This window comes from Marinobacter aromaticivorans, from assembly GCF_002806975.1.
GTDB classification, from domain to species: Bacteria; Pseudomonadota; Gammaproteobacteria; order Pseudomonadales; family Oleiphilaceae; genus Marinobacter; species Marinobacter aromaticivorans.
In genome coordinates, this window is the sequence record NZ_NIHD01000002.1 from 401,958 (window position 1) to 459,628 (window position 57,671).

At 56.6% G+C, this 57,671-nt stretch carries 40 protein-coding genes and 1 tRNA gene (2 of these 41 cut by a window edge); 25 read left to right on the forward strand and 16 right to left on the reverse strand.

The genetic code is table 11. The annotated features are described in order from the left end of the window. On the reverse strand, window positions 1-656 hold the 5' portion of the coding sequence (gene dprA, locus CDH48_RS04690) for a DNA-processing protein DprA (RefSeq protein ID WP_188437659.1). 391 nt of this gene lie to the left of the window's left edge; 656 of the gene's 1,047 nt are visible here — the first part of the coding sequence; it begins with the start codon at window positions 654-656; its stop codon lies off the left edge, out of view. Between the two features lie 142 nt (window positions 657-798). Then, window positions 799-1,818, reverse strand: a complete 1,020-nt coding sequence (locus tag CDH48_RS04695) for a LysM peptidoglycan-binding domain-containing protein (protein WP_100687560.1) — start codon at window positions 1,816-1,818, stop codon at window positions 799-801. Between the two features lie 384 nt (window positions 1,819-2,202). Here CDH48_RS04695 and def point away from each other — a divergent pair, with 384 nt between their 5' ends. The 7 genes from def (at window position 2,203) to CDH48_RS04730 (ending at window position 10,065) form a co-directional block, all read left to right on the forward strand. Further along, on the forward strand, window positions 2,203-2,706 hold the full coding sequence (gene def, locus CDH48_RS04700; RefSeq protein ID WP_100687561.1) for a peptide deformylase: 504 nt from the start codon (window positions 2,203-2,205) through the stop codon (window positions 2,704-2,706). A 110-nt stretch (window positions 2,707-2,816) separates the two neighbouring features. Next, window positions 2,817-3,752 carry a methionyl-tRNA formyltransferase gene (fmt, locus tag CDH48_RS04705; RefSeq protein WP_100687562.1) on the forward strand — a complete coding sequence of 312 codons (936 nt, stop codon included), beginning with the start codon at window positions 2,817-2,819 and terminating at the stop codon, window positions 3,750-3,752. Window position 3,753: 1 nt separating this feature from the next. Then, on the forward strand, window positions 3,754-5,055 hold the full coding sequence (gene rsmB / locus CDH48_RS04710; protein ID WP_100687563.1) for a 16S rRNA (cytosine(967)-C(5))-methyltransferase RsmB: 1,302 nt from the start codon (window positions 3,754-3,756) through the stop codon (window positions 5,053-5,055). Next, window positions 5,052-6,428, forward strand: coding sequence for a Trk system potassium transporter TrkA (gene trkA, locus CDH48_RS04715; RefSeq protein ID WP_100687564.1), 1,377 nt, complete (start codon window positions 5,052-5,054; stop codon window positions 6,426-6,428). Before rsmB ends, trkA begins: the two co-directional genes overlap by 4 nt. 181 nt (window positions 6,429-6,609) lie before the next feature. Then, window positions 6,610-7,590, forward strand: a complete 981-nt coding sequence (glyQ, locus tag CDH48_RS04720; RefSeq protein ID WP_198515471.1) for a glycine--tRNA ligase subunit alpha — start codon at window positions 6,610-6,612, stop codon at window positions 7,588-7,590. A 2-nt stretch (window positions 7,591-7,592) separates the two neighbouring features. Beyond that, window positions 7,593-9,674: a glycine--tRNA ligase subunit beta gene (gene glyS, locus CDH48_RS04725; protein WP_100687566.1), complete on the forward strand. Its 2,082-nt coding sequence runs from the start codon at window positions 7,593-7,595 to the stop codon at window positions 9,672-9,674. Window positions 9,675-9,988: 314 nt separating this feature from the next. Continuing rightward, a tRNA-Pro gene (locus CDH48_RS04730) sits at window positions 9,989-10,065 on the forward strand. 58 nt (window positions 10,066-10,123) lie between these two features. Here CDH48_RS04730 and CDH48_RS04735 read toward each other — a convergent pair. The 4 genes from CDH48_RS04735 to CDH48_RS04750 all read right to left on the reverse strand — a co-directional run bounded on the left by CDH48_RS04735 (window position 10,124) and on the right by CDH48_RS04750 (window position 16,724). After that, window positions 10,124-11,242 carry an ABC transporter permease gene (locus tag CDH48_RS04735; protein WP_100687567.1) on the reverse strand — a complete coding sequence of 373 codons (1,119 nt, stop codon included), beginning with the start codon at window positions 11,240-11,242 and terminating at the stop codon, window positions 10,124-10,126. 2 nt (window positions 11,243-11,244) lie between these two features. After that, window positions 11,245-14,028, reverse strand: coding sequence for a ribosome-associated ATPase/putative transporter RbbA (gene rbbA / locus CDH48_RS04740; protein WP_100687568.1), 2,784 nt, complete (start codon window positions 14,026-14,028; stop codon window positions 11,245-11,247). After that, window positions 14,018-15,019: an HlyD family secretion protein gene (locus CDH48_RS04745; protein WP_100687569.1), complete on the reverse strand. Its 1,002-nt coding sequence runs from the start codon at window positions 15,017-15,019 to the stop codon at window positions 14,018-14,020. The genes rbbA and CDH48_RS04745 overlap by 11 nt, the downstream gene beginning before the upstream one ends. Window positions 15,020-15,161: 142 nt before the next feature. Continuing rightward, window positions 15,162-16,724 carry a phospholipase D family protein gene (locus CDH48_RS04750; protein ID WP_100687672.1) on the reverse strand — a complete coding sequence of 521 codons (1,563 nt, stop codon included), beginning with the start codon at window positions 16,722-16,724 and terminating at the stop codon, window positions 15,162-15,164. Window positions 16,725-16,896: 172 nt separating this feature from the next. Here CDH48_RS04750 and CDH48_RS04755 point away from each other — a divergent pair, with 172 nt between their 5' ends. The 3 genes from CDH48_RS04755 to CDH48_RS04765 are packed head-to-tail and all read left to right on the forward strand — an operon-like array spanning window position 16,897 to window position 19,720. Continuing rightward, the gene (locus tag CDH48_RS04755) at window positions 16,897-17,442 is read left to right on the forward strand and encodes a rhodanese-like domain-containing protein (RefSeq protein WP_100687570.1); all 546 of its coding nucleotides are present in this window, start codon (window positions 16,897-16,899) and stop codon (window positions 17,440-17,442) included. 59 nt (window positions 17,443-17,501) lie between these two features. After that, window positions 17,502-19,112, forward strand: a complete 1,611-nt coding sequence (locus CDH48_RS04760; RefSeq protein WP_198515464.1) for a tetrathionate reductase family octaheme c-type cytochrome — start codon at window positions 17,502-17,504, stop codon at window positions 19,110-19,112. Beyond that, the gene (locus CDH48_RS04765) at window positions 19,109-19,720 is read left to right on the forward strand and encodes a cytochrome b/b6 domain-containing protein (RefSeq protein ID WP_100687571.1); all 612 of its coding nucleotides are present in this window, start codon (window positions 19,109-19,111) and stop codon (window positions 19,718-19,720) included. Before CDH48_RS04760 ends, CDH48_RS04765 begins: the two co-directional genes overlap by 4 nt. Before the next feature lie 95 nt (window positions 19,721-19,815). Here the strand turns inward: CDH48_RS04765 and CDH48_RS04770 are convergent, their stop codons facing one another. Further along, window positions 19,816-20,256: a hypothetical protein gene (locus tag CDH48_RS04770; protein ID WP_100687572.1), complete on the reverse strand. Its 441-nt coding sequence runs from the start codon at window positions 20,254-20,256 to the stop codon at window positions 19,816-19,818. A gap of 164 nt (window positions 20,257-20,420) precedes the next feature. Here CDH48_RS04770 and CDH48_RS04775 point away from each other — a divergent pair, with 164 nt between their 5' ends. Further along, window positions 20,421-22,781, forward strand: a complete 2,361-nt coding sequence (locus CDH48_RS04775) for a sensor domain-containing phosphodiesterase (protein ID WP_100687573.1) — start codon at window positions 20,421-20,423, stop codon at window positions 22,779-22,781. Window positions 22,782-22,823: 42 nt separating this feature from the next. Beyond that, window positions 22,824-23,195: a VOC family protein gene (locus tag CDH48_RS04780; protein WP_100687574.1), complete on the forward strand. Its 372-nt coding sequence runs from the start codon at window positions 22,824-22,826 to the stop codon at window positions 23,193-23,195. 49 nt (window positions 23,196-23,244) lie between these two features. Here the strand turns inward: CDH48_RS04780 and CDH48_RS04785 are convergent, their stop codons facing one another. Genes CDH48_RS04785 through CDH48_RS04795 form a run of 3 tightly spaced genes read right to left on the reverse strand, consistent with a single transcriptional unit; the run spans window position 23,245 to window position 27,473 of the window. Further along, window positions 23,245-25,509, reverse strand: a complete 2,265-nt coding sequence (locus CDH48_RS04785; protein WP_100687575.1) for an ATP-dependent DNA helicase — start codon at window positions 25,507-25,509, stop codon at window positions 23,245-23,247. Continuing rightward, window positions 25,506-27,218, reverse strand: a complete 1,713-nt coding sequence (locus CDH48_RS04790) for a VRR-NUC domain-containing protein (RefSeq protein ID WP_227520942.1) — start codon at window positions 27,216-27,218, stop codon at window positions 25,506-25,508. The genes CDH48_RS04785 and CDH48_RS04790 overlap by 4 nt, the downstream gene beginning before the upstream one ends. Before the next feature lie 6 nt (window positions 27,219-27,224). Then, the gene (locus CDH48_RS04795) at window positions 27,225-27,473 is read right to left on the reverse strand and encodes a helix-turn-helix domain-containing protein (protein ID WP_100687576.1); all 249 of its coding nucleotides are present in this window, start codon (window positions 27,471-27,473) and stop codon (window positions 27,225-27,227) included. Window positions 27,474-27,676: 203 nt separating this feature from the next. On the opposite strand from CDH48_RS04795, the gene recC reads away from it, so the two are divergent. From recC to recD, 3 genes are read left to right on the forward strand one after another with little or no spacing between them, the layout of a single operon-like run. After that, on the forward strand, window positions 27,677-31,276 hold the full coding sequence (gene recC, locus CDH48_RS04800; protein ID WP_100687577.1) for an exodeoxyribonuclease V subunit gamma: 3,600 nt from the start codon (window positions 27,677-27,679) through the stop codon (window positions 31,274-31,276). Then, window positions 31,273-35,034, forward strand: coding sequence for an exodeoxyribonuclease V subunit beta (gene recB / locus CDH48_RS04805; RefSeq protein WP_100687578.1), 3,762 nt, complete (start codon window positions 31,273-31,275; stop codon window positions 35,032-35,034). The genes recC and recB overlap by 4 nt, the downstream gene beginning before the upstream one ends. After that, window positions 35,031-37,397: an exodeoxyribonuclease V subunit alpha gene (recD, locus tag CDH48_RS04810; protein ID WP_100687579.1), complete on the forward strand. Its 2,367-nt coding sequence runs from the start codon at window positions 35,031-35,033 to the stop codon at window positions 37,395-37,397. Before recB ends, recD begins: the two co-directional genes overlap by 4 nt. A gap of 18 nt (window positions 37,398-37,415) precedes the next feature. On the opposite strand, the gene CDH48_RS04815 is transcribed toward recD, so the two are convergent. Then, window positions 37,416-39,221 carry an ABCB family ABC transporter ATP-binding protein/permease gene (locus tag CDH48_RS04815; protein WP_100687580.1) on the reverse strand — a complete coding sequence of 602 codons (1,806 nt, stop codon included), beginning with the start codon at window positions 39,219-39,221 and terminating at the stop codon, window positions 37,416-37,418. 166 nt (window positions 39,222-39,387) lie between these two features. Here CDH48_RS04815 and CDH48_RS04820 point away from each other — a divergent pair, with 166 nt between their 5' ends. The 3 genes from CDH48_RS04820 to CDH48_RS04830 all read left to right on the forward strand — a co-directional run bounded on the left by CDH48_RS04820 (window position 39,388) and on the right by CDH48_RS04830 (window position 43,350). Further along, on the forward strand, window positions 39,388-41,121 hold the full coding sequence (locus tag CDH48_RS04820; protein WP_100687581.1) for an ABC transporter transmembrane domain-containing protein: 1,734 nt from the start codon (window positions 39,388-39,390) through the stop codon (window positions 41,119-41,121). Between the two features lie 90 nt (window positions 41,122-41,211). After that, the gene (gabT, locus tag CDH48_RS04825) at window positions 41,212-42,489 is read left to right on the forward strand and encodes a 4-aminobutyrate--2-oxoglutarate transaminase (protein ID WP_100687582.1); all 1,278 of its coding nucleotides are present in this window, start codon (window positions 41,212-41,214) and stop codon (window positions 42,487-42,489) included. A gap of 102 nt (window positions 42,490-42,591) precedes the next feature. Further along, entirely contained in the window at window positions 42,592-43,350 is a 759-nt protein-coding gene (locus CDH48_RS04830) for a VC0807 family protein (protein ID WP_100687583.1), read from the forward strand. 85 nt (window positions 43,351-43,435) lie between these two features. Here the strand turns inward: CDH48_RS04830 and gyrB are convergent, their stop codons facing one another. From gyrB to dnaA, 5 genes are all read right to left on the reverse strand, one after another. Continuing rightward, window positions 43,436-45,850, reverse strand: a complete 2,415-nt coding sequence (gene gyrB, locus CDH48_RS04835; protein ID WP_100687584.1) for a DNA topoisomerase (ATP-hydrolyzing) subunit B — start codon at window positions 45,848-45,850, stop codon at window positions 43,436-43,438. A gap of 70 nt (window positions 45,851-45,920) precedes the next feature. After that, complete coding sequence (gene recF, locus CDH48_RS04840) at window positions 45,921-47,054, reverse strand: DNA replication/repair protein RecF (protein ID WP_100687585.1); 1,134 nt, start codon at window positions 47,052-47,054, stop codon at window positions 45,921-45,923. Window positions 47,055-47,181: 127 nt separating this feature from the next. Further along, window positions 47,182-48,453, reverse strand: coding sequence for an ABC1 kinase family protein (locus tag CDH48_RS04845; RefSeq protein ID WP_100687586.1), 1,272 nt, complete (start codon window positions 48,451-48,453; stop codon window positions 47,182-47,184). Window positions 48,454-48,465: 12 nt separating this feature from the next. Next, window positions 48,466-49,569, reverse strand: coding sequence for a DNA polymerase III subunit beta (dnaN, locus tag CDH48_RS04850; protein WP_100687587.1), 1,104 nt, complete (start codon window positions 49,567-49,569; stop codon window positions 48,466-48,468). 93 nt (window positions 49,570-49,662) lie between these two features. Beyond that, window positions 49,663-51,129 (reverse strand): chromosomal replication initiator protein DnaA, encoded by a 1,467-nt coding sequence (gene dnaA / locus CDH48_RS04855; RefSeq protein WP_100687588.1) that lies wholly within the window; start codon window positions 51,127-51,129, stop codon window positions 49,663-49,665. A 677-nt stretch (window positions 51,130-51,806) separates the two neighbouring features. Here dnaA and rpmH point away from each other — a divergent pair. The 7 genes from rpmH to CDH48_RS04890 all read left to right on the forward strand — a co-directional run. Beyond that, window positions 51,807-51,941: a 50S ribosomal protein L34 gene (rpmH, locus tag CDH48_RS04860; protein WP_008172542.1), complete on the forward strand. Its 135-nt coding sequence runs from the start codon at window positions 51,807-51,809 to the stop codon at window positions 51,939-51,941. Window positions 51,942-51,956: 15 nt separating this feature from the next. Further along, complete coding sequence (gene rnpA / locus CDH48_RS04865; RefSeq protein ID WP_100687589.1) at window positions 51,957-52,364, forward strand: ribonuclease P protein component; 408 nt, start codon at window positions 51,957-51,959, stop codon at window positions 52,362-52,364. Then, window positions 52,364-52,657 carry a membrane protein insertion efficiency factor YidD gene (gene yidD / locus CDH48_RS04870; protein ID WP_100687590.1) on the forward strand — a complete coding sequence of 98 codons (294 nt, stop codon included), beginning with the start codon at window positions 52,364-52,366 and terminating at the stop codon, window positions 52,655-52,657. The genes rnpA and yidD overlap by 1 nt, the downstream gene beginning before the upstream one ends. A gap of 4 nt (window positions 52,658-52,661) precedes the next feature. After that, window positions 52,662-54,392, forward strand: coding sequence for a membrane protein insertase YidC (gene yidC / locus CDH48_RS04875; RefSeq protein ID WP_100687591.1), 1,731 nt, complete (start codon window positions 52,662-52,664; stop codon window positions 54,390-54,392). A gap of 93 nt (window positions 54,393-54,485) precedes the next feature. Continuing rightward, window positions 54,486-55,874 carry a tRNA uridine-5-carboxymethylaminomethyl(34) synthesis GTPase MnmE gene (gene mnmE, locus CDH48_RS04880; RefSeq protein ID WP_100687592.1) on the forward strand — a complete coding sequence of 463 codons (1,389 nt, stop codon included), beginning with the start codon at window positions 54,486-54,488 and terminating at the stop codon, window positions 55,872-55,874. Window positions 55,875-55,973: 99 nt separating this feature from the next. Then, window positions 55,974-57,440, forward strand: coding sequence for an aldehyde dehydrogenase family protein (locus CDH48_RS04885; protein WP_100687593.1), 1,467 nt, complete (start codon window positions 55,974-55,976; stop codon window positions 57,438-57,440). 74 nt (window positions 57,441-57,514) lie between these two features. After that, window positions 57,515-57,671, forward strand: partial view of an NAD(P)-dependent alcohol dehydrogenase gene (locus CDH48_RS04890; RefSeq protein ID WP_100687594.1) — the 5' end (the start) only. It continues 932 nt past the right edge of the window; only the first 157 of its 1,089 coding nucleotides appear in the window; its start codon is at window positions 57,515-57,517; the stop codon falls past the right edge of the window.

Genomic DNA, 57,671 nt, shown 5'->3' on the forward strand with positions numbered 1-57,671 from the left:
CCGCTTTTCAGGCCGGCTTCAACCACCAGTATGCCCCGGCCAAGGCCGCTGATAATGCGATTACGCTGCGGAAAGTGGGCCGCCCGCGCTGGCGTTCCCGGCGGGTATTCAGAAACCATTACCCCGTTTTCGATAACCCGCTCGCCAAGGCGACGGTGCTGGTTGGGGTAAATCCGGTCAAGCCCGCAGCCTATAACCGCGACAGTGGCATGCCCGGCATCCAGCGCTCCCGCGTGTGCTGCACCGTCTACACCCAGGGCCAGGCCACTGGTAACCAGCAACCCCCGTTCACTCAGTTCGGCAGCAAAGCGCCGCGCATGGTCGAGCCCTGCAACCGTGGCATTGCGGCTGCCGATAATACCAATCTGTTCGCGGCTCAGCAGCCTGCGATCACCCCTCGTATACAGCACCAGGGGCGCATCATGGATGTGCCTGAGCGCCTCCGGATAATCAGGATGTTGCCAGCTCACCATATCAATGCCGTGGCGTTCGCAGGCCCCGAGAATCTGCCTGACCTGGCTCACCGAGGCGTGGGTCTCATCCTGTTGCTGCCAGGCAATAAGTGCCGCAACGGTTTCAACGTGCAGACCGCACGCCTTGAGCGTTGCAGGGTTACTGGCAAGCAGGTCTGTAAGATCAGGTATTGTCGCGAGCATGGCACGCCGCCGGGTGCGTGCAAATTTAGGCAAGCAGGTGAGAAACAGCCATTGCGCAGAAGGGGAAGAAAACACAGCGTCATCCTTGAAGACAGCAAAACCGGGCCGTCCTGGCCCGGTGTTTATTTAACCGGTTATCGGATCAGGGGTTGGTCACCTTGTCACCCACAGACAGCGGGCGGGTGGCCTGCAGAATCAGACCGTAACTCATTTTTTCATAAACCTGGAACACCATCAGCAAACCCGCCCGCTCAGAGGGCAATTCGATGGTTTCTTTGGTCACCGGGTCACGTACCAGGTTACCGCTTTTAAGAATGGCCATCACATTGCCGGCTTCCAGACCCTCACGGGTGCCCCGGTTGATCGCCACAACGTTGTACTGGCCAATCTGGGTAACACCGCCATCCACAGCGATCATTTTGCCTTCAATCTGATCATCGGGAGAACTGGGCACAAAAGTTGTCGTCAGGCGGCGGTCTTCATTAACCAGCAGGCGATCGCCGATGCGCACTTCCTCGCTGGAGCGAGTCAGGTTTACGGTCAGAACATCACCGTTTTCTGCAACCACATCACCACGGCCAATGCTGCGCGCCTCCAGGCCGAGAAACTCTCCGGTATCCGGGTCCACAAATTCCGTGCTGCGACGGAACACACCGACCTTGTCCGCCGGCTTTTCACCACGGGCATACAGCCGGTCACCGGCACCGATAACAATGCGGCCATCCGCGCCTTCGAGCACATAGGGTGCGGCGCTGATCAATTCGGGGGTGACAATGCGGGTGTCGGTGAGAAAGCTGCTGATTGCATCCAGAGGTATGGCAGGGATGGGGGTATCAATCGGCTCGGAGCGTACCTTTGGCGACAGTTTCACAACGCCGTTGCCGGACGTCACCTTGGTAACCCGGGGTTTGCCGTCGATATAAACCAGGGCAAGCCGGTCGCCCGGATAAATCAGGTGCGGGTTGGCAACCTGAGGATTGACATGCCAGATTTCCGGCCAGTACCACGGGTTTTTCAGAAAACGCCCCGAAATATCCCAGAGGGTATCACCCTTTACAACAGTGTAACGCTCAGGGTGATCATTCCGCAGTTCTGGTGCAGCATGAGCCCAGGAGGTTAACAGCAGCATAGTTGCTGCCAGAGCGTACAGCAGTTTCCTCATTGTCCAAGTCCTTGATCGCGTGCCTTGATTCTATGCATTCTGATATGGATGCAGCCGGTTTTCTGCAGCTTATTACGTTGTTATGCAACTTACTATAGAAGAAGTCTCGCAAATTGTGATGTTATCTTTTGTTCTTCCAGTAAATTCTATGCCATCTGTGAAAGTTTTTAACTATCGCCTGATCAGTTTGTACTCAATCGACGAATTGTTGGATAATGTACCCGACAGGCACAACACTGCGTTCAGTAACGCATTAGTAGTGTGAAGGGAACAATTTGCGCTCTACGCTGTCGCATTTCAGAGACCACCTTCACACAGTTACAAAAGAGAACGTTAAAAGTCAGGCGGTAACCATTCGCCACCCGGACCAAAAGCACGAACACTATGATACTAGACATTCTCGAATACCCGGACCCCCGTTTGCGCACCATTGCCAAACGGGTAGATGAACTGACGGACGCCGACCGCACTCTGATCGACGACATGTTCGAGACCATGTACGATGCGCCCGGCATTGGCTTGGCGGCGACCCAGGTCAATGTGCACAAGCAGATCATCGTTATGGATCTGTCTGAAGACAAAAGTGAGCCAATGGTGTTTATCAACCCGGAGGTTGAAGTACTGGATGGCGAACTTGAAGCCATGCAGGAAGGCTGCCTTTCGGTTCCCGGCTTTTATGAAGACGTAGAGCGTGTGGAACACTGTATGGTCCGCGCTCTGGACCGTGACGGAAAGCCTTTTGAAATGGAAGCCCGCGGTCTGCTGGCGGTTTGCATCCAGCATGAGATGGACCACCTGAATGGCAAGCTGTTCGTAGACTATCTGAGCAACCTCAAGCGCACCCGCATTCGCAAGAAGCTGGAAAAGCTGCACAAACAAAGCGCATGACCTTGCCTGAAGGGCGCATCACGATTTGTAGTTTCAGATAATATCGGACCGGGCCAAGGCCCGGTCTTTTCGTATTCAACTCGTATTCAACGAAACAGAGACCCAACACTGTGCGACTTGTTTTTGCCGGCACCCCGGATTTCGCAGCTACCGCTCTCAAGGCATTACTGGGCACCCATCACACCATAGTGGGCGTTTACTCCCAGCCGGACCGGCCGGCAGGCCGCGGGCGCAAGCTTCAGCCCAGCCCGGTCAAACAGGTAGCTGAGGATAGCGGGATCCCGGTATTCCAGCCGGCAAGCCTGAAAACCCCGGAAGCGCAGCAGGAACTGGCCGCACTGCGGCCTGATGTGATGATTGTTGCGGCCTACGGACTGATTCTGCCGGAAGCCGTGTTGCAAATTCCTGCCCACGGCTGTCTCAACATTCACGCATCGCTCTTGCCCCGCTGGCGTGGCGCCGCGCCTATCCAGCGCGCCATTGCCGCCGGTGATACAGAAACCGGCATTACCATCATGCAGATGGACAAAGGCCTGGATACGGGCGACATGCTGCTGAAATCCGTAACCCCAATCGCAGCGGATGATACCGGCGGCAGTCTTCACGACCGCCTTGCGGAGTTGGGCGGCAAGGCCATTGTTGAAGCTCTGGATCTGCTGGAAAAGGGCGAGCTTCAGGGCGAAGCGCAGGATGACGAACAGGCTTGCTATGCTCACAAACTGTCGAAGGAAGAAGGTCATATCGACTGGTCCCGGAGCGCTTCGGACATAGAACGCCTGGTTCGCGCCTTCAACCCCTGGCCCGGTACCTACACAGATCTTGAACAGCAACGCCTGCGAATTCACGAGGCCACGGCCATCGACGAACAAAGCCGGAAACCGGCTGGTACGGTAATCCGGCGCGAGAGGGAAGGTATTGATATTGCCTGTGGCAGAGGTGTCCTGCGTGTTACCAGGCTGCAGTTGCCGGGTTCCCGCGCCCAGAGCGTGAATGACCTGATTAATGGTGGCAAGCAGCTGCTGTTACCCGGGCAGGAGCTGCACTGAGATGGGTGACGTCCACCGCCCCTTACGCGCTGTTGCCGCCGATGTGCTGCTGTCGGTGGAAAACGGCGTATCACTGTCCCAGTGTCTGCCACCGGCCCTGCAAACCCTGGCGCCCGGCGAGCGCCCGGCGCTTCAGGCACTTTGCTACGGCACCTGCCGCTGGTTTCACCGCCTCGACGATGAACTGAGCAGCCGGCTGAAAAAACCGCTGAAAAAACCGGACCGCATTGTGCACCACCTTATGCTGGTGGCTCTCTTTCAGCTGCGCTTCAGCCAGCAGGCCCCTTACGCCATACTGAACGAATCTGTAGAGGCCTGCCGCGCGCTGGACAAACCCCATCTCACGGGCCTGGTCAACGGTGTGTTGCGCTCTGCCGAACGCGAAGGTGCACCGGAACCGAAAAACGATGCCAGCCGATTCAGCCACCCTGGCTGGATGGTGGCAAAGCTCCGCCATAACTGGCCCGACAACTGGCAGCAGATTCTGCATGCGAACAACACCCAGGCCCCCATGACATTGCGAGTGAACGCCTTGCGCTTCAGCCGCAACGAGTATCTTGCGCTGCTGCTCGAAGCCGGTGTTGCAGCATCTGCCACTCGCTTTGCGCCGCACGGCATCCAGCTCAGCCGACCGGTGCAGGTAGACCAGTTACCCTGGTTTGCCGACGGCGCCGTCAGCGTACAGGACGAAGCCGCGCAGCTTTGCACCACGCTGCTGGACCTTGCGCCCGGGCAAAGGGTTCTGGACGCCTGCGCTGCCCCCGGCGGGAAAACCTGCGCCATCCTGGAAAGCCAGGCGGAACTCGCGGAGGTCATTGCCATCGACGAATCCTCCTCCCGCCTGCCCCGGGTTCAGGAAAATCTGGACCGGCTGGGTTTACACGCCAGCCTGCTGCAGGCAGATGCAGCAGACACCGGGCAGTGGTGGGACGGAAACCTCTTTGACCGCATACTGCTTGATGTGCCCTGCAGCGCCAGTGGCGTTATCCGCCGCCACCCGGATATCAAACTGCTGCGCCGGGAAACCGATATTGCACCTCTTGCTGCCATACAGACCGGGCTTCTGGAGTCCATGTGGTCTGTGCTGAAACCGGGCGGACGCCTGGTTTATGCAACCTGTTCCGTGTTCCCCCAGGAAAATCACCGTATAATCCAGAGGTTCCTCAAACAGCAGAACGGTGCCGTTCTTGTTGAGCCAGACGTTCAGTGGGGGCACGATATGGGTGCAGGGCGACAGCTTCTCCCCGATCCATCCAGCCATGACGGCTTTTTCTACGCCGTACTGGAGAAACCTGAGTCATGAAGATCCTGATCCTCGGTGCCGGCCAGGTAGGCGGCACGCTGGCTGAAAACCTCGCCAGCGAAGCCAATGATATAACGGTTGTCGACACAGACCCGGTGCGCCTTCGCGAACTGCAGGACCGCCTTGATATCCGCACGGTACAGGGCAAGGCTTCCTATCCCACGGTGCTGGATCAGGCCGATGCCGACAATGCCGACATGCTGATTGCGGTTACCAACAGCGACGAAACCAATATGGTGGCGTGCCAGATAGCCAGCATCCTGTACAGCACACCCACCAAAATCAGCCGCATACGAGCCAGCGCCTATCTATCCAACAACAAGCTTTTCGAAAAAAACGGTGGCTTCCCGGTTGATGTGATGATCAGCCCGGAGCATCTGGTTACCCGGCACATCACCCGTTTGATTGAGTACCCCGGCGCTCTGCAGGTACTGGAGTTCTCCAAAGGCCTGGTTCGGCTGGTGGCCATTCGGGCTACCGAAGGTGGGCCGCTGGTAGGCCGCGAGCTGTCGTACCTGCGCACGCACATGCCGAAAATCGAGACCCGGGTTGCTGCAATTTTTCGCAAAGATCGCGCCATCATGCCCCGGGGGGATACGGTACTTGAAGATGGCGATGAGGTATTTTTCATTGCCGGCGCCGATCACATCCGCTCGGTCATGAGTGAACTGCAACCGCTGGTAAAAAACTACAAACGCATTTTTATCTGCGGCGGCGGCAATATCGGTCAGCGCCTGGCCTATACCCTGGAAAACCGGTATCAGGTAAAGCTGCTGGAACGTAACCATGAACGCTGTGTTCTGCTCTCGGAAAATCTGCGCAAAACCGTGGTGCTGGAAGGCAATGCTGCAGACAAAGACATACTGCTGGAAGAGAACATCGAGAACACCGACGTGTTCTGCGCCGTAACCAACGACGACGAAGCCAACATCATGGCTTCATTGCTGGCCAAGCGGCTGGGAGCGCGCAAGGTATTCACCCTGATCAACAACCCGGATTACGTGGATCTGATCCAGGGTGGCGAGATTGATGTTGCGATTTCACCCCAGCAGACCACCATCGGCAGCCTGCTCACCCACGTGCGCCGGGGCGACGTTGTAAACGTTCACTCACTGCGCAGAGGCGCTGCCGAGGCCATCGAAGCCATCGCCCACGGAGACCACAAATCCTCCAAAGTGGTGGGCAGGCGGCTGGATGAAATCAATCTGCCCCAGGGGGCGACCATAGGTGCGATCGTTCGCCACAACGAGGTACTGATCGCCCACGACCATCTGCGGGTGCAGCCGGATGACCATGTAATTCTGTTCCTGGTGGACAAGTCCCGGGTGCGGGAGGTTGAAAAACTCTTCTCCGTAGGGCTTACATTCTTCTAGTGCAAAATCAACAGCATAAAGACTCCTTAGAAATACCGCTTTGGCGCGCGTATAATGCGCCATTTTTGGCATGACCCTCTTCCGGGCGAAATGAAGAGCGGCTACACACAGACCGAATCAGCAGGCAAACGTTGTGAAAGAGAAGGCGACAGACAAGGCAACGAACAGCAACGCTCCGGACATCAAGACCTTTCAGGGCCTGATTCTGGCGCTGCAGAATTTCTGGGCGCAGCACGGCTGCGTGGTACTTCAGCCACTGGATATGGAAGTGGGTGCCGGTACGTTTCACCCGGCCACCTTCCTGCGCGCGATAGGGCCGGAAACCTGGAACGCCGCATACGTGCAACCCAGCCGCCGTCCGACAGACGGTCGCTATGGTGAAAACCCCAACCGCCTGCAGCACTATTATCAGTTCCAGGTAGTGCTCAAGCCCTCACCGGACAACATCCAGGAGCTGTACCTGGATTCGCTGCGGGCGTTGGGCCTTGATCCGCTGGTACACGATGTCCGCTTTGTGGAAGACAACTGGGAATCGCCCACTCTGGGCGCCTGGGGTCTGGGCTGGGAAATCTGGCTGAACGGCATGGAAGTGACCCAGTTCACCTACTTCCAGCAGGTGGGAGGCCTGGAATGCTATCCGGTCACCGGCGAGCTCACATACGGTCTGGAGCGTATCGCCATGTACCTGCAGGGCGTCGACAGTGTGTACGACCTGGTCTGGACAGAAGGCCCGGATGGCACAGTCACCTACGGTGATGTGTTCCATCAGCAGGAAGTGGAAATGTCCACCTACAACTTCGAGTACGCAGACACCGAGTTCCTGTTTCACAGCTTCGATGTGTACGAACGTGAGAGTACCCGGTTGATCGAGGCCGGCCTGGCGCTGCCCGCCTACGAGCAGGTCCTGAAAGCGTCCCATACCTTTAATCTGCTGGATGCCCGCCACGCCATTTCTGTTACCGAGCGCCAACGCTTTATCCTGCGTGTGCGCACTCTGGCAAGATCCGTGGCCCAGGCGTATTTTGACAGCCGCCGCAAGCTTGGCTTCCCGCTGGCGCAGGAGGGCATTCGGCAGGAAGTCCTGGCAGCTGCCGAAGCTGCGGATAACAAAGCCAATGGCAAGAAAGGCAAAAAGGCGAAGCAGGCAGAGGGAAACGTATAATCATGGCAAAGCAGGATTTTCTGGTCGAACTGGGCGTCGAAGAACTGCCCTCGAAAGCACTCAAGCCACTGTCTGATGCGTTCACTCAGGGTATCATCAAGGGTCTGGAAGACGCCGGTATCACGTTCGGTAAAGTCGAGTCTTTCGCCACGCCGCGGCGCCTTGCGCTGCGTATACGTGATCTCGCCGATGCGCAGCCGGACAAACCCGTTGAAAAACGCGGCCCCGCTGTGAAAGCAGCCTTTGATGACTCGGGCAACCCGACGCGAGCCCTCACGGGGTTCGCCACCTCCCTGGGTGTAACCCCGGACCAGCTCGACACACTGGAAACCGACAAAGGTGCCTGGCTGGTCTATCGCACCGTGGAACAGGGCAAACCGACCGTCGATCTCATGTCGGGACTGGTTGAGCAGTCACTGGCATCCCTGCCAATTTCCAAGCGTATGCGCTGGGGAGCCCACCGCACCGAATTTGTCCGGCCTGTGCACTGGCTGGTTATGCTGTTTGGCAACAAGGTTATTGATACCCCCGTTATGGGCCTGACGCCGGGCAACAAAACCCGGGGCCACCGCTTCCACTGCCCGAAGGCACTGATTATTCCAACGCCGGCTGATTACGAAGTTGTACTTGAGCAGGAAGGCTATGTCATTGCCGACTTCGCCAAGCGCCGCGAACAGATTCGCTCCGGTGTCAGCGCTCTTGCTGAAGCAGAAGCCGGTGGTAAGGCCGTTATCAACGACGATCTGCTGGACGAGGTTGCCGGCCTCAACGAATGGCCGGTACCGCTGATGGGCCGCTTCGACAGACGGTTCCTGGAAGTCCCTGCAGAGGCGCTGATTTCCTCTATGGAGGAACATCAGAAATACTTCCACGTAGTCGATGAAAACGGCGACATGCTGCCCTTGTTCATTACGGTCGCCAACATTGAGAGCAAGGATCCCTCCCTGGTTATCTCGGGTAACGAAAAAGTGATCCGTCCCCGCCTTGCAGATGCGGCTTTCTTCTATGAAAACGACCGCAGAATCCGGCTGGAAGACCGAATCGAACGCCTCAAGCCCATTGTTTTCCAGGAAAAACTTGGCAGCATGTACGACAAGGCGGTGCGGGTAGCGGCGCTGGCCGGCAAGATCGCCACTGCGATTGGCAGTGATCCGGCTCTCGCAGAGCGCGCCGCCATGCTGGCGAAAACCGATCTGGTCACCGAAATGGTGCTGGAATTCAGTGATCTGCAGGGCATCATGGGCCAGTACTACGCCGCCCACGACGGCGAGCCGGCCGATGTCGCCAAGGCCATGAACGAGCAATACATGCCCCGTTTCGCCAAAGACAGCCTGCCCACAACCATGACCAGCTGCGCACTCGCCATCGCGGACCGGCTGGATTCCCTGGTAGGGCTGTTCGGCATCGGCCAGCCACCTTCCGGTACCCGGGATCCCTTTGCCCTGCGCCGCGCCTCCCTGGGCGTGCTGCGCATCATCGTCGAACGGGAACTGCCGCTGGATCTGCAAACCTGCTGCCAGTGGGCGGAAGAAAACTTCACCGGGCTGACCGTGGAAAATACCGCCTCCAATGTTGTTGATTACATGCTGGAACGCTTCCGTGCCCACTACGACGAGCAGGGTATTGGTGCCGAAGTGTACCTTGCAGTGCACGCCCGCCGCCCGACCCGTCCGCTGGACTTTGACCGCCGGGTAAAGGCCGTGGAAGCCTTCCGCCAGCTGCCGGAAGCTCTGGCACTGGCCGGCGCCAACAAGCGAGTTTCCAACATCCTGTCCAAGCAGGGCGGCGACTCTGTGGGAGAAAGCATCGACAGCAGCCTGTTGCAGGATGAGGCTGAAAAAGCGCTCGCAGCACAGGTTGAGCAGCAGGCAGAAAAAGTACTGCCGTTGTTCGAGCAGGGCAACTACACCCCTGCGCTGCAGTCACTGGCAAGCCTGCAAGAACCGGTGGACAGCTTCTTCAACAACGTAATGGTGATGGCAGACGACAAAGCCGTGCGGGACAACCGACTTGCTCTGCTTAACCGCCTGCACAACCTGTTTTTGCGAGTCGCAGATATCTCACTGCTGCCTGCCGCTGGCTGATCCGAGCCGGACCCCTTGCACAACAAGCTGAAGCGGTTGCTGGAACAGACCCACGACCACTTTCAGCTTAGCAACCTGAGCGGCACGATCCTGGGGGGCAGCCGCACGGATCTTGAAGCCGCCAGCGCCGGCTGATGTCAGCCGGTGCTGGTGCGCACCGGTAATGGTAAAGACACCGGGCTCGGCCTGAAAACCCGCCCGATACCCGGCCCGGGCGTGGCGACATACGACAATCTCAGTGCATTTGCGGATGCCTTTTTATCCCGCCCGGGCTGGTAAAAAAAAGTTGAATCCGTATAATACCGGCGGTTGATCGGCGTGTGGCGCAGCTTGGTAGCGCACTTCGTTCGGGACGAAGGGGTCGCAGGTTCGAATCCTGCCACGCCGACCATTTTCCCGCTTCCTGCAGCTTCCGCCACGGCCACGACACTCAACCGTGCTCACTGCCTCTAAATCGACAGGTGCCGCCTGAACAACGCCAGTGCCGCACTGAAAAACACCACGCCTATGCCCGCCAGCGCCAACATTTCCGGCCAGACCACATCTATACCTGCACCGCGGTAGAGAATAGCCTGGGCCATGCTTACAAAGTGGGTGGTAGGTGCCGCCAGCATAATGTTCTGCACCAGATCCGGCATGCTTTCACGCGGTGTGATACCGCCGGAGAGCAACTGCAAGGGCACTATAGTGAGAATCAGCAACAGGCCGAACTGGGGCATGGTGCGGGCCACAGTGCCAATCAGAATGCCAATAGCGGTGGTGGAGAAAAGATGGATCAAGGCGCCAAAGAAAAACAGCGGCAATGACCCCCGTACCGGGACGGCAAGCACTTGCTGGATAACCACGGTTACTGAAAATATCGCAGCCACCATCACAATCAGACCGTTTGCCCAAACCTTGGAAGCCATGATTTCGAATGGCCTGATCGGCATCACCATCAGATGCTCCACAGTGCCGTGTTCACGTTCACGAATCAGCGCCGCGCCAGACAGAATAATGCTGATCATGGTGATCATGGTGATCAACTCCATCACACCGCCGAACCAGGTTCCTTCAAGGTTCGGATTAAAGCTCGCACGGACCACCATGTTAATGGGGAGGGTTCCGATGGAGCTGTCACTGCGCAAGAACTCAGCCACTTCCGTGGTTATCATTCTTTCAATGTAACCAGCGCCAATGAAGGCCTGGGTCATGCGCGTAGCATCAATATTCAGCTGCAGGCTTGTCGGCTGCCCGGTACGCATATCGCGCTCGAAGCCTTGGGGAATCACCAGGCCGAAGGTGTGGCTGCCCGTATCCAGAACCGAGTCAATCTGGTTCAGTTGAATAAGGTCTGGCTCGAGAAACCAGGGTGCCTGCAGTGAATCAATAACATGCCCCGACAATGCACTCTGATCTTCATCTACCACTGCCACGGGGGTATTGTTCAACTCCATGGAGCCGGCAGACCCGGCGGTGTAAATCACCAGGGTGAAGGCGAGCAACACAAACACCAGCAGCACCTTGTCACGCCAGATACTGCGCAACTCCTTCATTCCGAGATTCCAGATGTTGACGACCGAGTCCATTCTCAACGCCCCTGTTTTCGAAGTAGCAACACCGACATCAGAGTCAGCACCGGAACAAACGCCACCAGCACCAGAAACGCCCCTTGCATGTCACCCAGGGACAGACCTTTGGTGAAAACCCCACGGCTGATCTGCAGGAACCAGGTGGCTGGCCAGAACTGGCCAATCAATGCGCCGACACCTTCGAGTGATGACACCGGTTCGGTAACCCCCGAAAACTGTATGGTCGGCAACATGGTAACAATCGCTGTGGCCGCCAGCGCCGCCGTCTGGGTCGAGGCGAATGCCGAAATAACCTGGCCCAGCGCGGTCGTGACGGTTACAAAGATCAACGCGCCCAGAGTAAGGGTCAAGACGCCACCCTTGACCGGCACATCAAACAGGAAAATGGCCAGCAGAACCAGGCTGGCATAACTCACCATGCTGAACCCGATATACGGCAGTTGTTTGCCCAGGAGGAACTCCAGCCGGTTCACTGGCGTTACATACAGGTTGGTTATGGAGCCCAACTCTTTTTCCCGCACAATTCCCAGCGCCATCAAGACCGCCGGAATAAACATTAACAAGATGGGGATAACCGCTGGCACCATAGCATCCAGACTGCGGAAGCCCTGGTTATAGCGATACCGGGATTCAACGGTTACCAGGCTCAGGGTTGGCACAGTACCGTAGGTGCGCCTGGCCAGATCCTTGAGATAGCTGAGATGCAAGCCCTGTATATAACCCCGAATGGTCTCGCCTCGGAAAGGCATGGCGCCATCGACCCACACCGCGAGATCTGTTGGCCGGCCACGTTTGAGATCTTTGCCAAAACCAGGCGGGATAACCAGCGCCAGACTGAGTTCGCCGGACCGCATCCGGTGCTCCAGCTCGGTCATGTTGCTGATAGCGGGTTGCTCTATGAAATAACGAGAACCGGAAACAGAGGTTACGTAATCGCGACTTTGAGCGGTCTGATCCTGATCCAGTACCGCAAACGGCAAATCCTCCACATCCAGCGTAATACCATAGCCCAGAATCATCATCAGCAACGCCGAACCGATAAAAGCGAACGACATACGGATAGGGTCCCGCAGTAACTCGCGGGTTTCGCGGCGGGCATACGCCAGCAGCCGTTGCGGACTGAACAGGCTATGGTGAAGCAGGGTGCTGGTGTCTGTATCGAATACCTTGCCATCGCCCTGGCTTTCAGGTTCTTTGTCGACGGCTTCAAGCGTTTGCATGAAGGCGCCTTCCAGACTGTCTTCGCCGGCCTGCTGAATCAGTGCAGCAGGGGTATCGCAGGCCAGCACTTCCCCGGCGTGCATCAACGAGATGCGATCACAGCGCTCACCTTCGTTCATGAAGTGGGTGGAAATAAAGATTGTTACGCCATCTTCCCGGGACAGTCGTAATAACAAATCCCAGAACCGGTTTCGGGCGCCTGGGTCTACGCCCGAGGTAGGCTCATCAAGAATCAGCAACTCCGGTGAATGCACCACCGCCACTGCCAACGACAATCGCTGGCGAACCCCCAATGGCAAGTCACCGGCCAGTTGGTCCATTACGTCGGACAAACCGAATTCCTCTACCAGCTCATTAATTCTTGGCTGGATGCGCTCTGGTGGCAGGTGAAACAGCTTGGCATGGAGCAACAGGTTCTGGTGTACGGTTAGTTCGCTGTACAGTGAGAACGACTGGGTCATGTAGCCCACCCGGCGCCGTGTATCCAGATCCCGTGCATCCAGGGGTGAACCAAACAACGACACCTCGCCCTCAGTAGGCGTCAGCAGGCCAGTGAGCATTTTCATCGTGGTGGTTTTGCCACAGCCGTTGGAGCCCAGAAAACCAAAAATTTCTCCTTTGGGGATGGTGAAACTGACATCGTTCACGGCCGTGAAATCGCCAAAGCGAAGTGTCAGGTTATGGGCTTCTATGGCAGGAATGTCATTCTCGCCTGTTGTCGTTACAGCTAGTGCGGAAGTTTGGCGGTCTCCCGTGATGGTTACCCCAACACTCTCATCTTGCTGGCTCTCGTGCGGTGACAGGACTGTAAAAGCATCGTCCAGGGTTTTTGTGCCGGTCACCTGTTTCAGTTCCTGCGGCGAGCCGGTGGCCAGAATGGTGCCGTTATTCATGGCAACCAGCCAATCGTAGCGCTCGGCTTCTTCCATATACGCAGTGGCAACAAGTACGCTCATGGATGGCTGCTGCTGCCGGATAGAATCAATCAGATCCCAAAAGCGCGCTCGCGCGAGGGGGTCCACGCCGGTGGTGGGCTCGTCCAGAATCAACAGTTCGGGGTTGTGGATCAGTGCACAGCAAAGCCCCAGTTTCTGCTTCATGCCACCCGACAGCTTGCCGGCGGGACGGCCTCGAAAATCCAGCAAGCCGGTGGCATCGAGTAAACGATCAATCTGCCGGGCACGTTCCTTACCTGTCAGCCCGAACAAATCGGCAAAAAACTCGATGTTCTCGTCGATTGTCAGCGTGTGATAAAGGTTACCGCCCAGCCCCTGGGGCATGTAGGCAATACGTGGCGCCGCTTCGCTGCGAAAGCGCGAGTCGGCCATGTTACCGCCCAACACCTGCAGCTTTCCCTGCTGCAACTGGCGAGCACCAGCCACCAGGCCCAGCAAGGTGGACTTACCCACACCGTCCGGCCCGATCAGGCCCACCATACAACCCGCGGGCAGGTCGAGGCTGACGTTTTCCAGGGCGGTACGGCTGCCGTAGCAGTGGCTTATTGACTCCAGCCGTGCAACCGGTTTTGTACCCACAGCATCGGCGTTAGGCTTATCCACCATTGGGCAGGTTCACTTGCAGATGCTCCGGCCAGGGCTGGCTTTCATCTAGGCGCACATAGGCCTCTCCCGGCACACCGGTTTTTACCCGGTCGCGGTAGGCGTTCAGCAACTCCGGATTGATGCGGATGCGCACCCGGAACATCAGCTTCTCGCGTTCGCTGCGGGTTTCTACCGCCTTGGGTGTGAACTGGGCCTCGGCCGCCACAAAACTCACCTCCGCAGGCACCACGTAATCGGGCAAAGCATCCAGAATAATCCGGGCTTCGGAGCCAACCCGCACCTTGCCCGCCTGCGCAGTGGGCAGGAAAATGGTGAGGTACACGTCAGTGACATCGATGACCGTTGCGACCTTGCCTCCGGCCGCCAGCACTTCACCCGGTTCGGCCAGACGGTAGAGCACACGACCGCCTACCGGGCTGTTCAGGTGGCTGTCATCAATGGTGGTTTGAATCTTGCGAATGTTGGCTTTTGCGGCTTCAATACCAGCGCGGGCAGAGGCCACCTGAACTCTTGATGCCTGCAAAGCTGCTTCAGCAGTTTCTGCGGTGGTGCGGGCACGGTCAAGCTGCTCCTGAGACACATGGCCTTTGTCCACCAGGGATTCCATCCGGCCCAATTCTGCTCGAGCCAGCCGGCGCTCACTTTCACGCTGAGCCACCATTGCCTGGGCCAGGTTCAGGGCTTCTTTCGCCTGGTTCAGGTTGGCTTCGGCCGCCGCCAATGTTGCCTGCAGTTCGTCGATGTCCATCTCAGCCACCGGGCTTCCGGGGTCAATCAGATCACCTTCGGCTACAAAAAACCTCTGCAAGCGCCCGGGGATACGGGTGGCGATGTCTACCTGAGTAGCTTCAATGCGGCCATTACCAGAGGCTATATGCTCCGGGAGCCTGTCATGGTCCGGCACAAACTGCCAGGCGACAATAACAATCGCGGCGATAAGGGCAAGACTAATCAGAAGTTTCTGGGGAACTTTGGAGTTTGAAGCGGACATTGATCTTCCCTGGTGCAGCCGTGAGTTAATACAGAAAATTAGGTTACTACCAGTGTAGTGACATCTTTACTATGTCGGACTGATGCGCATCAAGAACGTACGCGATGACAACAACCCAACAGGCACAACGACAAAGCTTCTTCTACAGCAAATGCTCAATAGGCAAAAACGAGAACAGGGAAACCAGCATACGCTTAACTGGCCCGGTTCCAGGATCGTGGCTGTGCCGGATTTCTTCCTCGCCATTGCGCTCAATCCACTGCAAATGGCCTGCCTCGTCCAGCACCACTTCATAGGCGGTTACCCGGGCCTTTTCTTCAAAGTGGTCCTCCACCGCCTGGGCGAGTTCCGGGCTCTCGATCACGAAGCCCAGTTCGGTGTTGATATGGACTGAACGGGGGTCAAAATTGAACGAACCCACGAACAGTCTTTTGCCATCTACGGCAAAGGTCTTGGCATGGAGGCTGGAGGATGAACTGCCTATCAGGTTGCCCTGTAGCTGGCGTTCCACAGGTTCCTCTCCGGGTAACTTGCGCAGCTCAAACAGCTGCACACCCGCTTCCAGCAGCGGCTTGCGATATTTCGCGTAGCCGGCGTGCACCATGGCCACATCGTTGGCTTCCAGGGAGTTGGTGAGCACTCGCACGTGAACACCCTGGCGCTCCAGATTGCGGAACAGCTCCACCCCGGCCTTGGTGGGTATGAAGTAGGGCGACACCAGTATTATCGAGTGCTCGGGGCTACCCATGGCTTCTGCCAGCTGGCGGCTCATCAAGCCGTTCTTCGGTTTTTTCCCCAGCACCTTGCGGGGGTCATCGCTGACCATGGAGACCGGTGCCCAGGTAAACCCGAGGTTACCTTCCAGCAGGTTTTTCAGGAACTCTGAATCGGCCACCGCACACACATAGCGGCTGGCCTCTGAGCGATCGTTGCATGCCCTCGCCGTTTCCACAACCTGTGCCAGGTCCTGCTCGCCGGCTTGCGGCAGGATGACCGCTGCGGGGTAGGCTGAGGCACTGGACCAATACCGGTCAAAATCATCCGAAAGCTCGCTCACCACCGGGCCTATGGCCAGTACATCGAGGTCTGCGAACAGCGCGCCCTGACCGGCTCCGAAATATTCATCCGCAATGTTGCGTCCGCCAATGATGGTGGCCTGGTTATCGGCCGTGAACGATTTGTTGTGCATGCGGTGATTCAGACGCGAAAAGCTGGTTACGTAGCCAATCCACTTGGGGCTGCGCACAACAAAGGGATTGAACAGGCGTACTTCTATATTCGGGTGGGTATCCAGCGCGGCCAGGGCACCATCCAGGCCCGAAATGCCATTATCGTCCAACAACAGGCGCACCCGTACACCGCGCTCGGCTGCGCGGTAGAGCACATCCAGCAGCATGGTGCCGGTGATGTCGTATTGCCAGATGTAGTACTGCACATCTAGAGTAACCTCCGCAGCTTCAGCCAATAGTGCCCGGGCTGCGAACGCATCGTGTGCGTTTTTTAGCAACACAATCCCGCTTTCCCCCGGGTGAGCGAGGGCCAGAGGGGCTATCGCACGCCCCAGCCGGGTATCGGCGGTTTTTTTGCTGGGTACCGAGAGGCTTTCCGTGCGGTCGCCCAGTGGGGGCAGAGCGCATCCGCTTATGCTGAGCAGCAGGGCCAGGAAGGATAAAACAGCCGGGTAATGCCGCGTGGGCCGGTTCAACAATGCACGCACTCCTTCTGATAGGAGGGCTAAGTGTAGCAGTTCCCCGGCAACTATTTGACCCCGGTCAAGCCAACGAATATAAGCTTATGCCCGGCATTGTGACTTTCAGGCCCTCAGGAGTATGGTGGAAGTAGCACCCCACTGTATGACGATTTCAGGAGAAAATGCGATGAGGCTTATACTGGCTGCACTTCTCGTTACCCTCGGGCTGAGCTTTCACGCGTCAGCGGAAGAAGCCATGTCCCTGACCCCACAGGAAACCTACGATCTGGTTCAGAAGCAGGGCGACCAGATGCTGTTTGTAGATGTACGCGACCCGATCGAAATCATGTTTATCGGCTTTACCGACGCCGTGGACAAAAACATACCGTTCAAGCTGGCCGACCGCAGCACTTTTCTCGCGGACAAGGGCCGGTTTGCCATGAAAACCAACCCGGACTTTGCCGCGGAGGTGGAGGAGGCCCTCAAGGATAAGGGGCTGAGCAAGGATGCCCTGATTGTCACCATGTGCCGGTCCGGTTCCAGCCGTGGCAAGCCCAGCGCCGACTATTTGCTGGAACGAGGGTTCACCAACGTGAAGTATATCGACCACGGCTTTCAGGGCAGTGGTGCAAAGGAAGGCAAAAAAGCCGGTATGAGGATTGTAAATGGCTGGCAGAACGATGGTCTGCCCTGGTCCATGAAGCTCAATCCGGAAAAAATCTACCAGCCCTGATAACAGCTACACTGGCAGGGCGGGTGGTTCCTTAATCTGACAATAACATGGAGGGTGTCATGGCCACCCTGAGCACGGTCCACCGGGGCAGATACCTTGCGGCGAGATTTCTGGCGGCCTTGCTGATGTTTGCAGGTACCCCAGGCATGGCGGCGATTGAGCGCAGCCCCGCCACTGCCGATCACAGCAAGTTCAAATCCCTCCAAGGCCCTTTTGAAACCGCCAGCCAGGTGACTGACGCCTGCCTGCGATGCCACACCGAGGCGGCCGATCAAATCAAGGCAACCACCCACTGGACCTGGCTCTATAAGCACGAGGAAACCGGGCAAACCCTTGGTAAAAACCAGGTAATCAACAGCTTTTGCGGTATGGCCGTCACCAATGAGCCCCGGTGCACTTCCTGTCACGTGGGTTATGGCTGGAAGGACATGAGGGAGCCGCCACCGGAAGCCGATTCCGCCGTGGATTGCCTGGTGTGCCACGATACCACCGGCGATTACTGGAAGTTCCCGACCCTGGCCGGCGACCCGACCTACGTACCCCGGGAATGGCCCAAGGGCAGCGGCAAGATTGTGCAACCGCCCGATCTTCCCGACATCGCCCAGAACGTGGGTGCCACCGGCCGCGCCAACTGCGGTAGCTGCCACTTCTACGGCGGTGGGGGCGACGGTGTAAAACATGGCGATCTCGACTCTTCCCTGGTTTCGCCGGAACGCGCTCTGGACGTACACATGTCCCCCGAGGGAGCCAATTTCAGCTGTTCCGACTGCCACTCAACCTGGGGTCACAGTGTTTCCGGCAGCCGTTATCAGGTAAACGCCAAAGATACCCTCGGCATTGATATCCCCGGCCACACCGACCTCAGCCGCGCGAGTTGCGAATCCTGCCATGGCGCTGAGCCCCATGAGAAAGAAAAGCTGAACCATCACGTGGACAAGCTGGCCTGCCAGACCTGCCATGTACCCGCTTTCGCCCGGGGTGGTGTGCCAACCAAGATGTGGTGGGACTGGTCCACGGCCGGCAAACTCGACGAGAACAGCGAACCCATCGCCACCTACGACGAGGCGGGCCATGTGAGTTATCTGAGCGAAAAAGGCGACTTCCGCCACGGTGAAAATGTGGTGCCTTACTACGCCTGGTTCGATGGCACCGTTGAATACACGATGGTTGACGAAAAGTTCGACATTGATAATCCACCACTGGAGATCAACCGGCTTGATGGCGCGCCAAACGACCCGGGCTCACGCATCTGGCCATTCAAGGTAATGCGCGGTAAGCAGCCTTTCGATACCGAATACAAAACGCTGTTGGCGACTCACGTCTTCGGGGCCGATGATTCCTCACTCTGGAGCAACTACGATTGGCCCAAGGCCCTGGAATATGCCAGCGAAATGTCGGGCATGCCGTTCAGTGGCAACTTCGACTTTGTGGAAACCAGGATGTACTGGCCGATTACCCATATGGTACCGCCAGCGGACCAGGCCCTGCGCTGCGGCTCCTGCCATGCCGGAGAAAGTCGCCTGGCCGGAATCGGTGGCATCTACATGCCCGGACACAACGCCAATCCATGGCTGAATCGCATTGGCTGGTTAATGGTGGCACTGACCCTGGCCGGCGTAGTGATCCACGGCCTTGCGCGGGTGGTATTCAGAAAGAGGAAGCAATCATGAGCCGGGTACTGATTTTCAAACGCTTTGAACGCTTCTGGCACTGGTTTCAGGCCTTGCTGATTTTCAGCCTGCTGATTACCGGCTTTGAAATCCACGGCAGTTACTCGCTGCTGGGCTTTGGTGACGCCACGCGGCTGCACACCATTGCCGCCTGGTCACTGATCGTGCTCTGGCTGTTTGCCATTTTCTGGCATATCACAACCGGCGAGTGGCGCCAGTACGTGCCCACCCGCGACGGCCTGTTCGCAGTGATGCATTACTACCTGATTGGCACCTTTACCGGTGCCGAACACCCTTATCGCAAAACCACCAGGGCCAAACACAACCCGTTGCAGCGGCTGGCCTACCTGTTTTTCAAGCTTGCAATCTCACCCATCATCTGGGTAAGCGGCCTGCTGTACCTGTTCTACAACGACTGGCCCGCCACGCTGGCAGGGGCACTCAGCCTCGAAACCGTAGCACTGGTCCACACGGCTGCGGCTTTTGCCATGCTGGTTTTCATTATTGCCCATGTGTACATGACGACAATGGGCCACACACTGACCAGCCATATCAAACCCATGGTGACCGGCTATGAGGATCTGGATGAGCCCGCCAGCAAACCCTGATGGCGTGGTGAATCAAACAGTTCAGGCAGGTATGAAAAAGCCGGCTCCTTGAACAGGGCCGGCTTTTTTTCATCCTCACGAACCGTGGAAGCGACTCAGAAGGTAAAAGTACGCATCGCCGGGTTCAGCATCTGGCCAGCCATCTCCGGTGGTGTAGCAACACCTACACCCTCAATCAGATCGCTCTTGCTGTAGTCACTGTTAGGCAGGTAAAGCGCGCACACATTAGCCACCCCGCCCTGCTTCATCAGCCCGCGCAGCATCTGGCCAGGAGTTACGTCCTTCGGTTTCAGCGCCGGTGCCTCGTAGTTTTTCAGTGCCAGGTCGCCGGCTTTGTCGCACAGCAGTACGTTTACCTTGGCACCCTGCTGGGCCATGGTGGTGGAAAGAACCATGGCCATACCCTGAGTTTGCAAGGAATCGCTTGAAAGAATCACCAGTACTTCCTCAACCATTTTCTGATCTCCTGCCTGAGCGCTGATGGGCGCAACAGCAACCACGGCTGCTGCAATAAGTGCCTTGAGTGATCTGATCATTATGCGGTGCTCCTTATCGGTTTATCGTTGGTATACACCCAGAATAGTTCCAGGGCCCTCATTGTTCAGTGACAAAGTCACCTTCACCCAGGTTAAAACCCGGCGGGGCCAACTTTTGTGCGATCTGCTAGAATTCCGTTCACTGGTTTTATCAAGGGCGGCAAATGACTGATACGGAGACTGAAAAAAGACGACTCGCAGCACTGACCCGGCTGGGGCTTCTCGACACCCCTCCGGAAGAGCGTTTCGAGCGTCTGACGCGGATCGCCAGACAGCATTACCAGGTAAAAACGGCCCTTTTCACCCTGCTGGACCACGACCGTCAGTGGTTTAAATCCCGGCAAGGGCTTGATATCTCCGAAACCCCACGCTCTGTCGCATTCTGCGATCATGCCATACGTCAGGATCAGATTTTTGTTGTGGAAGATGCAGCAGTGGATCCGCGCTTTCGCAACAACCCTTTTGTTCGGGATGCACCGTACATCCGCTTCTACGCCGGCATGCCCGTGCGCGAGCCCAGTGGATTCAGAGTGGGCACCCTGTGCATCATTGACGATAACCCTCGACAATTCAGCGAGAAAGACCTGGATGTACTACGCACCCTGGCCACCATGGTGGAGGAGGAGCTGGAACGTTCCTACAGTGACTCCGATAAAAGCGAGTATGTGCCGGTTTCCCATCTTAACCGGGCCATTCATCATGCCCAGAGCATTTTCCTGACCAGCGACAACGAGCGCTCTGCGTTTGAGCAGTTACTGAGCGATCTTCTGGCTCTTACCGACAGCAAGTTCGGGCTAATTGGTGAAATCCTGCATAAGGACAACGGCGCGCCCTTCCTGAAAGTTGGCGCCATCACCAACATCGCCTGGAGCCCGGAAACCCAGGCCCTGTACCAGGATGTGGAGCGCCGGGGCATGGAGTTCGACCGCCTGGACAATGTTCTCGGGCTACCCCTGGTGACCGGCGAAACCGTTATCTCCAACAACCTGGATGTGGATTCCAGGCGCGGAGGCCTGCCGCCCGGGCATCCGCCCATCAATACATACATCGGCATCCCGGTATACTCCGGGGGTGTGCAGCTGGGGCTGATTGGCCTTGCCAACCGGGCTGAAGGCTATAATCAGAAGCTCGCCGATGAACTGGCTCCCCTATCGCAGGCGCTCGGCAACCTGATTGAACGCAAGCGGCTCTACGAAGAAAAGAGAACCCACGAAAAGAATATTGAACTGGCTGCCAATTACGACGCACTGACCGGCCTGCCCAACCGCCAGCGGCTGACCGAACTGTTCGAGCAGGAGCTATACGAAGCCAACAAAAGAGACGGCGTGGTGTCTGTTTGTTTTATCGATCTGGACGGTTTCAAAGCCATCAACGATGAGCACGGCCATGCGGTAGGGGATGCGGTTCTGCGATCTGTGGCCACCAAACTTCAGGCCACCGTGCGTAGCCACGATATCGTAGCCCGCCTGGGCGGCGACGAATTTGTGGCAATCCTCCGCGATGTGGACGATGAACGGGTGTATGCCCGCCTGCTGGAAGCCATTCGTCAGCCCATTAACTTCCGGCACTATGTGCTCCAGGTTTCCGGCAGTATGGGCGTTACGGTTTATCCGGAGGATGATGCCGATTCCGACCTGCTGCTCCGGCATGCGGACCAGGCCATGTACGCGGCCAAGGAAACCGGCAGTAACTGCTTCAAGCTATTCGATCTTCAATCCCATTCTTCCCGCAAAGAACGTCTCAGGGTGCTGGAGCAAATTGACAGCGCACTGAGTAACCGGCAAATGGAACTGTACTATCAGCCCAAGATCTGTTTCCGAACCCGGTCGGTAAACGGGTTTGAGGCGCTGATTCGCTGGAACCACCCGAAGGATGGCGTGCTTGGCCCCGGGCATTTTCTGGCCCACATCGAGTACACCGAGTATGCCCGAACCCTGGGGAATTTTGTTATACGGGAGGCCGTCAGACGGCTGGTGGAGTTCGCCCGGCAGGATCTGCCCTATACTCTGAGCATTAATCTGAGCCCGTGCCATTTTCTGAGCCCGCAGTTCCGGGACGATTTATCCAGTGCCCTGGAGGAGTGCCCGGAAGAATTACGTGCTCACCTTATTCTGGAAATCCTTGAAACCACGGCCATGGATGATTCGGAAACCGTTCTGCAGAACCTCAAGGCCTGCCGCGAACTCGGGGTCGACGTGGCCCTGGATGATTTCGGAACCGGCTATTCGTCTCTGGATTATTTCCGCAGGCTACCGGCCCAGGAGATCAAAATTGATCGGTCGTTCGTAATGGATATGCTGGAGGATGCTGACGACAGCATGATTGTCAGTGCTATCGTCAGCCTGTCGAAAAGTTTCAAGCGACGGCTGGTAGCGGAAGGCATAGAAAATGCCAGCGTTGAGCAGAAATTGATAGAACTTGGCTGTGATCTTGGCCAGGGATTCTTTTACAGCAAACCCCTGCCACTGAGAGAAGCGCTGAACTGGGCAAAAGACTTTCAGTGGCAAAGCAGGTTTAATGACTAACCTCAACCGCGCAGGTTCAAGCGCAAGACCGGAGAATAAAGCATGATCGGATACGTCACCATCGGTGTCAGTGATATGGAAAAAGCCAAGACCTTCTACACGGAGCTCCTGGGTGGCATGGGCGCAAAGCTTCTGCTGGATATGGGGCGCATTGCGTTCATTGGTGAAAGCATGAAGGGGCCGATGCTGGCAGTTTGCACGCCATTTGACGGTGCCCCAAACCATCCGGGTAACGGCAATATGCTGGCATTCTGGCCCGGCTCGAAAGAGGCGGTTGATACCTATTACCAGAAAGCCATCGACCTGGGGGCGCGCTGCGACGGCGAACCGGGACAGCGTATCCCGGACAAGTTCTACGGTGCTTACGTAAAAGATATGGATGGCAACAAACTGGCGTTTTACCATTTCGGCTGATTCAGCCACCACTTCTGCCCACCTTCAGTCCCCCGGATACCGGGCCGCCCTATCCGGCGGCTTCGGTACCGAACCACCATCCCGGCAATAACCCCCGAACCGTCGGCTGCAAAAAGCGATCATCAATCAGCCAGATCACCCCCCGGTCATCCGGTGTGCGAATCACCCGTCCCGCAGCCTGGGCTACTTTCTGCAAGCCCGGAATCAGGTAGGTGTAATCGTAACCGGCGCCGAAGCGCCGGTGCAGGCGCTGTTTCAGAATCTCGTGCCAGGCATCGAAGGGCGGCAAGCCGAGCGTCGCCACGAAGGCTCCGATCAACTGATCACCCGGCAAATCGATGCCTTCGCTGAACACACCCCCGAGAACGGCAAAAGCCACGCTGCCGGATTCTTCCCGGAACCCTGCCAGAAACTCCTTGCGCTGCTGCGGGCTCATCCCCGGATGCTGTGAACGCTGGCGCACGTCCGGAGCATGTTTGCGTAATACCTCGCTCACGTCATGGAGGTATCTGAAACTGCTGAAGAACGCCAGATAGTGCCCGGGACGCTCCCGGTACTGCCTGGCAATCAGTGCAGCAATGGGCTCGGCGGATGCCTGCCGGTGGGCTTGGCGAGTGCTGATCCCGGGCGTGAAATGCACCTGTAGCTGGTCAGCGCTGAAGGGACTGGGCAGGGAGGTAAAACAGCTGCTTTCCGGCAACCCCAGCAAGTCCCGGTAATACACGCCGGGGCTGAGGGTAGCGGAAAACAGCAATACCGAAGCAGCTGCCTGAAAGCGGTCGCGCAGGAAATCCGCCGGCACCAGATTCTGGATAGTCAGGCTGGCACGGCCGCGGCCTTCGCGGCGGAACTCACACAGGGAATGATCGCCAAACGAGCCTGCCAGCTTCATGAAGGCAACGGATTCAAACAGAACCTCCTGCAATGCCAGGTCCGGCGGGTTGTCTGCCAGATAATCCGTAAGCCCGGAAACCAGCCCTTGCAGGCTGCCCGTGAGCGCGGCAGGCAGGTCATCAAGAAACACCGGGGTGCTGCCGTTCTCTGAGTGATCCCGGATAACGCCCTGCCAGGCGCGGGCGGTGCGATCCAGATACGGTTTCAGGGCTTTGGGGGCGGTTTTACGTACCTTCAGCAGCCGCTGCTGATCCAGTTGTACCGAATACATACCCCGGCCCCGATCCACCAGATTGTGGGCTTCGTCCACCAGAACGGCGGCTTTCCAGTTGTTCTGCCGGGTGAGGCCGTGGAGCAGGGCAGATTGATCGAACATCCGGTTCACATCGCCAATGATGACATCACACCAGCGCGCCATTTCCTGTGCCAGAAAGTAAGGACAGATATTGTGACCGGCGGCGATCCTGGCCAGCGCCTCCTGCGTTAACGTTGTGCCCGCCTGAGCGGCTTCGGCGCGGGCATCCGGCAAGCGATCAAAGAAACCCTTGGCCAGTGGGCAGGAGTCGCCATGGCAGGCTTTGTCCGGGTGCTCACAGGCATCGGACTTGGCCACCAGTTCCAGCGTACGCAAGGGCCAGATCTGCGGCGCTTCCTGTGCCGCCCGCAAACGCTCCATGGCATCCACCGCAAGCTGCCGGGCGGTGTTGCGACAGGTCAGGTAGTAAAGCCGGTCATGGTCCGCTGCGGGCATAGCCATAAGCGCAGGAAAAAGCGTACCCAGGGTTTTGCCCAAACCGGTCGGTGCTTCCAGCAGCAAGGTGCCGCCTTTTACCGCGTTTTTGTAGACGGTTTCGGCGAGTTGGCGCTGGCGAGGGCGAAACTGCTTGAACGGAAAGTGCAGACCCGAAAGGCGATGATCGCGCTGCTCCCGGTGGAGGGCTTCCTGCTCAGCCCATAACCGGTAGCGGTCGCATAACACTTCCAGTTCTTGCCAGAGCTCCTTGGCAGTGGCCGTTTCGGTAACCGGTGTTTCCCGGTTGTTGCCGATATTGAAATACACCAGCGAGAGCTTCAGGGTTTTGCGGCTTTCCTGCTTGCAGAGCAGGGCACCGTAGGCTCTTAACTGGGCCCGGTGCAACGCCCGTTGATGGGGCCGGATTCGGGACAGGTCACCTCGGTGGGTTTTGATTTCTTCCAGCAAACCGGAGTGCGGGTTATACACATCGACCCGGCCATACAGCTCCAACCCCAGGCATTCACCGGTAAGTGAATACTCGCTTTTGTAACCGTACCCACGCTTGCTCTGAATAGCCTGGTGGCCAAGAATGCCCTCTTCGGCACTGGGGGCCGGGGTGTAGCGAAAATCCAGATCGCCTTCGCGGGCGGCAAATTCGCACAGGGTTCGTACCGCCACCCTCATGTTGTTGCCTCGCTGTCTTGCCAGCGCAGGTAGCAGACGCTGGCAGCAATGCCCTGGCGGGCAAAAAAGTGCAGCCAGCGGATTTGATGATCCTGTAGTCGGTCGCCTGGGCCTTTTACCTCGATCATTTCATAACGGGGCGCATCTTCGTCGATCTCCTTGGAAAACCGTACAAGATCCGGGAAACCGCTGCGATGTTCGCGAATATTCAGCAGGAGTCTCTCGAACATGATTTTCAGGTCTGCGGCCGGAATACGGTCCAGCGCCAGGTTCAGCAACTCTTCACTCAATGCCGGCCAGGCCACAAAGGGGTTGGTAATGCCCTGTTTGGCGGCGTAGGTTTCCAGAATTATCTGACGGTAGCCGCCATCCTTCAGGGCGGCAAAGCACTGATCAAAAGCAGCTTGCCGGCGGTTGACAAAATCCTCCCGCACCAGATCCGCCGGCCCGGTGTGGAAGGGGTGAAAAAATGCACCGGGAATGGCTTTGAATATGGTGTGCCAGCACAGCAAGCCGAACAGGCTGTTGATCAGGGTATTTTCCACATAAAACGCAGGCGCTTCTGGCGTGGAAAGATGATCCCGAACCACCATCTCAACCGAGCCACCGGTTTGTGGCAGGGTCAGTGTGAACTCGCAGATTTCAGGATTCATCGAAGCGGACGGAACCGGCTCGCCCACCTTTTTCGCCAGCCGCTTCACAATGCGAGCCAAACCCTGAGCTTCGGCATCGCTCAACTCTTCCTTTTCCCACTGTGTTGCTATGGCCCAGGCTTGCTCAAAGCGTTTCATCCGCTCCAACAGACGCAGCTGTTTTAATCTCGCCTCGCGATGGCCACTGGCCGCCAGCGCATGCAACGCCAGCTCCCGATCACCCTGGCGCTCCGCCTGCCGCCCCAACTCGAGCAGCAGGCGATCACGGCGGCTGGTAAGCCAGGGGTTGTTTGTGGCTGCGGGAATATCAGCCCAAACCTCAGCGGCATGTACTCCGGCATCCAGGCTCTCGCGGCAGTGGTGCATGGCCAGGTAGGTATCCACCTCGCTGCGCTGAGAGAACGCCCGTGCTTCGGGGGTAAACTCCACCTGCTCATAGCGGTGATGGCCCAGCTCAACCAAAACAAAATCTGACCAGCTCTGGCGTAGGTTGCCGAAGAACATCAGGCGAATGCGATCGAACAAAGCCATATGGCTCACCCGAACCACCGGCGACGCCACCTCACCAAACCAGCCCGACAGTGTGCGGGCATCAGTATAGAATTCCTGCAGGATTTCCTTCATCCGGGCCTTAGGCCGATTTTTGGCAAGACCAGCCTGCTCCAAAACCGGCGCAAAAGCCGCGCGCAATTCAGCCAGAGTAAACAGACGGAAAATGTCATCCAGAGTTAGCAGGGGATTCGCATCCAGCCAGCCATCGGCAACCAGCTCATCCAATGCCTCCGCCTCCGGGCAGCCCAGCTCCGGGTAACTCAGCTTGTCGGTGCGAAACAGATCACCCGTGCGCATCACCATGCGGGTCAGCAAGGCACGGGCAGCGCGAGACAACTCAAAAAAATCACGCAAACAGCCTCGCTCCAGCTCCAGCAGCAGATCCGAGTGATAATTCGCCACCCAGGCCACGACCGTTTCCATGTTTTGCAGGTAGTACAGGGGGTTTTCAAGGTCTGCGGCGGTGGGGCGTTCATGGCCCGGAGCCATTATCAGTTCAGACATGCCCTATCACCATTCTTCGTTCCAGCCGCATAAATGATCCGGTGCGTTACGCTCCACCACACGCAACTCAAGGTCAAGAGCGGAAAGGAGTTTGAACAGAGTCTCAATGCGGGTCTTGTCCGGATGGTTCTCGAAGCCGGAAACTGTGGCTTGCTTCACCCCAACTCTGACGCCCGCAGCCTGCTGACTAATGTTTTGGCGCTGCCTGGCATATTTAATAGCAGCAGCCAGAGCTTCAGGCGTTGTGATTCTCATGACTATTTCCTTTCGTAGACGATTCAACCTTCATCCCTTGTGGGGTATAAAGTCAAAAATATCCTTTATACGGGATAATGCCAGCGACAGTTTTTCCAAAATCGAATTTCACACCCTCTCACGTGCCTGAGCAGTCCGTTTCTCCAAGCACATACGGTAACCTGTAGCATTGGAATAGTCTGAAATACCAAACAGGGAAAAGCATGCCCGAACATTCTGCCATCACCCCAGGCTTTCATGCCGTTCACGCCAACCATCTGGAAGACCTGCGCCGGGCGGTGGTGTTTATCTGCCAGCAGAACCCGCTGCCACCGCTGCAGAGCGAGACCTTTCTGGTGCAGAGTAATGGTATTGCCCAGTGGTTAAAGCTGGCGCTGGCAGAGAAGCGTTCGGAAGATGGCAGTGAGGGCGGATTGGGCATTGCCGCCGGTATGGATTTTCTGTTCCCGGCGCGATTTATCTGGCAAGCCTACCGGGCCGTGCTGCCGGATGGTGAAGTGCCGGAACAGTCACCTTTTGATAAACGCCGGCTGGTGTGGCGGCTTTATCGACTGCTACCGGAGCTGGTCCATACCGACGAGGTGTTCAACCCGCTGGCGCGCTTTCTGGAAGGCAGCGACCCGGATTTGCGGGCCTTCCAGCTGGCGGAGAAAGTAGCAGATCTGTTCGACCAGTATCAGGTGTTCCGCGCCGATTGGCTGGCCGCCTGGGAGCAGGGCCGGGATGTGGTGATCACCGCCCGCAGCGAAGAAAAGCCGGTTGATAAGGAAACGCTTTGGCAGCCGATGCTCTGGCGCAAACTGGTAGACGACACAGGTGCGGAAGCCCACACCAGCCGTTCGCAGATTCACACGCGGTTTATGGCCGAGGGTCAGCGTATCTCTGCGCCCGCTCACCCAAGCCGCTTGCCCAAACGCATCGTAGTATTCGGGGTATCCTCGCTGCCGCGTCAGGCGCTGGAAGCTCTGTATGTTCTCAGTCGTTTCAGCCAGGTGGTGCTGTGCGTACACAACCCGTCGCAGTTTTACTGGGCGGATATTGTCAGCGACCGCGAACTGCTGAAAGCAGAGCGCAAGCGGGGCAAGGTTCACCAGACCCTGTCGATGATTGAAGATCCCGGCCAGCTCCACCAGCACGCCAATCCGCTGCTGGCCGCCTGGGGTAAACAAGGCCGGGATTATATTCGCTTGCTGGATGAGTTCGACAATCCCGATGAGTATCGTGCCAGCTTCCAGACGCCGGATCAGAAGATCGATATCTTCTCCGAGCATGGATCGGATCAGGCGCCATGTTTGCTGCATCAGCTCCAGAACGACATCTACAACCTGACGCCCCTTCAGGAAATCCGGGACGAACAACGCCAACTCAATCTGGCCCACGACCACTCCATCGCCTTCCACGATGCCCACAGCCCGCAGCGGGAAGTGGAGATTCTGCACGATCAGCTTCTGGCTGCCTTCAACGCAGATGCCACGCTGCGACCTCGGGATGTGATGGTGATGGTGCCGGACATCAACGTCTACGCACCTCATATTCAGGCGGTGTTTGGTCGCTACACATCAGGCCTCAAGCGCCACATTCCGTTCACTATTTCCGATCAGGGCCAACGCCACCACGAGCCGGTGCTGATTGCCCTGGAAACGCTCATGTCATTGCCCCGCAGCCGTTTCGGGGTGAGTGAGATCATCAGCTTGCTGGAAGTGCCGGGAATTCGCGATCGCTTTGACATTGCCGAAGAAGAAATTCCATTGGCCCGGCGCTGGGTAGAAGGCGCCAACATTCGCTGGGGTCTGCACGGCGCCCACCGGGAAAGCCTTGAACTGCCTGCCGGTCTTGAGCGCAACACCTGGCAGGCTGGCCTGCGCTCCATGCTGCTGGGATACGGCATGGGCGACGATGAGCCCTGGGCCGGTGTTCAGCCCTACGGTGAAATCGGCGGGCTGCAAGCCAGTCTGGCCGGGCGCCTTGGCGAGTTTGTGTACCGCCTGGAAACCCTGTGGCAAGAGCTGCAAGCAAGCCGCACACCCCAAGAGTGGGAAGAACTCTTCTCGGCCATGCTGGAACAGTTTTTCCACAAGGTAGAAGGGCATGATTTATTGCTGCTGAACCGCTTTCGTCGGCAACTGGAACAGTGGCTGGAAGACACCCTGGCCGCCGGGCTGAATCAGCAATCCTTACCGCTGAATATAGTGAAGGACGTATTGCTGCAGGGCCTGGACGAGGGCGGCCTGAACCAGCGCTTCCTGGCCGGCAAGGTAAACTTTGCCACCTTGATGCCCATGCGGGCGATTCCTTTCCGCAAGGTGTGCCTGCTGGGCATGAACGACGGCGACTACCCCCGCTCACGGCCACCGGTGGATTTTGATCTGATGGCCCAGGATTACCGCCCGGGGGACCGTTCCCGCCGGGAAGACGACCGTTACCTGTTTCTCGAAGCCATGCTCTCCGCCCGCGAACAGCTTTATATCAGTTGGGTAGGACGCAGTATCAAGGACGATTCGGAACGCCCACCGTCTGTGCTTGTAGGCCAACTGCAGGATCACCTGAACAGCCTGTGGCAGGTGCCCGGCCAGCCGGACGTTACCGTAACCAAAGCACTGACCACATGCCACCCGCTTCAACCCTTCAGCCGGGATTATTTCCCCAAAGCTAACGGTCTGGGCGAAGGCGAGGGCAATCAGCCAAAGCCCCTCGCCGAGGTGCTGGCCGGCCGCAGCCTGTTCACCTACGAACACGAATGGCGCGGTGCCCATGGCAACGAGGCTGAAGAAAATCGTGAGCAGCAAACCGCCCTGCCGTATCAGCAGCCAGAGGAACCGATCACCCTCAACGATCTGGCCGCTTTCCTGAAAAAGCCTGTGGATACCTTTTACCAGCGTCGCCTGCAGGTGCGCTTCGAGGATGTGGAAGACGACGACACAGATAACGAAAACTTTGATCTGAACGGGCTCGACCGCTGGCGTCTGGATACCGAACTGATTGAGCAGGGCCTGCTGAAAGCCAAAGATGAAGAAGACCTGCATGAACGCCTGGAAAGCACGCTGGATCGCATGGCGCGACGTGGCGATCTGGGCATGGGTGTAACTGAACACAGACTACGCAGCGACCTCTCTGGCCGCTTACCAGATCTGTTCCAACGCTATCAAAGCGCCTTGGCCGAGTGGCCCGAAGCGATCAGTGAACCCTTGCCGTTTGAATATCGTCTGTCCAATAACACTGGATCGGTAGAAGTGCTGGATTTAATTAACAACCTGCGCCGCAACCACGAAGGCAAAACCTGCCGCCTTGTGATTGCCGGTTCCAGCCTGCTCACCGCCAGCGGTAACAGCAAGAAGCTCCGCTACGCCAACCTGATGCGGGACTGGGTGATTCATCTGGCCGGGCAACTGACTGCACAACCGTTTGAAACGCTGATTCTGGGCAAGGAGGAAGGCCGGAAAGTCCGCTTTGCACCTCTGCCCAAGGAATCCGCCGCCAGGCATCTCGATGCCATACTTGCGCATTGGATAGAAGCCAGCACCCGCGCCTTGCCACTGCATTGTGAAGCCGGCTTTGCCTGGATTTACAGCTTCTACCAGAGCAAAAAGTTCCTCGGTGATCACGACCGCGCCATCAGCGATGCCCAGCAGGCCTACACCACGGCCCTGGAGCGGGACACAGGCTATCTGCGTGGCGCCTTTGAAAGTCCCGAAGCCCTGATGGAAAGCGGCGAATTTGAAGCCTTGCTGCACGCGCTTTATGTGCCTCTTTGGGAAGCTGAACAGGGTAAATCCGCCGCCGGTCAGATTGAGGGCAAGCTATGACAGCCATCACCGAGACAAAAAACCCGAACCTTGATCCGCTGGCGCTGCCCCTGCACGGCAGCAGCCTGATTGAGGCCAGTGCGGGTACCGGAAAAACCTTCACCATCGCCATTTTGTACGTGCGTTTTGTGCTTGGCCACGAACAACCCGAAGACAGCCCGCTGGCTGCCGGCATGCTGCCGCCCAACCTGCTGGTGGTCACCTTCACCGACGCCGCCACCAAGGAACTCCGGGATCGCATTCGTACCCGGCTCACGCAAGCGGCCGAAGTGTTTTCCAGCAACGGGGAGAGCATTCAGCCCACACCGGAAACCGCTCTGATCCATCAGCTCCGGGAAGACAGCTACCCCGACCCGGCAACCTGGCCGGACTGCCGCAAAAAGCTGCTGCTGGCCGCCGAGTGGATGGACGAAGCCGCGGTGTCCACCATTCACGCCTGGTGTAACCGGATGCTCACCGAGCATGCGTTCGACAGCGGCAGCCTGTTCCGCCTGTCACTGGAAACCGATCAGAGCGAACTGCTCGATGAAGTGGCGCGGGACTACTGGCGTACCTTTATCTATCCGCTTAGCCCTGAAAAAAGCGAAGAGCTAATATCATGGTGGCCGAGCCCAACTGCCCTCGGTAAAGCTCTGAAATCACTAATTGGGAAGGTCGAGAGCAATGCCTTACCAGTGGAGTCGGTAGAGGCGCTTGTTGATCAGGCGGAAAAAGAGAAATCAGATTATCTTCAGCGATTGAAAGAGCCCTGGATGGAATGGTGCATCGAGCTTAGAGAGTGGATAGATGCAACACAAAACTACAAAAAAGCGAGCGACAAGCTTATTGGCGGGACTCAAGCCAATACTATAAAAAACGCTGTCTCACATCTCGAAAACTGGGCTAAAAGCGACGAGAACCTGCCGAAGGGGTTTCTGGAAAGCGGCAACAAAAGACCCAAAGGTTATTTCTATCTAACCGAAGAGGGACTGGGCGATATATGGAAGGGTGCTGATCCATTTCCAAATCACCCGGCGATGTCTGAAATTGTTCAACTTGAAGCGGATTTAAGGCAACTGCCAACAGCTAAGTCCAACATTCTTCAGCATGCACTTGGTTGGATCAATCAACGACTGGAATCGGAAAAACAAAAACGCTCCGAAATGGGCTTTGACGATCTGCTCACACGGCTGGACGATGCCCTGCATGGCCCCCGTGGCGATCAACTGGCAGCCACCATTCGTCGCCAGTTCCCGGTGGCGCTGATCGACGAATTCCAGGACACAGATCCGGTGCAATACCGCATCTTCAACCGCATTTACCGGGTTGCAGAGAATCACCCGGATACCTGCCTGCTGATGATCGGCGATCCGAAGCAGGCCATTTACGGCTTCCGCGGCGCCGACATCTACACCTATCTGGCCGCCCGCACCGGCGCCCGCGACCGCACCTGGACACTGGGCCGCAACTTCCGTTCGTCCAAACCCATGGTGAAAGCAGTCAACCGGGTATTTGAACATGGCGATCTGAACAGCCCGGAAGGTGCCTTCCTGTTCGGCAAGGGCGATACCTCCCCCCTGCCATTTCAGGGGGTAGAGGCAAATGGCACCAAACGCCTGTGGTCGGTCAACGGCGAGATACAGCCCAGCCTCACCCTATGGTCACTGGAAAGCGATCAGGAAGACAAAAATGGCAATCGCAAGGGACTGGCCAAAGGCACCGCCACAACAGAGGTGGCCGAAACCTGCGCCAGCGAAATCGCCCGACTGCTGACACTTGGCCAGCAGGGGCAGGCCGGTTTTGCTCTGGAAGAGAACAAAGGCGACCTGGAGCCGGTTGAACCCAAAGACATCGCCATTCTGGTGAATAACCGCAACGAAGCCGCTGCAGTGCGAGATGCTCTGGGCCAGAGGCGCATCAAGAGCGTGTACCTGTCTGACCGGGATTCAGTACTCACCTCGCAAGAGGCAAAGGAAGTGCTGTGCTGGCTCAAAGCCTTTGCTGAGCCACGGCAACTGGCCTACGCCCGGGCGGCGCTGGCCACGCCCACTCTCGGCTTGCCCTGGCGCTACCTTGACCAGCTGTTGACCGACGAGATGGCGCTGGAGCGGGAGATTGACCGCTTTATGGCTTATCAGAAGCAGTGGCAAAGTCAGGGTGTACTGCCCATGCTGCGCAGCTTCCTGATGGACTTCGATGTACCCGGGCGCCTGCTGCAGCGCCCGGAGGGCGAACGCCGGCTGACCGACATTCTGCACATTGCCGAACTCCTGCAACAGGACAGTCTGCAACTGGACGGCGAACACGCATTGGTGCACCACTACACCCAGATTCTGCGGGCGGCGGACGAAGAAGACGAACACCGCACCCTGCGCCTGGAAAGCGATGCCGGCCTGGTAAAAGTGATTACCGTGCACAAATCCAAAGGTCTGGAATACCCCCTGGTGTTCCTGCCCTTTGGCACAGCCTTCCGCGCTCAAAACGAAAAACAGTCGTTCGTGCGCTATCACGATGACAACGCAAAGCTGATCACCGTGTTTGATCCAACACCGGAAGACGTTGCCCGGGCAGATCAGGAGCGGCTGGGCGAGGATATCCGCAAACTCTACGTGGCCCTGACCCGCGCCCGTTTTGCCACCTGGGTCGGCGTTGCGGAGATTGATAACTGGCACCTCAGTGGCCTGGGGTATCTGCTGGGTGGCGAGCCTGCGGCGCAACACCCGCTCAGTGGCGCGCTGAAGCCTCTGGTTGATGGCTACACCGAGCTATGTGCCCAGCCGCTGCCAGAAGCGACGGACGCGCGTTACACTGAAAAAGCACTGGCAGCCCTGGGCCCGGCGCTGATTTCAACCCGCGAAGCCCGGGAAGACTGGTGGATTGCCAGTTACTCCTCTCTGGAATACACCGGGCTTTCCGGAACCGGCATAGCCTTCACCGGGGAAGTGGAAGACGCCGAAACCCAGAACCTGCTGGAAGAGGGTGCCCACAACCCGGAGGACGAAGACGCAGGCATTCCCCTCAGCCTCAGCCTGCACAACTTCCCGAAAGGCGCAGGCCCGGGCACCTTTCTGCACGATCTGCTGGAGTGGTGCGCACAACAGGGCCTGCAACACATTGTTGATAACCCGGAACAACTGCGTGAGCAGCTCAGCCGCCGTTGCAGCACACGGGGCTGGAGTGACTGGGTCGATACGCTTGAACACTGGATACTTGCGCTCATCCGCCAGCCACTACCGTTAAGCCGCAACGGTGGTGAAAGCGTCAGTCTGTCGAGCCTTGGCACCCTGCGCCCGGAACTGGAGTTCTGGTTTGAAAGCCGCAATGTAAGCACTCAAGCCATGGACAAACTGGTTACCCAGCACACCCTCAACGGCGCCGACCGACCGCAGGTGGATGACAGGCGCTTCAACGGCATGCTGAAAGGCTTTATCGATCTGGTGTTTGAACACAAGGGGCAGTATTACGTGCTGGACTACAAATCCAACTACCTTGGCGACAACGACAGCGCCTACACAGATCAGGCCATGGGCGAGGCGATTCTGGAGAAGCGCTACGACCTGCAATACGTTCTCTACCTGCTGGCCCTGCACCGTTTGCTGAAAGCCCGCCTGCCGGATTACGACTACGATCAACGCATAGGCGGCGCGGTGTATCTGTTTTTGCGCGGCGTGAACGCGCCGGGGGCAGGTGCGTTTACCGACAAGCCACCCAGAGAGTTGATTGAACAACTGGATGCCATGTTCGACGGCAAGGCAGTCCCCGGGGAGGTGGCGGCATGAGCAAAAAACCTAATACCGACAACCAGTTTGCCTTTGATCTGAAAACCCCTGGTGAGGCAGGCAAGGCTGCTGATATTGATAATGCCGTCGATATGGATAGTGCCGTTGATATGGACAAGACACCTTCAACATCGTCCGGCCCGGACATCAGCCTTGCTTTGGATCAGACCGAAAGTGTTCTGACGCTGCTGGATAGCTGGCAACAAGCCGGCTGGATTCGCCCGTTGGATGTACGCTTTGCGCGGCTGATTCAGGATCTTTCAGAAGAGCAGGGCGAAGCGCCGCAACCTCTGGTTTTGCTACTCGCTGCACTGACATCCCATCAGGTGGGTAGGGGCCATGTGTGCGTGGATCTGGCAACCCTGTTGGCGGACGCGGACAACACCTTATCACTGCCGCCGGAGGAGCCCATCGGTGCTCTCTCCACACAAACCAGAGGTATTCTGCCGGGCTCACCGGCGGAGCAGGACATCACCAAAGACAGCCTCAATAGCCCGGGAGAACTCCTGGCTCAGGTTTCCACACAGCAATGCCAGGACGCTCTGGAATGGACTTTGGCGGTAAGTGATGGCTCACACACTACGCCACTGGTATTGGTTGGCACCCGGCTTTACCTGCGCCGGTTCTGGCGTTACGAACAACAAATTGCCGCCGGTATTCTGCAGCGTCTGGCACAGCCGTCCACCCTGGCTGACCCGTCTTCAATCGCGGCCTCAACACTCAGCAAGTCTCTGAACGTACTGTTCAAACCACAGGCTACTGCAGGCTCTCCGGTGGACTATCAAAAGCTCGCCTGTGCCCTGGCCGCCCGCAGCCGTTTCGCCGTGATTACCGGTGGCCCGGGCACCGGCAAAACCACCACTGTGGTGAATCTGCTGGCCGCCCTGCAGTCCGTCGCGGGTGAATCCGCAGAGCGCGATGGACGCAAATACCGTATTCGCCTGGCAGCCCCCACAGGCAAAGCCGCAGCCCGGCTGAACGAATCCATCGGCGGTGCCGTCAGCCGCCTGCCACTGGCGCAGTTACCGGGACAGGTGTCTCTGGCGGACATTCCCACCAAAGTCACCACCCTGCACAGGCTTCTGGGCAGCCGCCCGGATACCCGCAAATTCCGCCATAATCGCGACAACCCGCTGCTGGTGGATATTCTGGTGATCGACGAAGCGTCCATGGTGGATCTGGACCTGATGGCGTCGGTGTTTGACGCCCTGCCCGCCAACGCCCAACTGATTCTGCTGGGCGACAAAGACCAGTTGGCCTCTGTAGATGCCGGTGCCGTGCTGGGTGAACTCTGCCAGCGCGCGCCAGAAGGGCATTACCTGCCAGAGACTGTGCAGTGGCTGAAAGCTATTACCGGCACCGACATCCCGGAAAACCTGCAAAACCCCGAAGGCCAGCCGCTGGACCAGGCGGTGGCCATGTTGCGCAAAAGCTACCGCTTTGCCGAAGGCAGTGGCATTCGCCAACTGGCCGAAGCGGTCAACACCAACACCCTGAGTGACAGCATGCTTCAGCAGGCCCGCAGCGCCGGGTTTGAGGATGTGGTGTGGCTGAATGGCCGTACCAGCAAACCCTCGCTGGAAGACACCCAGGCGTTGATCTGCCACCATGCGGTCAGTGGCAGCCCGGACGCATTCCGGAATAATGGAGAAGGGCGAAGGGATAACAAAGGCAAGCCTCTCCCACCACCGGTCGGCTACCGCCACTACCTATCGCTGATGCAGAGCCACAACCTGGACGCTAACAGCACCACAGAGCAGTGGAACGAACTGGCAAGATCCGTACTGGAGGCCTTCAGTGATTTTCAGGTGCTCTGCGCCCTGCGCCGCGGCCCCTGGGGTGTAGAAGGCCTGAACGAACTCATCGCTCACCACCTGCTCAAGCAAAAGCTCATTCCCCGGGCCGAAGGCTGGTACGCCGGGCGCCCGGTGCTGATTACCGGCAACGATTACAATCTGGGCCTGATGAACGGCGATGTGGGCATTACCTTCAATCTGTCTCCGGGTGCTGACGCACACGCCAACGGCATACAACCGAACCCCCTATTGCGCGTGGCCTTTCCCAGCAGCGATGGCAGTGGCGACATCCGCTGGATATCCCCCAGCCGACTGCAACAACTGGAAACCGTGTACGCCATGACGGTGCATAAATCCCAGGGCTCGGAGTTCAATCACACCTGCCTGGTGCTGCCAGACCGCCTCAGCCCGGTGCTCACGCGGGAGCTTGTGTATACCGGCATCACTCGTGCAAAGAACTGGTTCAGCCTGATAACCGGCGACGCCAGCGTGTTCTCGGAAAGTGTTGGGCAGCGGGTGGTTCGTGCTTCGGGGTTGGCTTCGGAGGCTCGCTTGCACCAAACCTGATCCCAGGGAAAGTCAGCCTCACTCGGGACTATCATCCTCACTATGCTGTTGCTGCAGCCACAATCTGGCGTAATAACCGTTCTGCGCCAGCAACTCACTGTGGCTGCCGCTTTCCACAATCCTGCCCTGATCCATCACAAGAATGGTATCGGCATCACGCACTGTGGATAAGCGGTGGGCAATCACCAAGGTGGTGCGCTGGCGGCTGACTTCGTTCAGGGCTTCCAGTATCGCCTGTTCCGAAATAGAGTCCAGCGACGAGGTAGCTTCATCAAGGATCAGCAACGGCGGGTTTTTCAGCAGCACCCGGGCAATGGCAACCCGCTGCTTCTCACCGCCGGAAAGCTTCAGCCCACGCTCGCCCACTTTCGTCTCGTAACCTTCCGGCAGGCTGCGAATGAAATCATCCAGATGCGCCTGTTTCGCAGCGTGATGAACCTCGGCTTCGGTGGCCTCCGGGCGTCCGTAGGCCAGATTGCGGTACAGGGTGTCGTTGAACAGCACCGTGTCTTGCGGCACCACGCCAATGGCGGCGCGCAGGCTGTCCTGTGTAACGTCCCGAATGTCCTGGCCATCAATGGTGATACAGCCTTTGTCCACGTCAAAAAACCGGAACAGCAGGCGGGCGAGGGTGGATTTACCGGCACCACTGGCCCCCACCACGGCCACGGTGTGGCCGGCGGGTATGGAAAAACTGACGTTTTGCAGAATGGGACGGTCCTTGCGGTAGGCAAAATGGACGTTGTGGAAGCCAACCTCCCCCTTATCCACGGCCAATACCCGCGCGTCAGGTGCATCGTCAATCGCCGGTTTTTCCCCCAGCAAACCGAACAAGCGCTCCACGTTCACCAGAGCCTGGCGGATTTCCCGGTATACAAAACCCAGGGCATTCAACGGAATGAACAGTTGCAGCAGGTAGGCGTTGATCATGGTGAAGTCACCCAGGGTAATCTCGCCACTGGCCACCTCGCGAACCGCCAGAGCCATAATGGTGATCATGGCGAGGCCGATGATCAGCGCCTGGCCGGAGTTCAGGGCAGCCAGAGACAAACGGTTCTTCAGGCGTGCCTGTTCCCAGTCTTTGAGATCCCGGTCGTACACATTGGCTTCAAAGGTTTCGTTATTGAAGTATTTCACCGTTTCGTAGTTCAGCAGACTGTCCATGGCGCGGGAATTGGACTGGTTGTCCCGGGCATTGGCCTCGCGCACAAACTTTGTTCGCCATTCGGTGACCACAATGGAAAAAACAACATACACCACCACAGCAATCAGGATGGCAAACACGTAACTGGCATTGAACGCCACCAGTAAGATGCCCGCCACCATCAGTATTTCCAGCAGGGTGGGCACAATGTTGAACAGGGTAAAGCGCAGCAGAAAGCTGATGCCCGTGGTGCCCCGCTCAATATCCCGGGCCAGGCCTCCGGTTTTGCGATCAAGATGAAACGCCAGTTCCCGGTTATGGAGGTGGCGGAATACCCGCAACGACACCCGCCGCATGGCACGCTCGGCCACCCGCGCAAACACTGCGTCCCGCAGCTCGCTGAACAGGGTGCTGCCAAAGCGCAGAGCACCGTAGGCAACCACCAGCATCACCGGAATCCAGAGCAGCAGCTCACCGCTTTGCCGGCCCTGATCCAGGTAGTCCACAATGTATTTCAACGCCACGGGTGTTGCGACTGTGGCCAGTTTGGCCAGTATCAGAAAAACCACGGACAAGATCACACGGCCACGGAACTCCGCAAGATAGGGCCAGAGCCCCGATATGATTTTCCAGTCCGGTTTGTGGCTGGCAGAGTACTCACTATCAGCGTAGGCGCGCACGGCGTTTCCTTTGTTATTGCAGCAGTTGTTGCAGCGTCGTTTTCATGAACTGGCGTTTGTCGCTTTCCTTTAGTAAAGAAAACAAGCGTATGATCAGGTTACACAGTTTAGCCAGCTCGGCACTTATTTAAGGAGGCATTCCATTAACACGCGTCACCGCCAGGCTCTGAAACTGGTTATCGGATTTATACGCCCTTATCGAAAGGCCGTAGCAGGCGCTCTGGTGGCCTTGATTATTACTGCCGGGATTACCCTGGGGTTGGGCCAGGGCCTGCGCGTTCTTGTGGACCACGGCCTTGCAACACAGTCTCCGGCCAATCTTGCCCGCGCAATCGGCCTGTTTTTCATTCTGGTGCTGGGGCTGGCGTTTGGTTCTTTCGCGCGCTTCTACCTGGTGTCCTGGATTGGCGAACGGGTTGTGGCCGATATTCGCAAACAGGTATTCAATCATCTGATCGACCTGCACCCGGGTTTTTTCGAGCAGAACCGCGCTCTGGAAATCCAGTCCCGTTTCACCGCCGATACCACCGTGCTGCAATCGGTGATCGGCTCAACCGTGTCCATTGCGTTGCGCAACGCGCTGATGCTGGTGGGCGGCTTGCTACTGTTGTTCATCACCAATGCCAAACTGGCCGGCATCATCCTGCTGGGCTTTCCTCTGGTGATTGCACCCATCCTGTTTTTTGGTCGCCAGGTACGCCAGTTGTCGCGGCTGAGCCAGGACAGGGTAGCGGATGTGGGCAGTTACGTGGGTGAAAACCTTACCCAGATCAAAACTGTACAGGCCTTCAACCATCAATGCCACGACCGGCGCTTTTTTGCGGACGTTTCCGAGCGGGCCTTTGACATTGCCCGTGCCCGCATAAAACAGCGCGCCTGGCTGACCACCCTGGCGATTTCTCTGGTAATGGGCGCGGTAGGCGTTGTGATCTGGATTGGCGGGCTTGATGTTATCCATGGCCATATTACCCCCGGCGAGCTGGCGGCGTTTGTATTCTACAGTTTGCTGGTGGGCGTGGCCGCAGGGGCCATCAGTGAGGTAATCGGGGAACTGCAGCGGGCGGCCGGTTCTGCCGCCCGGCTGTTTGAGTTGCTGCAGACAAAACCGGCGTTTACACGCCCGGCAGATCAGGGCGCCGGTTTTCCGGGCCCGGTAGCGGGTGAGATTGCCATCGAAAATCTCAGTTTCAGCTATCCTGGCCGCAGTGAACACCCGGCACTGGTGGATATCAGCCTGCATGTTCGTGCCGGTGAAACCCTGGCTCTCGTTGGGCCATCCGGCGCAGGTAAATCCACCTTGTTTGACCTGTTGCTGCATTTCTATCAACCCGACAGCGGCTCCATCCATATTGACGGCACGGATACTGCGTCTTTGCCCCTGGACACACTGCGCAGCTGCTTTGCACTGGTGCCCCAGAACCCGGCATTGTTCCACGGCACAGTGGCAGACAACATTCGCTATGCCCGCCCTGACGCCAGTCAGGCCGATGTGGAAAAAGCCGCCCGCATCGCTCACGCCCACGAATTCATCGAACAACTTCCACACGGGTATCTTACACTTCTGGGTGATGCTGGCCTGGGGCTTTCTGGAGGCCAGAAGCAAAGGCTTGCGATTGCCCGGGCCCTGCTGGCCGATGCGCCGATCCTGTTGCTGGATGAAGCCACCAGCGCCCTGGATGCAGAAAGTGAGAACCTCATCCAGCATGCAATGCCGGCGCTTACCTCGGGCAGGACGACCCTGGTGATTGCCCACCGGCTCGCCACTGTTCGCGATGCAGATCGCATTGCTGTTCTGGATCAGGGCCGGCTTCTGGCAGTTGGCAGTCATCAGGAGCTGATTCAGGAAAACGAGCTGTACCGGCGTCTGGCCGCGCTGCAATTTCGGGAGCAACCTGCGTGATTTCCAACACCGGCAATTTGTGTCAGGCCCTGGTACTCCCTACACTGTTCAGTGATACTGATAAATCAGAGACACAGGGAGAATGGCAAAGTGAGCAATAAAGAATTGCAGGCACTCAAAGAACGCTATGTTGCGGCGGGTGTGGCGAGCCCTAATGAGCAGTTTGCCGACCACGCAACCAATGCAGAACTGTGGGACGCTGACGGCAAACGCATGATCGATTTTGCCGGTGGTATTGGTGTTCTGAACATTGGTCACCGGCATCCGAAAGTGGTTGCGGCGATAAAAGCCCAACTCGATAAACTCATGCACACCTGCCAAACGGTTATGCCCTATGAGGGCTACGTACGCCTGGCGCAGAAGCTGAGCGAAGTAACGCCGGTTAAAGGCCACGCCAAAGTGATGCTGGCCAACTCTGGCGCAGAAGCGCTGGAAAACGCCATCAAGATTGCCCGTGCTGCCACTGGCCGGACCAATGTAATCTGCTTTGACGGCGCCTTCCACGGTCGTACCTTCATGACCATGGCGATGAATGGCAAGGCGGCACCCTACCAGACAGATTTCGGCCCCATGCCAGGAACTGTCTACCGTGCGCCTTACCCCGTGCCTTATCACGGGGTAAGCGAAGATGAAGCCCTTCGTGGCCTGATGATGACCATGAAAGCAGATTCACCTGCGAAGGATACGGCTGCCATTGTTCTTGAGCCGGTACTGGGTGAGGGCGGTTTCTATGCAGCATCCACGAGTTTTCTGAAAAAGCTCCGCGAGATATGTGATGAAAATGGCATCCTGTTGATTGCCGATGAAGTCCAAAGCGGCTTCGGTCGTACGGGCAAGATGTTTGCCATTGAGCACAGCGGCGTTGAGCCTGACATCATCACCATGGCCAAGAGCATGGCCGACGGCATGCCGATCTCGGCAATTGTCGGAACCGACAAGCACATGGACGCTTCAGGCCCGAACTCATTGGGTGGTACCTATACCGGTAACCCCGCCGCTTGCGCTGCGGCACTGGCGGTGTTCGATGTGTTCAAAGAGGAGGACGTTCTGGGCCAGAGTCAGCGCCTCGGTGAGAAGCTGAAACATTGCTTTACCCAGTGGCAGGAGCAGTTCACTCATGTGGACAACGTTCGCTGTCTCGGTTCAATGGCCGCGTTCGAGTTTGTCGAAAGTAAGGAGAGTCGCAAACCCATGCCAGAACTGGCAGCAGCGGTTACCAGGAAGGCCAAAGAAAAAGGTCTGATCCTTCTTAGCTGTGGCTTGTACGCCAACAGTCTGCGCTTCCTGATGCCGGTAACTATTGAGGACGAAATCCTTGAAGAGGGCCTGGCAATTGTAGAAGAGAGTCTGAAGGAAGCTGGCGCCTGATATCCGGGTTCCTGTAGCCTGTAAAGCCGAACCTCCGGGTTCGGCTTTTTTGTGGTGTTCGTCGTATACTGCCGTAAGTTGTTTCACCAACCAGGCAGAACCATGACCTCAACGAACACCACATCTGTGCCTGACCACAAACCCCGGCCATGGGTTGATTTACTGGTCAGCATCATTATTCCCTCCGTCATTCTGATGAAATTCAGCGGCGACCAACACCTTGGCAGCGTTAACGCGCTGATTCTCGGCCTGGCATTCCCCCTGGGTTGGGGGCTGTTTGAATTGATCCGCTACCACAAGAAAAACTTTATCGCGGTACTTGGCCTGGTCAGTGTTGGCCTCACCGGGGGTATTGGTCTACTGGAACTGGATGCCGGGTGGCTGGCCGTCAAAGAAGCCGCCATTCCCGCCATTATTGGCCTGGCGGTACTGGCATCTACCCGCACCAAATACCCGCTGGTGCGCACACTGCTCTATAACCCCAACGTGCTTGATGTGAATAAAATCCAGGAGACCCTGGAGGAACGAAATCGTGTGGCCGAGTTCGAGGGGCGTCTGCTGAAAGCCAGCTACTTTTTCGCCGGCACCTTCCTGTTTTCATCCATCATGAACTACGTTCTGGCTCGCTGGATTGTGGTCAGTCCCTCCGGTACCCAGGCCTTCAATGAAGAGCTTGGCAGAATGACACTGGTGAGCTATCCAATGATAGCCATACCTTCCATGGTAATGATGATGCTCATTTTCTATTACCTGTGGCGAACCATACGCCGGTTGACCGGTTATACCCTGGAAGAGGTGATGGCGCCCCATCTGGTGGAGAAGGAGAAAGCCCGCTCATCAAACTCAAGCTCTGGGGAATAACCTTATATTTCAATTAGTTAAATAATAATTGCATAAAAAAGCGGCCAGGGTAGCAATACTCTGGCCGCTTTTTTATTCGTTTCTGTCAGATGTCGAGGTTATGGACCTCAAGGGCGTGGGTCTGGATAAAGTCCCTACGTGGTTCGACATCATCACCCATCAGGGTTGTGAAAATCTGGTCGGCTGCAATAGCATCTTCGATCTTCACCTTCATCATACGGCGACTTTCCGGGTCCATGGTGGTTTCCCACAACTGATCCGGATTCATCTCACCCAACCCTTTGTAACGCTGAATAGTCAGGCCCCGCTGGGCCTCCTTCATCAGCCAGTCCAGGGCACCTTCGAACGACAGTACCGCCTGCTTGCGCTCACCGCGCTGAACGTAGGCGCCTTCTTCAATAAGCCCGTTCAGGGTTTCACCCAGGCGGGCAATAGCCCCGTACGACGGTGATTCGAAGAAGTCGTGGCCGAATACGTGTTCATGGGGTATACCATGTACGTGTATAGTGACTTTGGGTAAAAACAACCCACGCTCCGTGTCCTTGGTCACAGAGAAAGTGTATTTGGTGCCGGTACGGGTATCGATATCCAGCCCTTCACCGAGCCGACGGGACCAGGCCGCAACCTTTTCCTCACTCTTCAGATCTTCAATCTTCAGGGTGTCGTTGTGGATCATCTGCTCGAGAACCCGGTCCGGATAGGCACGGGACAGTCGCTCGATCATGGCCATAACCCGTTGGTAATCATGCACCATGGTTTCCAGGGCGGAATCCTTGATGGGCGGCGCCTCCGGGTTCACATACAGTTGCGCGCCTTCCAGGGAAGTCTGCGTCAGGTAGGCTTCTTTCGCCTTTTCATCCTTCAGGTACTGCTCCTGTTTACCGCGCTTTACCTTGTAAAGTGGTGGCATTGCGATAAATACGTGACCACGTTCAATGATCTCGCGCATTTGCCGGAACAGGAAGGTTAGCAACAGAGTCCGGATGTGCGAACCGTCTACGTCGGCGTCCGTCATGATAATAATGGAGTGATAACGGAGCTTGTCCGGGTCGAATTCTTCCCGGCCAATGCCGCAACCCAGGGCAGTTATAAGTGTGCCGACTTCAGCCGATGACAGCATCTTGTCGAAACGAGCCTTCTCTACGTTCAGAATCTTACCCTTGAGGGGCAGAATCGCCTGGGTTTTGCGATCGCGGCCCTGCTTGGCGCTACCACCGGCCGAGTCACCCTCCACTATGTAGAGTTCAGAAAGAGCAGGGTCTTTCTCCTGGCAGTCAGCCAGCTTTCCTGGCAGGCCAGCAATATCCAGTGCGCCCTTGCGCCGGGTCATATCGCGGGCCTTGCGAGCCGCTTCACGAGCCCTTGCCGCTTCGATCATCTTGTTAACTATCAGCTTCGCTTCGTTGGGCTGCTCCTGCAGATACTCGCTAAAGCTCTGGTAAAGCTCCTGCTCAACCGCCGTCTTTACTTCCGAGGACACAAGTTTGTCCTTGGTTTGTGAGGAGAACTTGGGGTCTGGAACTTTCACACTGATAATGGCCGTCAGGCCTTCCCGGGCGTCGTCACCGGAGGTGCTGACCTTGGCTTTCTTACCAAGTCCTTCCTGTTCAATATAGTTGTTCAGTGATCGGGTCAGCGCCGAGCGGAAACCCGCCAGGTGCGTACCACCGTCCCGCTGGGGTATGTTATTTGTGAAACAGTAAATGTTTTCCTGAAAGGCATCGTTCCATTGCATGGAAACTTCCACCACAATCCCGTCGTCACGTTCACGAGTGAAGTGGAAAACCCGGTTAATGGGTGTCTTGTTGGCGTTAAGGTGCTCAACAAACGCCCGCAGGCCACCTTCGTATTCAAACACCTCTTCTTTACCGCTGCGCTCATCTGTCAAGCGGATGCGAACTCCGCTGTTCAGGAACGCCAGCTCCCTGATGCGTTTTGCAAGAATATCGTAGTGAAACTCTATCTGGGTGAAGGTTTCCGGGGAGGGAATAAAGTGGACCCGTGTACCCGAGGCCTCTGTTTCGCCTACTGCCTTCAAGGGTGCATTTGGCACACCGTGTGTGTAGGTCTGCTCATACACCTTGCCGTCACGACGTATGGTCAGGGTCAGGGTAGAGGACAGGGCGTTTACTACGGATACGCCAACCCCGTGAAGGCCACCGGAGACCTTGTAGGAGTTATCATCGAACTTACCGCCCGCGTGAAGCACTGTCATGATAACCTCGGCAGCAGAGACGCCTTCCCCTTCGTGGATATCCACCGGGATGCCACGGCCGTTATCATGAACCGTAACGGATTCGTCCGGGTGGATGATGATACCGATTTCCGAGCAGTAACCTGCCAAAGCTTCATCGATGGAGTTATCCACCAGTTCAAATACCATGTGATGCAGGCCGGTACCATCGTCGGTATCGCCAATGTACATCCCTGGCCGTTTTCGCACCGCATCCAGCCCTTTCAGGACTTTGATACTGGCTGAATTGTAACTCGATTCACTCATTAGGAAACTCCTGAAGCGTAAGGGCCGGCACCTTCGTCAAAACCGCATCTTCGGGTTTGATAAGCCGGTTTTATTCTTCCTTCAATTTGCCATGTTCCACGTGGAACATTCGGTAATCCGGGGTCGGGTTACCCTGCCACAGTGACGTCGGATCTGGACGTTCAATGGAGGTAATGAATACCTGGCAGCGTAAATCCTGTAACTTTTGAGCCAACATGGTTCTGTGGCTCTCATCCAACTCCGCGTTTATATCATCGATCAGAAAACTGACCTGCTTTCCAGAATCATTCAGAACTATGCTCTGGGCGATCTTCATCAGAATAACGAGGGTCTTTTGCTGACCGCGAGAAAAGGTTTCCGCTACCGGTCGCCCCTGGAACCTGATCCTGATATCAGCACGGTTCGGACCGTAAAGCGTGTGCCCCATCCGGATTTCCTGTTCCCTGTGACGGACCAGCACATCCGCGAGTGACTGGGCAATATCCCACCCCGGGTAAAACTCAAGCTTCAGTCCCTGGGTCCAGTTCACATCAAGTTCCTGAACCAGAACATTAAACACCCTTCGAAAATGCTCGAAAGCAGCTTTGCGGGCCTCGGTTATTCGTTCACTTAGCGCTACGTACTGGGTATCCCAGACGCGCAGCAAAGAGTCCTCTATTCTACCATTTCTGAGCATTTGATTCCGCTGTGATGTGACTCTCTGGCATTGCTGCCAGTTTGCTGCGAAAGAAGGTTCCACGTGGAACACTGCCCAATCCAGAAACTGTCGACGTTTACCTGGCCCCCCTGAAACCACGTCGAACACGCCCGGATCAATAACCGACACCGGCAGATGCATCGCAAGTGACGAAAGACTGCGCACGCTTTCTCCGTCTACCCGAAGCCTTGTTTCCTTCTGAGCAACGTCCCGGGAGATGCCAAGCCGGTGGGCAAGGGGGTAGCTTTCCGATTCTGGTCCGGGGTTACCAAATCCGTGATCCAGTCCCCCAAACACGGTAAATCGTTGTTGCCCGTGCCGGACGACGGCTTGATGCCGATTCACCCGGAAAGACCGCCCGAGCCCCAAATACCCTATAGCCTCCAGGATACTGGTCTTGCCACTGCCGTTGGCGCCATAAATCAGATTAAACGAAGAAGAAAAGGTAACAGGTTCAGCAGAAGAAAGATTGCGAAAGTGCTCGGTCTGAAGTTTTATCAGCGCCATAAAGGGGACAGCTCGTCGCGACAGCGGAGGATTCTGGGGAACCATAAAAAAAACAGCACTCCACCGATTTCGTGAAATGCTGCCTTAGTGTACAAAACCGCGTAAGTGAAGGCGAACGAATACTCCTTCAATGCAGCATGTTCAGCCGCTCATCCATGAACACATCCATTTCCGGTGCAAGAATGTGAACATAGCGGTCAAAATACAGGAACTGTTTGAGCAGCAATGCAAACTCTCTCGGGAAATGCAGCCCGTGGCTTTCGCCCACCTTCACCATGTCCATAAGGATATTGTTCACATCGTCCTCGGCCTGATCGGCGTGATAGGGAACGTCATCCGGTACCATTTTGTCCATTTGCTGATAGAGCCGGCGCAGGTCCGCAGCCAGGTCGCTGGCTTTAACAGTGTGGCGGGTTATTCCGATACGAATCATTGCCTCCGCCATGCCATCAAAGTTGCCGACCATCACCGCCGAGATGAAATCGCTGACCGCCTGCCAGGTGTCCGGGCGAATGCGCCCGACAATCCCGAAATCAATGAAGCCTACGCGCCCATCTTCCAGGACCATAAGATTGCCTGCATGTACGTCCGCATGGAAAAATTCACACTGGGTAAGGCTGGCGAACCAGGTGTTCATGGCCGTGATCAACGTGCGCTCCGGATCCTTTGCATAACCCCGGATGCTTTCCAGATCGGTAAGAGGCACACCGTGGAATCGTTCCATGGTGAGTATCCGGCGTGTGCTGCAATGTTCGAAGACTTTGGGCGCCGTGGCATCCTCGTTGTGGGTATCGTGCAGGAACTTCCGGAAAACCTTCAGGTTGTTTGCCTCCTTGATGAAGTCACATTCCTCCATCATGGTGCGCTGGATTTCCTCCACAATGCCTGATAAGGACGTCCAGGACAGTTTCGGGGCAAGAGTTTCAAGAATACGGGCCGATAGATAGAGGAAGTTAAGATCCGTCAGCAGAATATTTTCCACGCCCGGTTTCTGTACCTTGATGACCACCTCTTCTCCGGTCACCAGGCGGGCGGCGTGTACCTGTGCAATGGAAGCGGAGGCCAGGGCCACCGGATCTATCTCGGAAAACACCTGATCGATAGGCCGATCCAGCTCTTCACCGATGATGCCCTTGATAACACTGAACGGCAGGCTGGGCGTTCGGTCCAGACAGTACTGGAATTCCTCCACATATTCTTTCGGAAAGAAGGTCGGGGAGCTGGCTATGAACTGCCCCAGCTTGATGTAGGTGGCGCCCAGTGATTCAAAGGTCTGGCGAAGCAGACGTGGGGCAGGGGGACGATCCCCCGCAACCCATTTGACACCGGTGCGACCCAGTACAGACAGCGTTTGCCCAATTCTGAAAGCGCCCTTGATTCCGTTCGTTATGGTGCCCATCTTAGTGTTCTCCTATAGCCTCATCGGCATAACAACGTAGAGGCAACGATTATCATTCTGCGATTCGATCAGTGCACTGCTGTTGGGGTTGGAAAGTGTAATTTTTACCTGGTCCTCATCCAGAGCGTTCATCACGTCCACCAGATAGCCTACATTGAAACCAATCTGCAGGGATTCGCCCTGATAGTCCACCGGCAGCGCGTCTTCGGCCTGTTCCTGGTCCGGGTTGTTGGCGAACACCTGCAGTTCGTTTGTTGCCAGATTAAGACGAACACCACGAATGTTCTCGTGGGAAAGAATGGCTGCACGCTGCAGGGTGTTTTTCAGAGTGGCGCGATCAGCCAGGACTACCTTGTCACCACCGCGAGGAATAACCCGGTTGTAATCCGGGAACTTGCCTTCGATCAGTTTCGAGGTAAATGTGTAAGACCCCACGGTAGCGCGCAGATGGTTGTCTCCAATCACCAGCCGCACCGGTGTTTCCACTTCATCCAGTAACCGGGAAAGTTCCAGAACGCCTTTTCGGGGAACAATCACCTGGCGTGCTTCCTGGCAACCCGTATCCTGTTCGAGATGGGCCATGGCAAGCCTGTGGCCATCGGTGGCTACGGTACGCACATGATCCTTATCCACTTCCAGCAGCAAGCCATTGAGATAATAACGAACATCCTGTTGCGCCATGGCAAACGCCGTCGCGTCAAACATGCGCCTCAGTTCTTTTTGCGGCAATTCAAGCCTGAAGCTTTCCGGCTCATCCTCCACATTGGGAAAGTGCTCCGCCGGCAAGGTTGAGAGCGTGAAGTGGCTGGCACCGGAACGCACGTGCAGGCGGTCGCCCTCCAGCACCAGATCAATGGGTGCTTCATCTCCCAGGGCACGGCATATATCTGAAAGCTTGCGGGCGGGCACGGTAATCTGGCCTGGCTGGTCAACGTGGACCGGTGTTACCCGCCCCACCAGCTCCACTTCCATATTGGTACCGGTCAGCATCAATACATTGTCTTCGGCTACCAGCAGCACGTTGGACAGTACCGGCATGGTCTGCTTCTTCTCGACAACACCGGCAATGTTTTGCAAGGGTGTGAGCAGGGATTCACGGCTGATCGTCAGTTTCATGTCACTCAGCTTTCTGTTGTTGGAAGGTTGAATGTTGTTTGCGTTTCCATATTCCTACCCGGTACCGCCTTTTTGTGCTACAGACTCGACGCCTCAGGTAGTCAGTAATCTCATAAAATTCTGATAATCCTCGCGGATGCCCGGGTCGGTTTCCTGAAGCTCCACGATCTTCTTGCACGCATGCAGCACCGTTGTGTGGTCGCGGCCACCAAAGGCGTCACCGATTTCCGGCAGGCTGTGATTAGTCAGCTCTTTGGAAAGCGCCATGGCTACTTGCCGGGGCCGGGTCACCACACGGGTACGGCGCTTCGAAAGCAGGTCCGCCACCTTGATCTTGTAGTACTCCGCCACGGTGCGCTGAATGTTATCAATGCTCACCTGCTTTTCGTGCAGTGCCAGCAAATCCTTGAGGCTTTCCCGGATAAACGGCGGCGTGATTTCAGACCCGGTGAAGTGAGCATTCGCTATCACCAAACGCAGCGCGCCCTCTAGTTCTCTCACGTTCGACCGTATTTTCTGGGCAATAAAAAAAGCCGCTTCACTGCTAAGTTTCACATTCGCCTGATCGGCTTTTTTCATCAGGATTGCTACCCGGGTTTCCAGTTCCGGTGGCTCTACCATCACCGTAAGGCCCCAGCCAAAACGGGATTTCAAGCGCTCTTCCATATCCACAATTTCTTTCGGAAAACGGTCACAGGTTACAATTACCTGCTGCCCGCCTTCCAGCAACGCATTGAAGGTGTGGAAAAACTCTTCCTGGGAACGCTCCTTGCGGGCGAAAAACTGGATATCATCGATCAGCAAGGCGTCAACCGACCGGTAATACCGCTTGAACTCATTGATCGCGTTTAGCTGCAACGCCTTTACCATGTCCGCCACAAAGCGCTCTGAACGCAGGTACGCCACCTTGGCATTAGGATTACGCCTTACGATCTCGTTACCTATGGCATGCATCAGGTGGGTTTTACCCAGGCCCACGCCGCCATAGAGGAACAGCGGGTTGTAAGCGCCACCGGGGTTCTCTGCAACCTGCATGGAAGCCGCCCGTGCCAGCTGGTTCGATTTGCCCTCAACAAAAGTATCGAAGGTAAAGCCTTCATTGAGAAAGCTCTGGTGTTTGATATCGCCTTCCACCTGCACTGGGCGGCGTGTAGAGGCCGAACCACTGCTACTGCTTTGAGCAGGCCGGCGATTACTCACTGTGGCCGCCACACCCTTTTCTTCTTCTGTGACCCGGCTGCCTGCTTCGTCCTGAACCCTCAGGCCAGGCTCCTGCTGCGCCAATTCCGAGCGTATAACCGGCTCGGTCTCCCGTGGTGCAGAGCCTACTTTCATACCGACTCTGGGTGCCTGCCCACCGTTCAGATCCTTGAGAACCTCTTCGATACGCCGCAGATATTTCTCGTTAACCCAATCCATCACGAACCGGTTGGGAGCAAACAGCATCAACTGCCCTTCGCGATGGTCGGACTGCAGGGGCCTGAGCCAGGTATTGAACTGTTGTGCGGGAAACTCATCCCGGAGTACTTCAAGACATTGATGCCACATACTGTTCGGCACGACAGCCTGCTCCCGATAACACAAGATTTTCTCAAACCGGGCAAGGACCGCCCGATTCCGAAAGTTGACCCCGGATTCTAACCCGCCGGCCCCTTCAGTGAAAGCGCAAACACCTCGTCATAAACAGCCTGTGGAAATTTATATTATTTAAAATCAATGCATTGCTGACTTATCTACAGGCTTGTGTACAGAAAGATTTTACATTTAAGTTACCCACACGCCTGTGTGCACAACCAGCCCTCAGGTCTGTGTGCAACCCCGGTGTCTTCCAGTGGATAACTGCATGAATTCCTAAAACCCGAAGTTGTCCACAATCGGTAAGAGGTTAATCCACAAGGCTCAGGGTTACTTGCCCAACGCCTTGTCAATGCTTCAACTATTTGAATTATTGTAGGTAATCTGGCTTTTCCACAGAAAACGGCCTGCGTAATAACAGTAATAATAGAATCTTTAAAAGAATTCTAAAAAGACCAGTTACTACTGTTACTCCACTTGTCACCGGGCCCATTTGCGTTTTCCAGAGAAGCTTCCCGAAACCCTGTCCGGTGTCGGCACAAGCCCATAGCGATAAACGTTGAACCTGCGGCGGAATTTGCATAGAATGCCGCTCCTGTTTTGGCTATTAATTTTTCAGCCAACTGCCGAATGTCCAATACACGAATTGTGAGATCGTCACCATGAAAAGAACGTTTCAACCAAGCGTACTGAAGCGTAAGCGCGTACACGGTTTCCGTGCCCGTATGGCAACTGCCAATGGTCGCAAGGTTATTTCCCGTCGTCGTGCCAAAGGCCGTGCACGTCTGTCTGCGTAATCTATCGTTCGCCTTATGAAGGCTTTGAGTTTTCCTAAATCGCATCGCTTACTGCGCCCTGCTGATTACGGCAAAGTCTTCAATGACGTACAGCTAAAGGTTCCGCACAAGAATTTTCTGATCCTGGCTACGCCAAATAATCTCGGGCATGCCAGGGTCGGTCTTGTATTTGCGAAAAAAAACCTGAAACTGTCCGTGCAGCGAAACCGGATCAAACGTCAGGTGCGGGAAAGTTTCCGCCATCAACCCGACCTTCCCGGGATGGACATCATCGTTCTGGGTCGACAAGGGCTGGCAGATCTCGATAACCGCACCATCCGCACGTCTCTGAACGGGCTCTGGCAACGGCTAGCGAAAAAGTATCATCAGCTACCGTCATCTCAACCAGCGGAATCATCTTCGGCCGGTAGGGGAACAGGTTAATGCGCAGGTTGCTTCTTCTTCCTATCCGCTTCTACCAATACGCGATCAGTCCGCTGATGGCCAGTCATTGCCGGCATTATCCAACCTGCTCACAATACGCTGTAGAAGCCATATCCCATCACGGATCACTGAAAGGCACCTATCTTTCAGTAAAACGGCTGCTGAGATGTCACCCATGGGCGGAAGGCGGTTACGATCCCGTACCAGGCACAGTACAAACTCAACCCGAACAGACAACGTCCTGTTGCTCTCAGGCTGATACCTCCCCAACAACACCTCAGACCAAACTGTAACTCTATGGATATTCAACGCATCGTATTGTTCGCCGGCCTGGCTATTGTCAGTTATCTGATGGTGCTTGCCTGGAATGAAGATTATCACCAGCCAGCACCCGCGGCGCAGGTGGCTGAATCCGGAGGCGGCCTTCAGGCAAATAACGGATCTGGTGGTTCCGATGCCATGGTACTTCCTGGCGAGACATCCCGGGGAACGGCTGCCGGAACACCTTCAGATGAGGAGTTCACTACACCGGAAAGCGGTCAGTCAGTATCCGGTCCTGTCAGTTCTGACGTTACCGTAAACGATCAGTACATCAGTGTTCGAACCGATGTACTCGACCTGGTTATTGACCGGGTAAGCGGGAATCTGGTCAGAAGCTCACTGCTCGCCTACGACAAATCCCTCAACGGTGACGAACCGCTCAAGCTGCTGAACAACACAGAAAACCGGTTTTATGTGCTTGAAAGCGGATTGATTGGCCAAAACGGACCAGACAGCGCGAAAAACGGTCAGCCGCCCGTGTACGAAACGGATGCTGCCAGCTACCAACTGGCGGAGGGTGAGAATGAGCTGACCGTTGATCTGGTTCACACCATGGAAAACGGTGTGAAAATCACCAAACGTTACGAGTTTGCGCGGGACAGCTATGAAATCAGCGTGCGTTATCTGGTTGAAAACCGTTCAAACGAGAATTGGCAGGCCAACTTTACCGGTAAAATCGTACGCGATCAGTCACCTGACCCCACGGCCCAGAACAGCATGGGCATCAAGGCGTTTCTTGGCCTGGTAATCAGCTCCCCGGAAGATCCCTATGAGAAATACGATTTCGGTGATCTTGAAGACAATCGTATCAACACGACCGTAACCAACGGCTGGATGGCGTTTCTGCAGCACTACTTTCTTGCAGCCTGGGTACCCGAGCGTGATCAGCCGGCACAATTCCAGACTACCCGCCGCGGCCCGTTGCATGTCATGGGTTTTGTATATCCGGCAACAACCGTTGCACCCGGAGAGACGGCTGAAATTGGCGCCCGCGCCTACGTTGGCCCGAAAATCATTGACCGGCTGGAAGCCGTAGCGCCAAACCTTGACCGTACGGTGGACTTCGGCTGGCTGTTCTTCATCTCACTGCCGCTGTTTATCATTCTTGAGTGGTTCCACGGCCTTGTCGGTAACTGGGGCGTGGCCATTATCCTGCTGACTGTGTTGGTGAAAGCCGTGTTTTTCAAGCTTTCAGCCACCAGTTACCGGTCCATGGGGCGCATGCGGGCCGTGGCGCCGCAACTGACCCGCCTGAAAGAGCTGTACGGCGATGACCGCCAGCGCATGTCCCAGGAAATGATGGCGTTGTACAAGAAAGAGAAGATCAATCCTCTGGGCGGATGTTTGCCCATTCTGGTTCAGATGCCGGTATTCATCTCTCTGTACTGGGTACTGTTTGAGAGTGTGCAATTGCGCCACGCACCCTTCATTCTGTGGATCCAGGATCTTTCCGTCATGGATCCTTACTTCATACTGCCGATCCTGATGGGCGCCAGCATGATGTTGCAGATGAGCCTGAACCCGACGCCGCCGGATCCGATGCAGGCGAAGATCATGAAGCTGATGCCGGTGGTCTTCACCATCTTCTTCCTCTGGTTCCCGGCGGGTCTGGTACTCTACTGGTTGGTGAACAACATTCTGTCGATCAGTCAACAGTGGTACATTACCCGCAAAATCGAAGCAGAAATGGCCACCAAAAAGCACTGACCTTGTGGCCGTTTGATTGTTCAGTAAAGGCTCCGTAAAGGGGCCTTTACCATTTCAGGAACACACAAAACTGCTGTGTAAGAGGCATGATTGATGAACCAGAGCCCCGCAACGACCCATACCCCTGACACCATTGCTGCCATAGCCACGGCGCCTGGCCAGGCAGGCGTGGGCATTGTTCGGGTATCTGGCCCATTGGCAAAGAACATTGCCACGGCCATGCTGGGGTATACGCCCAAGCCCAGATACGCCCACTACGGAGCCTTTCTGGATCAGAACAAAACACTGATCGATGAAGGTATTGGCCTGTACTTCCCGAATCCCCATTCGTTTACCGGCGAAGACGTTTTTGAATTGCAAGGGCACGGCGGCACCATCATTCTGGATTTGCTGTTGCGGGAGGTCTGCCGGCTGGGTGCCCGGTTGGCCCGACCGGGTGAGTTCTCGGAACGGGCGTTTCTCAACGACAAACTGGATCTTGCCCAGGCCGAAGCCATTGCCGACCTGATTGAGAGCAGTTCGGAGCAGGCCGCCCGCTGTGCCGTGCGATCCATGCAGGGTGTATTTTCCCGGCGAATTGAAGCCCTTGTTGAGGCGGTTACGCAACTGCGGATCTACGTGGAGGCCGCCATCGATTTTCCGGAAGAGGAAATCGACTTTCTGGCCGACGGCAAAGTCGCCGCGGATTTACAGGCACTGCTGGAGCAACTCCAGGGCATACTGGCCGAAGCCCAGCAGGGCACAATTCTGCGCGATGGCATGAAAGTGGTGATTGCCGGCCGCCCCAACGCCGGAAAATCCAGCCTGTTAAATGCACTGGCTGGTCGCGAAGCGGCCATAGTAACGGCCATTGAAGGCACTACCCGGGATGTGCTGCGCGAACACATTCACATTGATGGTATGCCCCTGCATATCATCGATACCGCGGGCCTGCGCGACAGCCCGGACGAAGTGGAACAGATCGGCATTGCCAGGGCCTGGGACGAAATCCGCCAGGCCGACCGCATTCTGCTTATGGTGGATGCCACTACCACGGATAAAACCACCCCCCACGAAATCTGGCCGGATTTTATCGACCGGCTACCGGCCTCGGCACCGGTTACGGTAATCCGCAACAAGGTAGATCTGACGAGTGAAACCGCTGGCTTGCAAGAGTCATCCATGGAAGAGGCCCCGGTGATCCGCCTTGCCGCAAAATCCGCTGATGGGCTGGACGTACTGCGGGAACACCTCAAGGAATGCATGGGCTTTGCCAGCACCACGGAAGGCGGCTTTCTGGCCCGCCGCAGGCATCTGGATGCCCTGGAGCGTGCCCGGGATTCCCTGCTGCAAGGCCAGGCGCAGCTGGAAGGTTACGGCGCCGGTGAACTCCTCGCCGAGGATCTGCGAGCTGCCCAGGATGCCCTGGGGGAAATCACCGGCCAGATGACACCGGATGAGCTTTTAGGGAAGATTTTTGGTTCCTTCTGTATCGGGAAATGAGCCGCCGCCCCACAGTAGATACCACTAGCTCAGTCGCATGCTTCCGATAAACAGATACACTGGTATCAAATGTCCGGAATACACAGCGAGGTGGAGCTTATGTCTGAGTGCTATCAGAATCTTCAACTGCAATTGTTGGCAGGAGAGTGGCGAGACGGCAGCGGGGAGGAATCCCGCCCTGTTATAAATCCCTATTCTGGCGAGACTTTGCTCTCAATCCGCTCAGCTACCTCCTCTGATCTCGATGCAACTTACCGAAAAGCTGCTGAGGCCCAGTTAAGCTGGGCAGACACGCCCCCGGCGGAGCGTTCGGCCCTGCTGCTGCGCGTAGTGTCGATCTTTGATGAACGCAAGGAAGAGATCATTGACTGGCTGATTCGCGAATCCGGCAGTACGCGCTTGAAAGCTAACATTGAATGGGGCAGCGCCCGTGCTATCACTCTGGAAGCGGCAAGCATGCCCGCCCGCGCCCAGGGCGCTACCATGAGCAGCGATATTCCGGGGAAAGAAAACCTTGCCTATCGCAAACCTGTAGGGGTGGTGGGTGTGATCAGCCCGTGGAATTTCCCGTTGCATCTCTCCCAGCGTTCCGTAGCACCGGCAATTGCCCTGGGCAATGCGGTGGTCATCAAACCGGCGAGTGATACACCTGTCACCGGAGGTTTGCTGCTGGGCCGCATCTTTGAGGAGGCGGGCCTGCCAGCGGGTGTGCTGAGTGTGGTGATTGGCCCGGGATTGGCCATTGGCGATGACTTCGTAGCGCATCCCGTACCCTCCATGATCTCGTTTACGGGTTCAACGCCGGTTGGCAAAAACATCGGCAGTATCGCCACCGGCGGTCGTTACCTCAAAAAGGTCGCCCTGGAACTGGGTGGCAACAGCCCGTTTGTGGTGCTTGATGATGCGGATGTCGGGCAGGCTGTGAAAGCTGCGGTATTTGGCAAGTTTCTGCATCAGGGGCAGATCTGCATGGCGATCAACCGGATTATCGTCGATTCGACGGTATACGACCGGTTTGTGGAAGATTTTGTCGCCCACGTCCGCACGCTGAACGTCGGCGACCCTTCTGCCATGGAAACGGCCATTGGTCCCATCATCAATACAGCCCAGCTTGAAGGTTTGCAGCAGAAAATTGCCAGAGCCAAAGAGCAGGGGGCAAAAGTACTCCTGGAGGGCGACATTCACGGGCAGATGGTGCCACCGCATGTTTTTGGTGAGGTGACGCCCGATATGGAGCTCAGCAGCGGTGAAATTTTCGGCCCGCTTGTAGGTATCCAGAAAGCCCGGGATGAACAGCACGCCCTGGAACTGGCCAATGGTACGGAGTTTGGTCTCTCCAGTGCCGTGTTCTCCGGTGATCTCGACAGGGGGCTGAGATTTGCCAGCAAAATCAGGGCCGGCATGGCGCACGTTAACGATATGCCGGTGAATGATGAAGCACACATGCCGTTTGGCGGAGAGAAAAGCTCGGGGCTGGGCCGTTTCAACGGCGACTGGGCCATAGAAGAGTTTTCCACCGTGCAGTGGGTGAGTGTGCAGAGGGTTCCGAGACAGTATCCGTTCTGATCCCGTTGGGTAGGTGAAACGGACCGGGTTTCGACAGAAATTCTCCGGCTAATGAAATTTAAGAGGTCATATTGATGGATATTAAAGCAGCGGTAACCCATAGCCAGGGAGAGCCATTCAAACTGGAATCTGTGCAACTTGAAGACCCTGAGTTTGACGAGATACGGGTTCGGATTGTTGCGGCTGGAGTCTGCCATACGGATGTTGTCGCGCGTGATCTGGGCATAGCGC

Coding starts and splice junctions, on each gene's coding strand:
- CDH48_RS04695 (WP_100687560.1), bottom strand. CDS start 1,818: ATGAGGAAACTGCTGTACGCTCTGGCAGCAACTATGCTGCTGTTAACC.
- def (WP_100687561.1), top strand. CDS start 2,203: ATGATACTAGACATTCTCGAATACCCGGACCCCCGTTTGCGCACCATT.
- rsmB (WP_100687563.1), top strand. CDS start 3,754: ATGGGTGACGTCCACCGCCCCTTACGCGCTGTTGCCGCCGATGTGCTG.
- trkA (WP_100687564.1), top strand. CDS start 5,052: ATGAAGATCCTGATCCTCGGTGCCGGCCAGGTAGGCGGCACGCTGGCT.
- glyS (WP_100687566.1), top strand. CDS start 7,593: ATGGCAAAGCAGGATTTTCTGGTCGAACTGGGCGTCGAAGAACTGCCC.
- CDH48_RS04735 (WP_100687567.1), bottom strand. CDS start 11,242: ATGGACTCGGTCGTCAACATCTGGAATCTCGGAATGAAGGAGTTGCGC.
- rbbA (WP_100687568.1), bottom strand. CDS start 14,028: ATGGTGGATAAGCCTAACGCCGATGCTGTGGGTACAAAACCGGTTGCA.
- CDH48_RS04745 (WP_100687569.1), bottom strand. CDS start 15,019: ATGTCCGCTTCAAACTCCAAAGTTCCCCAGAAACTTCTGATTAGTCTT.
- CDH48_RS04755 (WP_100687570.1), top strand. CDS start 16,897: ATGAGGCTTATACTGGCTGCACTTCTCGTTACCCTCGGGCTGAGCTTT.
- CDH48_RS04760 (WP_198515464.1), top strand. CDS start 17,502: ATGGCCACCCTGAGCACGGTCCACCGGGGCAGATACCTTGCGGCGAGA.
- CDH48_RS04765 (WP_100687571.1), top strand. CDS start 19,109: ATGAGCCGGGTACTGATTTTCAAACGCTTTGAACGCTTCTGGCACTGG.
- CDH48_RS04770 (WP_100687572.1), bottom strand. CDS start 20,256: ATGATCAGATCACTCAAGGCACTTATTGCAGCAGCCGTGGTTGCTGTT.
- CDH48_RS04775 (WP_100687573.1), top strand. CDS start 20,421: ATGACTGATACGGAGACTGAAAAAAGACGACTCGCAGCACTGACCCGG.
- CDH48_RS04780 (WP_100687574.1), top strand. CDS start 22,824: ATGATCGGATACGTCACCATCGGTGTCAGTGATATGGAAAAAGCCAAG.
- CDH48_RS04785 (WP_100687575.1), bottom strand. CDS start 25,509: ATGAGGGTGGCGGTACGAACCCTGTGCGAATTTGCCGCCCGCGAAGGC.
- CDH48_RS04790 (WP_227520942.1), bottom strand. CDS start 27,218: ATGTCTGAACTGATAATGGCTCCGGGCCATGAACGCCCCACCGCCGCA.
- CDH48_RS04795 (WP_100687576.1), bottom strand. CDS start 27,473: ATGAGAATCACAACGCCTGAAGCTCTGGCTGCTGCTATTAAATATGCC.
- recC (WP_100687577.1), top strand. CDS start 27,677: ATGCCCGAACATTCTGCCATCACCCCAGGCTTTCATGCCGTTCACGCC.
- recB (WP_100687578.1), top strand. CDS start 31,273: ATGACAGCCATCACCGAGACAAAAAACCCGAACCTTGATCCGCTGGCG.
- recD (WP_100687579.1), top strand. CDS start 35,031: ATGAGCAAAAAACCTAATACCGACAACCAGTTTGCCTTTGATCTGAAA.
- CDH48_RS04830 (WP_100687583.1), top strand. CDS start 42,592: ATGACCTCAACGAACACCACATCTGTGCCTGACCACAAACCCCGGCCA.
- gyrB (WP_100687584.1), bottom strand. CDS start 45,850: ATGAGTGAATCGAGTTACAATTCAGCCAGTATCAAAGTCCTGAAAGGG.
- recF (WP_100687585.1), bottom strand. CDS start 47,054: ATGGCGCTGATAAAACTTCAGACCGAGCACTTTCGCAATCTTTCTTCT.
- CDH48_RS04845 (WP_100687586.1), bottom strand. CDS start 48,453: ATGGGCACCATAACGAACGGAATCAAGGGCGCTTTCAGAATTGGGCAA.
- dnaN (WP_100687587.1), bottom strand. CDS start 49,569: ATGAAACTGACGATCAGCCGTGAATCCCTGCTCACACCCTTGCAAAAC.
- rpmH (WP_008172542.1), top strand. CDS start 51,807: ATGAAAAGAACGTTTCAACCAAGCGTACTGAAGCGTAAGCGCGTACAC.
- rnpA (WP_100687589.1), top strand. CDS start 51,957: ATGAAGGCTTTGAGTTTTCCTAAATCGCATCGCTTACTGCGCCCTGCT.
- yidD (WP_100687590.1), top strand. CDS start 52,364: ATGCGCAGGTTGCTTCTTCTTCCTATCCGCTTCTACCAATACGCGATC.
- yidC (WP_100687591.1), top strand. CDS start 52,662: ATGGATATTCAACGCATCGTATTGTTCGCCGGCCTGGCTATTGTCAGT.
- mnmE (WP_100687592.1), top strand. CDS start 54,486: ATGAACCAGAGCCCCGCAACGACCCATACCCCTGACACCATTGCTGCC.
- CDH48_RS04885 (WP_100687593.1), top strand. CDS start 55,974: ATGTCTGAGTGCTATCAGAATCTTCAACTGCAATTGTTGGCAGGAGAG.